The sequence below is a fragment of the Chromobacterium sinusclupearum genome, assembly GCF_002902845.1.
GTDB classification, from domain to species: domain Bacteria; phylum Pseudomonadota; class Gammaproteobacteria; order Burkholderiales; family Chromobacteriaceae; genus Chromobacterium; species Chromobacterium sinusclupearum.
In genome coordinates, this window is the sequence record NZ_PPTF01000030.1 from 1 (window position 1) to 55,661 (window position 55,661).

The following is a 55,661-nucleotide window of genomic DNA, read 5'->3' on the forward strand; positions in this document are numbered from 1 at the left end:
TGCTGGTGTCGAAACCCTTGTCCTCCGTGGTGCTGCCGATCAGGATTTCGCCGTTGTCTTTCTGCGCGATGTAGCAGTCGCTGGTGGTGATGCAGCCGCGCAGCAGCTTGGGCATTTTTTCGGACAGCACGATCTGGCCCTTGACCGGCTTGACTGGGATGGTGCGGCCAGTGGCCCAGCGCGACAGTTCGGCGGCCCAGGAGCCGCCGGCATTGATCAGCGTGTGGCAGGAAAAGTCTCCCGCTTCGGCGGTGCGCACGCCGGTGACGCGGCTGCCCTGGCGGACGACGTCGGTGACGTTGACATTGAAAAACACGTCCGCGCCGTTCTGCCGCGCGGCTTCGGTGTAGGCGTCGGTCAGGCGGAAGGGATTGATCTGGTGGTCGCACAGGAATTCCAGCGCGCCCTGTGCCTCTTCGCTGACGTATGGCTCATGCTCGCGCAGCTGGGCGCGGTCCAGCCAGCGCATTTGGCTGGACAGATGGGGAATCTGGGCGGCGATGTGCTCGGCGTAGAGCTGGTCTTCCTCGTCGTAAATGATGTACTTGAGCCCGGTTTCCTCAAACTTGAAGTCCGTGCCGTGGTTTGCCATCAGTTCCTGATGCAGCATGGGATAGAGCGCGTTAGAGGCCAGCGCGAAGTCGAAGAAGCTCTGCGGCAGGATGTGCGGCGTGGTGGCATCCACCGCCATCGCCGCGCCTGTGGCTTCCCGCTTGTGTTTGGCCGAGGTCATGCGGAAGAAGATCACGCCGCAGCCCAGGCCTACCGATTCGCCTATCGCCCACAGGCCGCCGGCGGAGGCGCGGGAAGCGTTGCCGGGGCGCTTGCTGTCGATCAGCGCGATCTTCAGGTCGCGGTTCTTGGACAGCTGGTAGGCGCAGGAGGCGCCGATCACGCCGCCGCCGGCGATCACGATGTCGTATTGCTTGCTCATGTCAAACCTTCTCTGTCTGTTGGGCGTCGATTGCGGAGAACGCGGAGAACGGCAGCGGGTCCAGCGGAAAGCGCGGACGGATCCAGCCCACATCGTGCTTGCCCGTGTGCTCGCGCAGGCGGTCGCTGCAATACCCGACGCACATCTTGCCCTGGCAGTCTCCCATGCTGACCCGGGTGCGCATCTTCAGGCTGATCAGGTCGTTGACGCCCTGTTCCAGCGCGGTGTCGATATCCTGGCGCGTGGCATGCTCGCAGCGGCAGATCACGGTGTCGGGGGTGGGCAGCGCCAATTGGCCGAGGCCGCGCCGGGTGAAGCTGTCTATGCCCTTGCGGAAGCGCAGGAGGGACGCCAGCTCGCTCAGGCAAGCCTGGCGCTGGCTTTGCGCTTGCTGCTCGTCCAGTTTGCCGAGTTGGCGCAGCATGGATAGCGCGGCGATGCGGCCGGAAAGCATGGCCGCTTCTCCCCCCCGCAGGCCGCCGATGTCGCCGGCCAGATGGATGTTGTCGCGACTGCTGCGCTGCCAGTCGTCGTTGACGGGCTTCAGGTAGCCATCCTCGGCGTAATGGTGCGCCAGGTCCATCTGCTGGGTCAGCTGGGTACGCGGAATGAAGCCGTAGCCTACCGCCAGCGTTTGCGCGGGGAAGCGGCGCGCGCCGGTCAGATCGGCGCGCCAGTCGGCGTCATACGGCGCGACCGTCACCTCGTTCAGCTCGGCATCGCCATGCGCTTCCACCACACCCCAGCCGTAATGCAGCGGAATGCCGTGACGCTTCAGATAGGCCACCATGCTCAAGCCATCCAGGAATAGCTGCGGCTGGTTGAGCAGGGCCAGCGCTTCTTTAGCCAGCCGGCCGAAGGCGCTGGCCTCGTAAACGCCGGCGACTTCCGCGCCGGCGCGATGCAGTTGGCAAGCCACCAGCGGCAGCAGCGGGCCGGTGCCTACCAGAACGGTGCGTCCCAGCGGCTTGACGACGCCGCTCTTGATCTGCAATTGCAGGCCGCCCAGCATGATCACGCCGGGCAGGGTCCAGCCGGGGAAGGGCACGCTGCGTTCGTGGCAGCCGGCGGCCAGCAGCAGTTGCGAATAAGGAATGGGTTGTACCAGGTTTTCTTCCGTGAGCGCGAAGAGTTGGCTGGCATCGCCGCCGACGATGCGCGTGTTCAGGCGGATGTCGATCTGCGGGCGGAATTGCTCGAATTCGCGGTGCAGCGCCTGCATGTTGTCGCGGTAGCGTTCGCCCAGATAGTCCAGCACTACGCCCTGGCGCAGCGGGCCGCGGTAGACCACGCCGCCCAGGCGTGAAGCCTCGTCCAACAGCATGCTAGGCACGCCGTGGCGGGCCAGCGTCATGGCGGCCGACATGCCGGCCGGTCCTCCGCCGACGATCACGGGTTTGGCGCTCATTTCAGACCCTCCGTATCGAAGCGGTTGCTGGCGGTTTCTACCCGCATTCCGGGCTGTACCAAGGTCTGGCAGGCGCGCCGCTTGTGGCGGCCGTCTATGCGTACCTGGCAGCAATGGCAGACGCCCATTCCGCAATAGGAGCCGGCGATCTGTTGATTGTCATTGCGGCTGAGCCGGCGCAGGCCGATCGCGTTCAGCACGCTGAGCACGGTTTCTCCAGGGGCGGCGGCAACCGCTTCTTCGTTGATGTGTATGGTTAGTGTCTGGCCTTGCAGGGCCTGGATGTCATGATTGCGGTTTAGAGCCATGAAACACCTTGCTGAATGGAAGATTTGGCGGGTGTGTTTGTATCTGCATGCGCCGGGAGGCCCGCCCATCCTTTCCCGCCATGCTTTAGCCGTTCGCCCATGGGCTGGGCTTTTATTGAATGCAAATAATTATGACATGTGGAAATTAACTTAATTTGAATAAATTTTTATCATTGTCTGAATTTTATTCATTTAACAAAAATCAAATTTTGAATTCATATCCATCAGAAAATGACAGTTATCCAAACTGTCTGTTACTTTTTCCATACGGTCTGTTTATGTGAATTTGGCGGGATTATTAATAAAACTTCATACAACAGCCTTTTTTAGAAATTTCTATTTAAAACAAATATGCTCTCGGCGCGGGATGGCTACAAACGCTTACATGCGGAAACCTAAAGCGTGCTGAAAGCACAGGGGACGGATGTCATGCTGTGATCAGCAGGAGTGTGGTTCGGACTCCGGAAAAATCGAGAAGACAGATTCCCAAGGAGATGCAAGGTGGAATGGAAGAAGCAGGGCGTCAAATGGATGGCCTTGGTGCTGGCGGCCGCCAGCCTCAGCGCGTGCGTGGTGACGCCGCCGCGCGCCCAGATGGTGTATCAGCCGGCGTCGGTGCGCCTGGACCTGCCGCGCGAATGGCGTCCAGCGGAGCACCCGTATTATCTGCATGCGATGAGCGATTTGCGTCAGGCGCGGGCTTATCTGGCGCGGCCGGATTATCCGCAGATCGCCGATGACGAGCGCCGCGCGGTAGGCGAGATCGATGCCGCGCTGAACGAGATGCAACGCGCCGCGATTGAAGACGGCAAAGACCCCTGGCGCTATGAGCAGCCGGACGCGCGCATGAGCCCAACCGACCGCTTCCACAAGGCGCTGGAGCTGCTGGATGCCGCCCGCCGCGACGCCAGCCATCAGGAAGACGATCCGTGGGTGCGCGATCTGCAGCATCGCATCCTTCACCACATAGACGGCGCGCACCGTGCCGTGCAGCAGGCTATCAACGACGCCCTGCGCTAAGCCGGCGAAAGTTTAAGAATAATTCGAGGAGACAATCATGAAACTGCGTGGAATTCTGACGGTCCTGGTTTTTGCCGCTGCCGGCAACGCCATATTGAGCGTCCCTGCCTTGGCCGATGGCTGGCGCGAGGGAGATCCGTGGAACTGGCAGCAGCACCAATGGCATCCGGAGGAACACCCGTACTATCTGCACGCGATGAGCGATTTGCGTCAGGCGCGCGATCTGCTGGCCAGGCCGGACTACCCGCAAGTCATGGATGACGAGCGCCATGCTGTCGATGAGATAAACAAGGCGATGCGCAAGATGCGCGACGCGGCCATCGACGACGGCAAGGACATCTACGACCGCATGCCGCCGGATGCCCGCTGGCGGCCGGAAGACCGCTTCCACCAGGCCAAGGAGCTGCTGGCCAAGGCCCGCCAGGATGCGACCCATCGCGAGGACGATCCGTATCTGCGTTCGCTGCAGCGCGACATCGTCCATCATATTGATGAGGCCCAGCGCGCCATTGATCAGGCAATCAACGACGCATTGCGCTGAGTCTCGCCTGCCGCCGGTGTGACGCCGGATAGGGCTTGCGCTACCATCAGGCAAGATTAAGCCAGATGGAGTATGCAATGAGCCGAATCCTGGTGCTCTACACCGGTGGTACCATAGGCATGGACCACACCCCCGAAGGCCTGGCTCCCGTGCCGGGCCTGCTGCCGCGCCTGCTGCAGCGTTTCGAACGTCCCGGGCTGGAATTCCACATCGTTGAATTCGCGCAGCTGATCGACTCCTCCGCCATCACCCCGCGTCAATGGAACGAGATCATCGACGCCTTGGTCTCGCGCTATGCGCAATACGACGGCTTCGTTGTGATCCACGGCACCGATACCATGGCCTATACCGCCAGCGTGCTGGCCTTCGCCCTGCAGGGCTTGGCCAAGCCGGTGGTGCTGACCGGCGCCCAGTTGCCGCTGGTTCATCCGCGCTCGGACGGCTGGGCCAATCTGGCCGACGCCTTCGAGGCAGCCTGCCAGGCTGATCTGCATGAAGTCGCCATCGCTTTCAACCGCCTGCTGCTGCGCGGCTGCCGCGCCCGCAAGCTGGACGCCGAACGATTTGACGGCTTCAACAGCCCTAATGCCGAGCCTCTGGCCGAGTTCGCCATCCATGCTCATTGGCGGCGAGATCGCTGGCTCAAGCAGGACGACGGATGGCGGCCGCAACGGGTCAATGAAGAACTGAAGCTGGCCGCGTTGATGCTGACCCCGGGCTATGGCAGCGCATGGGCCGGGCGCGCCTTGCAAAGCGGGGAGCTGGATGGCGCCATCCTGTTGAGCTATGGCAGCGGCAATGCCCCCGCCGATCCCGCGCTGCTGGACGGCATTGCGGCGATGGCGGCGCGCGGTTGCCCGGTGTTGACCTTGACCCAGGTGGTGAAGGGCGCGGTGGAGGTGGGCGCTTATGCCGCCAGCCAGCCGCTGGCGCGAGCCGGCGCGCTGCCGGGAGCGGATCTGACGCCGGAGGCGGCGCTGGCCAAGCTGCATGTGCTGTTGTCGGCGGCGCCGTCCGCCGCGGCGCTGCGCGAGGCGCTGGCTTGCTCCTTGCGTGGCGAGATCACCCTGTAAGGCGTGGCGGGTGTTGAAGCCAGGCTGCCTAAAAAACAGGCAGCATTTTTTCATGCTTGGCATTCAAGGACTTGCCGCGCTTGTCCACAGCGCTTCCACATTTCTCTGCACCGGAGATGTGGGCAACGGCCCTATTGAGGGGGAGGCGGCGAGGTGGCCGCGCGTACTGCGGTTTGCCTAAAAAATAGTCATCCGGGCATGGGTGAAGCAAAATCAGCCACTTGCGCTGTTTGTCCACAATCGGCGCACAGGATTGTGTACTGTAGGTGGGGATTTCTCTGGATGGGCGAGAAGTCGAATTTGCCTAAAAAATAGGCGGCCAGGTTTTTCCTTTGGATTTCATCGGCTTGCTCAAGCTATCCACAGCGGGTCCACACAACGCCTCACTTGAACTGGGGGAAAAGTTCCCGCTTGATTAAAAAATAGACGGGTGGGCAAATGTCTTATTCCATCAAGGCGTTGCCTGCCTTTTCCACAGCCGGCCCACAGCGCTGTCCCCGTCTATTGTGAAAAACGCGGAAAGCCTTTGCCGTCGCGGTATAATGGTGGGCTTGGCCGAGCGATGGCCGGCGCGTCCTGCCGGCGGCTTGGCGCGGACGCGAGGGCAATGCGGCAACAATATGGCGACAAGCCGATCCGGGTGGCGATAGTCGGACCGGAATCCAGCGGCAAGAGCACATTGGCGGAAGATCTGGCGCGCCGTTTGCGCGAGCAAGGGTGGGCGGCGACATGGGTGGAGGAGTATTCCCGGGCCTATTACGCCGATAAGCCCTACGTCTCCACACCGGCCGACATCGAGGCGATCGCCGCCGGCCAGCTGGCGGCGGAGGGCGCGGCGGCGGCGGTCAGCCGCATCCTGCTGTGCGACACTACGGTGCTGACCTGCAAGATCTGGGCGGAGGTGGCCCACGGCGCGGCTTCGGCGCAGCTGTTGGCCTTGTACCGGCCGCACGATTACGACTTGACGCTGTTGGCCTGCCCGGACATTCCCTGGCAGCCTGATCCATTGCGCAGCCACCCCACCCAGCGCGACTGGCTGCTGGAGCTGCATAGGCAGGAACTGGCGCGGCAGGGCATCCAAGCGGTGGAATTGCGCGGCGCGCGCGAGCCGCGGCTGGCGCGGGCGCTGCAGGCGGTCTTGGCTTTGCTGGCTGCTTAAAAAATAATCAGAGGCGAAACGGGCAGCAAAAACAGCGGCTTGCCGCGCTTGTCCACAGCGCCTCCACAAGATTGTTCGCCGCGAGCGTGGATAGCCCGGCGTGGCTGCCTAAAAAATGGGCGGCAAGAAAAACATCAGACAGATTAAGGGCTTGGCGGCCTTGTCCACAGGCCGCTCACAAGCCTGTCCAGAATGAGTGTGAAAAAATGAAAGAAACCTTCAAGCTGGCCAGCGAATACATCGCGCTGTGCGACCTGCTCAAGGCCTGCAACGTCTGCCATTCCGGCGGCGCCGCCAAGCATTTCATCGGCGAGGGCAATGTGCGGGTGGATGGGCAGGTGGAGCTGCGCAAAACCTGCAAGATCCGCGCCGGTCAGCAAGTCAGCGGCGATGGCTTCACCATCGTGGTCGAGGCCGCCTGACATGGCAGACCCGGCTGACATCAGGCCGGAGCCGCCGTTCGAGGTCAGCGACGACATGTGCTGCGGCAGCGGCTGCGAGCCGTGCATCCTGGACCTTCACCAGCAGGCGCTGCGCGAGTACCGCGCCCGGCTGGCGGCCTGGGAGCAGCGGCAGGCCGCCCCGCAGGCCGGAGGAGAATACGATGGTCGGCATTGACCTGCATTTTCATTCCCGCACCTCGGACGGCGCGCTGACGCCGACCGAGGTGATAGACCGCGCCGCCTTGCGCCAGCCGGCGCTATTGGCGTTGACCGACCACGATTGCACCGGCGGCTTGGCCGAGGCCGCCGCGGCCGCGGCCAGGCATGGCATAGGCTTTTTGAACGGCGTCGAGATTTCGGTGAGCTGGGGCCGCCACACGGTGCATATCGTCGGGCTGGGGGTCGATCCTGAAAACGCCGCGCTGGCTGCCGGGCTGCAAAGCATACGCGACGGTCGGCTGGAGCGGGCGCGGCAGATGGCGGACTCGCTGGCCGCTGCCGGCATCGCCGGTTGCCTCGAGGGCGCCATGCGCTGGTGCGACAATCCGGAAATGATCAGCCGCACCCACTTCGCCCGCCATCTGGTGGATTGCGGCGCGGTCAAGGACGTGCGCACCGTGTTTCGCAAGTATCTGACGCCGGGCAAACCGGGCTACGTGGCCCACGAATGGGCCAGCCTGGAAGACGCCGTGGGCTGGATCGTCGGCGCCGGCGGCATGGCGGCCATCGCCCATCCCGGCCGCTACGACATGGGCCGCACCCTGATCGAACGGCTGATCCTGGACTTCAAGGCCGCAGGCGGGCAGGGCATAGAAGTGGCCAGCGGCAGCCATAGCCTGGACGATATGCACAAATTCGCGCTGCACGCGGACCGGCACGAGTTGTTCGCCAGCAGCGGCAGCGATTTCCACGCGCCGGGCGAGGGCGGCCGCGACGTCGGCCACACCGAGGATCTGCCGCCTATCTGCCGGCCGATCTGGCGCGAGCTGGATGCGCGCGTCTTGCGTCCGGCGGCGACACGACAAGGATAAGAACATGGCGCAATTTTTTGTGATTCACCCCGATAATCCGCAGGCCAGGCTGATCCGCGAGGCGGTGAAGATCCTGCGCGAAGGCGGCGTGATCGTCTATCCCACCGACTCCTGTTACGCGCTGGGCTGCATGCTGGGCGACAAGGCGGCGCTGGAGCGCATCCTGGAGATTCGCGGCGTGGACCTCAAGCAGCGGATGATGACGCTGGTGTGCCATGATCTGTCCGAACTGGCCAATTACGCCAAGGTGGACAACGGCCAGTTCCGCGTGCTGAAGTCCACCACCCCGGGCAGCTATACCTTCATTCTGCAGGCCACGCGCGAGGTGCCGCGCCGCACGCTGCACCCCAAGCGTTCAACCATAGGCCTGAGAGTGCCGGACCATAAAGTGGCGCTGGCCTTGCTGGAAGAGCTGGGCGAACCCATATTGTCCTGTACGCTGCTGCTGCCCGGCGACGTCGAACCGCTGTCCGATCCGTACGAAATCCGCGAGCGGCTGGAGCATGCGGTGGATGCGGTGATAGACGGCGGCTGGTGCGGCACCGAGCCGACCACCGTGATCGACATGACCGACGGCATGGAGCTGGTGCGCCAGGGCAAGGGTCCGCTGGCGCCGTTTGGTCTGTAACCCCATTGCAATAGGAAATCATGCAGTCCCTTTCCCTGATTCAACAACTGGCGGTGTCCATTCTTCCCATCCTGTTCGCCATCACCATTCCGGCCGGCGCGCAGGCTTTCATGGCGGATTATCTGGGCGACCGCACCGCCTACATGACCGGCCGCCGAACCTTCAGCCCGCTGGCCCACATTGACCCCATCGGCTCCATCGCGTTGCCGTTGGCCGGCGTGGCCATGGGCGGCTTCATCATAGGCTGGCCCAAGTCGCTGCAATTCAATCCCGGCGCCATGCGCAAGCCGCGCAGCGCGCTGGCCAAGGTGGCGGTAGTGACGCCGCTGGCCAATCTGGTGATGGCGTTGCTGTGGGCCGGGGTGGCGGTGGCCGCCGACCATCTGTCGGTCTACTTCGGCGAGCCGCTGCAACTGATGGCGCTGATCGGCATCAAGGTCAATGTGGCGCTGATGATCTTCACTTTGATCCCGCTGCCGCCGCTGCCGGGCGGCATCATTGTGCAGGCCTTGCTGCCGGCGCGCGCCGCCTGGCAGTTCTCCAAGGTGGAGCGCTACAGCTTCTGGATACTGCTATTGCTGATGTTCAGCGGCATTCTGGGCAAGGTGCTGTTGCCGCTGGTGCAGGCCATCGTATTGCTGATTGTCGGCGCGGTGCTGTGAGCGCCGTTAAGCAAATGAACAGGCCGCGCACGCGCGGCCGGATAGACAAGGAGTGGGGATGGATCTCGACCTGATGGTGCAGCGTGTCGCCATTTATGCCTTGCCGGTGCTGCTGGCGATCACCATGCATGAGGCGGCGCACGCGTATGCGGCTCGCCGTTTTGGCGACAGCACGGCTTATATGATGGGCCGGATGACGCTGAACCCGCTGAAACACATCGACCCGGTGGGCACGGTGCTGCTGCCGCTGTTGACCTTGTGGATGGGCGGTTTCGTGTTCGGCTGGGCCAAGCCGGTGCCGGTGAACTTCGGCGCGCTGCGCAAGCCGCGCCAGCACAGCCGCTGGGTGGCCGCCGCCGGGCCGGCCGCCAATTTCGCCATGACCATAGGCTGGACGCTGCTGCTGAAGCTGGCGCTGCATACCGACAATGCCTACACCGAGCCGCTGCTGCTGATGAGCAAGGCCGGCATCGCCATCAATATCTCGCTGATGCTGCTGAACCTGCTGCCCATCCTGCCGCTGGACGGCGGCCGCATCGTGGAGAGCCTGCTGCCGCCGGGCACGGCCTGGAAGTATTCCCAGACCGAGCGTTACGGCATGTGGATACTGCTGCTGCTGATCGCCACCGGTTTGCTGGGCACCATCCTGCAACCGTTTTACCAGTTGATGTATCATCTGCTGCAACTGTTTTTCTAGAACCCTGCGCGGGCCAGGCCGCCGGATGGTGCAGGCGGCTTTTGCTTTCCCGCGGCCAATCGAGAGCACAATAATATGTCCGCCAACCGCATCCTTTCCGGCATGCGCCCCACCGGCAGCCTGCACCTTGGTCACTACCATGGCGTGATCAAGAACTGGGTGGAACTGCAGCATCATCACGAATGCTTCTTCATGGTGGCCGACTGGCACGCGCTGACGACCAATTTCGACGACGTCTCCATCATCGGCAAGTCGATCAACGAAATGGTGATCGACTGGCTGGCTTCCGGCGTCGATCCGGAAAAGGCCACCATCTTCGTGCAGTCCAAAGTGCCGCAGCACGCGGAGCTGCACCTGGCCTTGTCCATGGTGACGCCCCTGGGCTGGCTGGAGCGGGTGCCCACCTACAAGGACCAGCTGGAGAAGCTGAGCCACAAAGACCTGACCACTTACGGCTTCCTCGGCTACCCGCTGCTGCAGGCGGCGGACATCCTGGTGTACAAGGCCGGCATGGTGCCGGTGGGCGAGGATCAGGTGCCGCACATCGAGCTGACGCGCGAAGTGGCGCGCCGCTTCAACCACATGTTCGGCCGCGAGCCCAATTTCGAGGAGCTGGCCCGCGCCGCCGTCAAGAAAATCGGCAAGAGCGGCAAGCTGTTCGAGCAGCTGCGCAACCGCTATCTGCAGGACGGCGAGGTGGAGGCCCTGGCGCAGGCGCGCGACATCCTGGCCGCCAGCCAGAACCTGGGCAACGCCGACCGCGAACGCTTGTTCGGCTGGCTGGAAAACAAGGGCAAGAGCATCCTGTCCGAGTGCGAGGCCAAGCTGACCGCCGCCTCCAAGATGCCGGGCCTGGATGGCCAGAAGATGTCCAAGTCTTACGGCAACACCATCACCATGCGCGAAGCGCCGGAAACGGTGAGCAAGAAAATCCGCGGCATGCCGACCGATCCGGCGCGCGTGCGGCGCACCGATCCGGGCACCCCATCCAAATGCCCGGTGTGGCAGCTGCATGAGGTGTACAGCGACGGCGCAACCAAGGAATGGGTCAAGGCGGGCTGTACCAGCGCCGGCATCGGCTGTCTGGATTGCAAGCAGCCGGTGATCGACGCCGTCGTGCGCGAGCAGCAGCCGATGTTCGAGCGCGCCGAGAAATACCTGGCCAATCCCAAGCTGGTCACGGAAATCCTGGCCGACGGCAATGCCCGCGCCGAGAAAGTGGCGCGTGAAACCATGGGCGAGGTGCGCGCGGCGATGGGCTTGGGCTACTGAGCCGGCGGCTCTGGTCTTGATGCCGGTTTGCGCCGTCCGCTGGACGGCGCCCGGCTCAGTTTTGTTGCAGCAGCTCCGACACCTCGCGCACGACTTGCACCACATCGCGCGCGCCGCTGCGGATTTCCTGAATCGCGCCGCGCGCCTGGTCGGCCAGCTGCAGGCTGTTGTCGGCCAGCGTCTGCATCTGTTGCATCGCCTCGATCGCCGAGCGGGAGTCGTCCTGAATGCTCTTGACGATGCCGGAAATCTCCCCGGTGGACTGGCTGGTGCGTTCCGCCAATTTTCTCACTTCATCCGCCACCACGGCGAAGCCGCGGCCCATCTCGCCGGCGCGCGCCGCCTCGATCGCCGCGTTCAGCGCCAAGAGATTGGTCTGATCGGCGATGTCGCTGATGGTGTCCACGATGCTGCCGATCTGCGTGGAGCTGTCGCCCAGCTTGGCCAGGATGCCGGACGAGGTTTCCACGCTGCCGGCCACCCGGTTGATTTCGCTGGCGGCCTGTTCCAGCACCGATGAGCCTTGAATCGACAGCTGTTCGGTGTTCTGCGAGGCCTCTACCGCGCTTTGCGCGTTTTCCGCCTGTTGCCGCAGTCGCAGCATCTGCTCGCTGATATCGCTGGCGAACTTCACCACCCGCACCGGCCGACCGTCCGGGTCCAGCACCGGGTTGTAGGTGGCCTGCAGCCACACCGTCTCGCCGTTCTTGCGCAGGCGGCGGAACTGCCCCTCCATAAAGCGCCCCTGCCTGAGCTGTTGCCAGAGTTTCCCGTATTCCGGGCTGGCGGCGTACGTTGCCTCGCACAGCATGCGGTGGTGTTTGCCTATCAGCTCGCCGCGCCCATAGCCGAATACCTTCAAAAAGTTATCGTTGGCGTCGAGGATATTGCCGTCCAGATCGAATTCGATGCGCGCCATCGAGTGGTCTATCGCCTGGCGCAAGGCCAGACTGTCCTGCTCCGCGCGGACCTGGGCGGTGATGTCGACCGCCACTTTGATCACGCCTGTCACCCGCCCGGATTGATCGCGAATCGGCGAGTAATTGGCTTCCAGCCAAACTTCCGAACCATCCTTGCGCAGCCGCAGAATGCGGCCGGATTGAAATTCGCCATGACCCAGCTTTTGCCAGAACTCGCGATAAGCCGGACTGGCCGCGTACGCCTGGGTGCAAAAGATGCGGTGGTGCTGGCCGGCGATGTCCTGCATCTGGTAACCCATCGCCCGCAGAAAGTGTTCGTTGGCATGGCGGATGGTGCCGTCGACAGAGAATTCGATCACCGCCATCGAGCGATCGATGGCCGCGAGCCGGCTGCGGGCTTGCTCCAGTTCCAAGCGGGCGGCGTCGAGTTCGCGGGAGAGGCCGCGGTTGAAAAATGACATGGCGTGTTCCTTGAGAAAACCATCAAACCTGCGCGCCGTGCCCGGCGAAGGATGGATTTGGACATGACTGCATAGTCAATACTAGTAGAAATACTGATCGTTATTATGGGCCATGCCATGGAAAAAGCGCCCGGTTTCAGCGGGCGCTTCTGATACGGACGGACGGCCGATGGGCAAGCGAGAGTCAGTCCAGCTTGTATTGCGCGCCCAGTATGAACGTGCGGCCGGTAGGGTCGTACTGGCTGGAGTCGAAGTAGACGCCGCTATGGGCATCCCAAGGCGGGCGCTTGTTGGTCAGGTTTTCCACCGCGGCGGTCAGCGTCAGCCGTTTGAAGCCCTTGTAGCTGGCGCTGAAGTTGAAGGTGTCTGAACCCTTGACCCAAGCCTGATCGTTGTCGTCGTCGCGGGTGGCCTGGGTATAGCCATTGGTATGGAACCAGGTCAGCGTGCCGCTCCAGTCGCGGGCCTCCCAGTTGGCAGAAGTCTGGCCCTTCCAGCGCGGCAGCGCGCCGTGGACATTGCTGCCGGCGCCTTCCACTTGCGGACCGTTTTGCTGCAGCGGCTTGCTGAACGACAGCAGCCGGGTCCATTGGGCGGCCAGCGTCAGTTTGCCGGGCGCGAATTTCCAGCTTTGCGACAGCTCCAGATCAAAGCCCGAGGTGCTTTGCGAACTGAGGTTGATGAATTTCTGGGAGATCGATTGCAAGCGGCCCTGGCTGTCGCGCACCACTTGGCCAGGGTAGGCCTGCGGGTTGCGAATCAGCGTTTCGGGATCTTCCAGCCCGATGACGTCTTTCTGGCGGATGCGATAGTAATCGACGCCAATGCTGGTGCTGGCGGTGGGGGAGAAGACAAAGCCCAGGTTCAGGTTGTTCGAGCGCTCCGGCTGGATGGCCGGATTGGCCACCACCAGGTGGGTGAACGATACCGAACGCCCCGGCGTCACCGGGTCGAATGGGTCCTGGGCGCTGCTGTAGCTCACGGCGGTGCTCTGGGTGATTTCCGGCAGCGAGGGCGCGCGGAAGCCTTTGGACACCGAGCCGCGCAGCGTCAGGCTTTCCAGCGGCTGATAGCGCAGGCCCAGCTTGGGCGAGAAGGCGTTGCCGAAGTCGCTGTAGTGGTCGGCGCGGGCGGCCGCGCTCAGCGACAGGTTCTTCAGCAGCGGAACGTTCAGTTCCGAGTAAGCCGCCTGGATCAGCCGCGAGCCGTCGATCAGATCCAGCGCCGGACGCAGCTCGGTGCCGCTCAGCACTTGCCAGGAGGTGCCGGCGTTCATGACTTCGCGCCGCAGCTGGTAGCCGGCGGCGAAGCCGATCGGTCCCGCCGGCAGCCGGCCAAGCTCGGTGCTGGCGGTGGCGTCCAGGCTCATCACGCGGTAGTAAGCCGGGCGCAGGGTGTTGATGCGCAGGCTGTCCTTGACCGCCTCGCTGTTTTTCGAGGGATCGGTGAAGCTGTAGCCGCCGTTCTGCAGCAGGGCTTCATAGGCGTAGCGGTTGACGAAGTTGTAGGCGTATTCGCGCAGCCGGCTGTCGGAATACAGGCCGGAGACGTCCCAGTCCCATTTGTCGCCGCTGCCCTTGACGCCGGCCAGCAGGCGGCGGAACGAGGTGCTGTCGGTCTTGTCGCGCTCGCCCTGTCCGAACAGCACCGTGCTGAACGGCGTAGGCGCGGCGTTCGGGTTGTCGGGATGGCCGACCGGCAGGGTGGTGCTGATCGGCACCAGTTGTTGATGGGCGGCGTCCCAGGCGCGAAGCGAGCTGGTGAGCGACAGCGGACCGGCGAAGATGGCGCTGGCGTGGCTGGCGCCGTACAGGAATTCGGCATAGGCATCGGCGGCGGCGTTCAGCCGGTAGCTGCCGTGCAGGGCGGCGTGATAGCGCTCGATGGCCGGCATCAGCGTGGTGTACTGCGCCGGGTTGTAGGCCCAGACGCGGCCGCTCTTTGCCGGGTTCAGGGTCGAGTAGTCAGTATCCTGCAGCGGGCCTATGGCCTTGGGGAAGCGATTGGTCGGGTCCGATCCATAGTAGTTGGTGACAGTCCGGTTCAGCGCGCCGCCGGGCAAACCGCGAAAATCGTTGTCCTTCAGCCAGGACACGTCGGTCTGGTCCAGCCGGCCGCGCTTTTGCGAATCGAAAGCGAACCAGACGTTGTAGCCGTCTTGTTCCAGGTCTCCCTTGCCGGCCAGCAGATTGAACTTCTGCTGATTCTGGCCGGTGCTGCTGTCGCGGCTGAACTCCACGCCGGCTTCGGCGCCCTGGTAGTCCGGGTAGAGGATGATGTTGACCACGCCGGCGATGGCGTCCGATCCGTAAATGGCCGAGGCGCCGTCCTTCAGAATCTCGATGCGTTTGACGGCTTTCAGCGGCAGCGCATTCAAGTCCACAAAGGTTTCCTGCAGCTCCTGCGCGGTGGCGTAATTGGAAACCCGCTTGCCGTTGACCAGCACCAGGGTATTGCGCTGGCCCAGGCCGCGCAGCGAAACGCCGGCGGTGCCGGCGGAGAAACTGCCGGTGACTTGTTCGTTGAAGCTGTTGCCGCTGTTAACCGCCAGCGATCGCAGCACGTCCGGCAGGTCGGCTTTGCCGCTTTTGGCGATGTCGGCGGCGGTGATCACCTGGACCGGATTGGCCTTGGCTTTGGAGCTGGCGCGAATGTTGCTGCCTGTGATGGTGACGCGTTCCAGGGTGTTGTCGGGCGCGGACGAATCGGCGGCGAAGGCGGAAAAAGGCAAAGCGGCGCCCAGCCCGGCCAGCAGCAGGGAGTGTTTCATCATGGATGAGGCTTTCTTTGTTATCGGTTTGCGGTATGCGGGTGTGCCTGCCCGGCAAGTCTTGCGATCAGCCGGGCAGGCCGCGACAGCGGAATGCGAGGAGGAAAATCAGCGGAGTGGAAGGCATCTTTGGATACAAAATACATAATCTGATATGCAAAATGTATCAATGCGAATCGGGGGTGTGAAATGAAAGATTGCGCTTAGCTAATCACGGGGGCGGGATAGGGTATGAGGCTGGCCGGTGGCATGCGCCTGAGGCAGGCACGGCTGATGCGTACAAGCCGCTTGGAGTGGCGCCCACGCAGGGCAAGGGGCTGCCCTGCGTGTGTTGTTGACAACAAACAGCGCGGGCTGCGCCGCGCTCCGGCGCGCCTCACTCCACCGGATTGACCTCGCCGTCTGCGCTGACGCGGGCCTTGATGGTCTTGCCGCTGCTGAGGTTGCGCACCGGGATGATCTCGCCCTGCCGGCCGTTGGCCAGCGCCTCGCCGGCCACTGTCACTTCGATGCCGTCCTGCCGCGCCACGATGCGCAGGCCGGCGCCGCGTTTCACCAGCTGCGGCGGTTGCAATTGCCGGCGTCGCAGCGGCTGGCCGGCGCTGAGCGCCGAGCGGACTTGCATATCCTGCGGCGGCGCGGCGCGGCCGAACAGGTCGGCCGGGTCGGCAAGCGGGCGTTCTTCCCAGGCGATGTCTTCAGCTTGCAGCGTTTCGCCGGCACGCAGGTCGCGGGCGGCGACGGCGACGCGCGCGGATACGGCGGCGCGGACGATGACATTGCCGCGCCAGCCCATGCCCGGGCAGGACAGGGTGAAGCGCATGCGGCTGAAGGCGCGCGTATCGGCGGCCTCTACTTGCCAGGGCGCGGGGCAGGCGGGTACGTCGCGCGGCGGCAGCAATTGCAACTGCGTGCTGCTGGCTTCCAGGCCGGCTTCCTGCAGACGCTGATTAATCCGGGCTTCCGCCTGTTGGCGGATGGCGGCGTTCGGTCCTGCGGCGGCCAGGCTGATTTGAGGCAGGGCGAGGGCGAGCAGCGTCAAGGCTTGAGTCGTGAATTTTGCCATTCGGAATTGCTTGGTAATTGTTGCGTATACGATGCTGGATTCACTTATTAGTATCGCTTTCCAATTAAAGGGCTATTTGTAGCGAATAGCTTGAACATGGTAGTGAACTGATAGGGTCAAGGCAATGGGCTTACATCTGGACAAGGCCCTGAGCATCCATCCCGAGGCCTTGCGGCTGCGGGCGGAGCGGACCCGGGTGCTGGCGTCCAATATCGCCAACGAGAACACCCCGGGTTATCAGGCGCGCGATATCGATTTCAAGGCGGCGCTGGCATCGGCCGGCGCCGACTCGCCATTGGCGCTGGATGACGGCGGCGATCTGCTGTACCGGCTGCCCAATCACCCGTCCCGCGACGGCAATACCGTCGAGCTGGGCGTGGAGCAGGCTGAATTCTCCCAAAACGTTTCCGAATTCCAGACCAGCCTCACCTTCATCAATATGAAGCTGCACGGGCTGGCCAAAGTCATTGCGGGGCAATAAGCCATGTCATTTCGCGATATCTCGCGCATTGCCGGCTCGGCGATGACCGCGCAAACGGTGCGCCTGAACACGGTGGCCAGCAACCTGGCCAACGCCGATGCCGCTGCCGGCAACGAGCAGGCGGCCTACCACGGCCGCAAGCCGGTGTTCTCCAGCCAGATGATGGGCGAGGGCGTCGGCGTGCAGGTGCTGGATGTGGTGCATAACCCGGAGCCGGTGCGCAAGGCGCACGAGCCGGGCAATCCGCTGGCCGACGCCGACGGCAATGTCTACTACAGCAACGTCAACTCGGTAGAGGAAATGACCGACATGCTGTCCGCCAGCCGCGCCTTCCAGACCAATGTCGAAGTGCTGGCGCGCGTGAAAACCATGCAGCAGGACCTGCTGAAACTGGGAGACAACGCATGAGCGTGGATCAGACGCAGTCGTCGCAACTGTCCTCGGGCGGCCAGTCCTCGTCCGCCGCGCCGAAAGTGGCGCCGGCCGCCGGCAAGAAGAACGATACGCAAGACATGTTCATGACCCTGCTGTTGGCGCAGATCCGCAACCAGAGTCCGCTGGATCCGGCCGATCCGTCGCAGTTCGTCAGCCAGCTGGCGCAGATGAACCAAGTGCAGTCGACTCAGGACATGGTCAAGCTGCTGCAAAGCCAGAGCGGCATGCTGCGCGAGCTGCAAGGCCTGGCGCTGGGCGCGCAGGTGGGCAAGCCGGTGCTGGTGCAGACCGACCGCTTCCGTAGCGACGGCCAGACCGCCTTGTCCGGCCGGCTGACCCTGTCCGGCGCGGAGGAGGCCAATACCTTGATCCTGACCGACGCCGCCGGCCAGCGCACCCGCATCGAGCTGGGCAAGCGCGCCGCCGGCGCCAGCGACTTCCAGATCAAGCTGGCCGATTATGGCCTGGCGGCCGGCGATTATCAGCTGGAGCTGGCCACCGCTTCCGGCAGCGCCGGCTTGCTGGAACTGAAGGCCAACGTCAACGGCGTGCGCCTGCCGGTCAACGGCGGCGAACCGGTATTGTCGCTGGCCGGCTTGGGAGAGTTCCCGTCGTCCTCCGTTTCCGCCCTGCTGGGTCTGCCCGGCGCTTCCGCTTAAAGTTCCGTTCGGAGAGTTCCATGAGTTTCGAAATCGCCCTGTCCGGCATCCACGCCGTCAACGATCAACTCGGCAGCATCAGCGACAACATCGCCAACTCCGCCACCTACGGCTTCAAGTCCGGCCGCGTGACCTTCGCCTCCGCCTATGCCGGCAGCCAGGCCATGGGCGTCAACAGCCGCGGCAATAGCCAGAACATCGGCCGCAACGGCGGCCTGGTGAATACGGGCCGCACGCTGGACGCCGCCATCGACGGCCGCGGTTTCTTCGTCTCCAAGAGCACGGCCGGCACGGTCAGCTACAGCCGCGTCGGCATCTTCGATACCGACAAGGACGGCTACCTGATCGACGCCAGCAAGGGCCGCATCCAGGGCTATGCCAAGGCGGACAGCGGCGCGCTGGGCGCCTTGGGCGACATCCAGATTCCCACCGGCAACATCCCGGCCAAGCCGAGCGACGCCTTGCAGTACACCGGCAATATGTCGGCCGGCTGGACTACGCAGACCATCCCGTTCGACAAGGGCAATACCCAGAGCTTCAACCACTCCAGCGTGTCCACCGTCTACGACTCCCTGGGCAACAAGCACAACCTGACCCAGTACTTCTGCAAGAGCGCGGACAGCACCGTCACCGTGCACTACGCGCTGGACGGCCAGGCTTTGGGCGCCACTACCAATCTGCAGTTCGACAGCAACGGCAAGCTGACCCAGCCGGCCGCCGCGGTGGCGCTGGACCTGGGCGCGCCGGCCGGCGCTTCGCCGCTGAAGCTGGCCGTCGATTACACCGGCACCACCCAGTTTGCCGGCGAGGCCAGCACCAGCCGCAACGCCGCCACCGGCTATCCGCCGGGCGCGCGCACCGGCGTCAGCCTGGGCGAACACGGCGAGGTGATCGTCAGTTACAGCAATGACCAGAAGCAGGTGGTCGCGCAACTGGCCATCGCCAATTTCGCCAACGAGAACGCGCTGGCCGCCTCGTCGCAGACCAGCTGGCAGGAAACCACCGAATCCGGCGCGGCCCTGTTGTCCACCGCCGGCAGCAGCATGGCCGGCAAGCTGGCCACCAGCTCGCTGGAGCAATCCAATGTCGACGTCACTTCGGAGCTGGTGACGCTGATGACCGCGCAACGCAACTATCAGGCCAACACCAAGGTGATCTCGACCGAGAACCAGGTGATGCAGGCGCTGATGCAGGCGGTGTAAGGCGATGGACGCGCTGATCTACACCGCGATGAGCGGCGCGGGCCGCTTGCTCAAATCGCAGCAAATTCATGCCAACAATCTGGCCAACGCCGAAACCGGCGGCTTCCGCGCCGACATCGACACCGCCGTCAGCCAGGCGGTGCCGGGTTATGGCTACGACGCCCGGCTGCTGAGCCAGAACGCGCCGACCGCGCTGGACACCCGCAACGGCACGGTGGTGGAAACTGGCCGCGATCTGGATGTGGCGCTGCAGGGCGATGGCTTCATCGCCATCGCCGCGCCGGACGGCAGCGAGGCCTACACCCGCGCCGGCAGCATGGTGGCCGGCCCCGACGGCACGCTCAGCGTCAACGGCCATCCGGTGCTGGGCGACGGTGGGGCGATCCGCCTGCCGGAAGGCTATCTGAAGGTCAGCGTCGCCGCCGACGGCACCGTGTCGGTGCTGAATCCCGGCGATGCCGAGATGCAGCCGGTGGATAAGCTGAAGCTGGTCAAGCCCGATGCGCGCGAGCTGGCCAAGAGCGCCGACGGCCTGATTGTGCCGCGGCAGAATGCGCCGTTTCCAGCCGACGACAGCGTCAAGGTGCAAAGCGGCCATCTGGAGCGCAGCAATGTGTCCGCGGTGGAGGAAATGGTGGCCACCATGACGCTCAACCGCAATTTCGAAATGCAAATGAAGCTGTTCAACGCCGCCAGCGACATGAACGAGGCGGGCAATCGCCTGCTGCGCGGCTGATAGGAGAGTTCGATGAATCCGGCACTGTGGATCAGCAAAACCGGCATCCAGGCGCAGGACGCGCGCCTGACCGCCATCGCCAACAACCTGGCCAACGTCAACACCACCGGCTTCAAGCGCGACCGCATGGTGTTCGAGGACATGTTCTATCAGGTGGACCGCCAGCCCGGCAGCAAGGTGGACGACAACAACCTGTCTCCGTCCGGCGTGCAGCTGGGCAACGGCACGCGCCTGGTGGGCAGCCAGAAGGTGTTCACCGAAGGCAACCTGACCACTACCAACCAGACGCTGGACGTGGCCATCGTCGGCCAGGGCTTTCTGCAGGTGAAGATGAGCAACGGCGAAACCGGCTACACCCGCGCCGGCCAGCTGCAGCTGAACGCGGACGGCCTGGTGGTCAACGCCCAGGGCCTGCCGCTGGAGCCGGAAATCAAGATTCCGGCGACGGCCACCAAGATTTCCATCAGCGAAACCGGCGTGGTGTCGGTGACCGAAGGCAGCGCGACCACGCCCACCGACGTCGGCCAGATCACGCTGGCCAACTTCGTCAACCCTACCGGCTTGTTGGCGCTGGGCGACAATCTGTTCCAGGAAACCGCCGCCAGCGGCAATGCCACCACCGGCAACCCCGGCGCCGATGCGCTGGGCAAGCTGAAGCAGGGCAGCCTGGAAGGCTCCAATGTGCAGGTGGTGGAGGAAATGGTGGACATGATCGCGGCGCAGCGCACCTATGAAATGAACACCAAGGTGTTGAGCGCGGCCGACAATATGCTGCAGCAACTGGGCCAGTCGGTGCGATGACATCGTTACGCCCGTTCATGCTCGCCGCGTTGCTGCTGGCCGGCTGCGCCCAGTTCCAGCCGGCGCCACCGCCGCCGGATCCGCTGCCCGAGCTGGTGCGGCAGTCCGCCGAGGCGCCGCGCGGCGGCGGCGTGTTCACCGCAGGCGGCACGCTGTCGCTGATCTCGGATAACCGCGCCTTCCGCCCCGGCGACATCCTGACCGTGGTGCTGGAAGAAACCACCCAGGCCAGCAAGCAGGCCGGCACCACTTTCGGCAAGCAATCCGGCGCCAAGATCGGCCCGTCGCTGATCGGCAACACCACCTTCAACGCCCAGGTGGGCATAGACGCCAATCGCAATTTCAACGGCTCGTCCACCTCCACCCAGCAGAACGCGCTGGCCGGCTCGCTGACCGTGGTGGTGCACAAGGTCTTGCCCAATGGCCTGCTGCAGGTCAAGGGCGAGAAGCAGCTGACGCTGAACCAGGGCGAGGAGTCTTTGCAGCTGGCCGGCTATGTGCGGGTGGAAGACATCGACACCGACAACCGCGTGTCCTCGCTGCGCATCGCCAACGCCCGCATCGGCTATTCCGGCAGCGGCGCGCTGGCCGACGCCAATAATCCCGGCTGGCTGATGAAGTTCTTCACCAGTCCGCTGATGCCGTTCTAGGGCTATCGATGAGATTGACACTTTTGAAGCGCCTGATCGTCGCGGCCAGCCTGGCGGCGTTGTCGCTTGCCGCCGCCGCCCAGCCGCTGCGCCAGCTGGTCAATGTGGAAGGCATCCGCGACAACCAATTGATAGGCTACGGCATCGTGGTGGGCCTGGACGGCACCGGCGACAACTCGCAGGTGAAGTTCTCCGGCCAGTCCGTGGCCAATATGCTGAAGCAGTTCGGCTTGAAAATGCCGGAAAAGACCGACACCCGCGTCAAGAACGTGGCGGCGGTGATGGTAAGCGCCAGCCTGCCGCCGGGGTATAGCCGCGGCCAGACCATAGACGTGACCGTGTCGTCGCTGGGCGACGCCAAGAGCCTGCGCGGCGGCACGCTGCTGTTGACGCAGCTGAAGGCGGCCAACGGCGAAGTGTACGCGCTGGCCCAGGGCAGCGTGGTGATAGGCGGCTTGTCGGCGCAGGGCAAGAGCGGCTCCAGCGTCACCGTCAACACGCCCACCGCCGGGCGCATTCCCAACGGCGCCAGCATAGAGCGCGAGATTCCCAGCGATTTCGAGCAGGGCGATTCGGTGCGGCTCAGCCTGCGCCGCCCCAGCTTTGAAACCGCCACCAATGTGGTGAAAACCATCAACCGCAGCTACGGCAAGATCGCCAGCACCCGCAACGCCACCACCATCGAAGTGCGAGCGCCGCAGGACCCGACCGAGCGCGTGGCCTTCGTCGCGCGGCTGGAAAAACTCAATGTGGACGTGGGCCAGGAGATTCCGCGCGTGGTGTTCAATTCGCGCACCGGCACCGTGGTGATCAGCGAGGGCGTCACCGTGCGGCCGGCCGCGGTGTCGCACGGCAGCTTGCGCGTGGTGATTTCCGAGTCGTCCCAGGTCAGCCAGCCCGGGCCGTTCAGCAACGGCGACACCAAGGTGGTGCCGAATTCCAGCGTGCAGGTGGAGCAGGGCCAGGGACGCATGTTCAAGTGGCCGGCCGGCGCCAGCCTGCGCGCCATCATCGACACCGTCAACCGCACCGGCGCCACGCCGGACGACGTGATGGCCATCCTGCAGGCGCTGGATCAGGCCGGGGCGATAGATGGCGAGCTGGTGGTGATATAAAAGCTCGTGTTTACAGGTTTTGAATCCGCTTCGCGAGGGTAGGCTTGAAGGGCCTGGGCGCGACGAAGACGCCATGGCTCGCGGACCAGGCATGCCGCTGCGGCGAGCAAATACTATGAACAGGTTCTATGGAGAGTCTGCGATGCTGAACAATGACTTGCAAAACCCGTCCGCGCAAGGCGGAGCCGAGCAGCCTGTCGCGCCGGCCAGCCCGGAATACCGCAAGAAAGCCGAAAAAGCCGCGGAGATGTTCGAGGCGCAGTTCGTGCGCGAGATGTTCAAGCAGATGCGCAAGACCACGCGCGAAGTGGCCGGGGAGGACAGCGTGTTCGCCAAGTCCGTCAACGGCGACATGCAGGACATCGCCGACGGCGCGCTGGCGGACCAGCTGGCCGGCAAGCGCGCTTTCGGCATCGCCAACCTGATCCTGGCGCAGCTGCTGCCGGCCGACGGGAATATTCCCCTTAAGAACCCGGACCAGGCCGTCGCCCGTCTGCAGCAGGGGCGCGACGCCGGCCAGGGTTTGGCGGCTTTCTCCGCGCCTATGTTTCCACTTTCCAAGTGATGACCACCCACGATGCGCATGATCGATAACGCGCTGACCGGCGCGCAGGCCGCCCAGGTCGCGCTCAATACGGCCAGCCAGAACATCGCCAACCAGCAGACGCCCGGCTACTCGCGCCAGGGCGTGGTACTGGCCACGCAAACGCCGGGACTTGGCGATCCCAATAGCGCCGGCTATGGCGTGTCGGTGGCCAGCGTGCGCCGCTTCAGCGACGACTACAAGAATCTACAGCAATGGCAGGCCGGCTCCCATGTCGGCGCCCTGTCTGCCGCCCAGCCTTACTTCAGCCAGCTGGAAAAGGTGATGGGTAGCGACGGCAGCAGCCTGTCCGCCGGCTTCGACAAGTTCTTCGCCGCGCTCAACGCCGCCAGCCTGGATTCCAATACCATGCGCGACCAGGTGGTGCGGGAAGCCGGTTCGCTGGCGCAGCGCTTCAACAATCTGTACGGCGTGCTGACCTCGCAGCAGGCGGCCATCGCCGAACAACGCTCCGCCACGCTAACCCAGATCAACAGCGCCACCGCCAATCTGGCCACGCTGAACCAGAAACTGATCGCCGCGCGGGCGCAGGGCATCAATACCTCCGGCCTGGAAGACGAGCGCGACCGCCAGATCGACGCGCTGGCGTCCTTGGTGGAAGTGCGGGTGGTGGCGCAGCCGGACGGCGGCAAGTCTATCTCGCTGACCAACGGTCTGCCGCTGGTGTCCGGCGACAGCGCCGCCACCCTGTCCAGCGAGGCGCAGCCGGATGGCAGCCAGCAGCTGAAACTGGCCTTCGGCACCGAGAAATACGCCATGCCCGGCGGCGATCTGGGCGGGCAGCTGGGCGGGCTCAACCAGTTCGAGGTCCAGGTATTGCGGCCGGCGCAGGAACAGGTGCGCGCGCTGGCCGGCGAACTGGCCAGCCGCGTCAATGGCCAGCTGGCCAAGGGCTACGACATGAATGGCCAGAGCGGCAAGCCGCTGTTTCAGTTCGACCCCGGCGCGGCCCACGGCCTGCTGCAAACCACCGGCATCGGCGCGGCGGATCTGGGCTTTTCCGCCGATCCGGCCAAGCCCGGCAACAACGACAATCTGCAGCAGATCCTGGCGATCCGGCAGCAGAGCTTCGCCTTGTCCGGCATTGGCCAGGTGACGCTGGGCGACGCGTATTCGCAGATGATCGGCCACCTGGCCATCGCCAGCCAGCAGAACAAATCCGGCCTGGACACCGCCAATGTGATCCGCGCCGAATCGGAAAAAAACTGGCAGGGCACGTCCGGCGTCAACGGCGATGAAGAAGCGGTGAGCCTGATCGAATTCCAGAAGATGTACCAGGCCAATATGAAGGTGATTTCGGTGGCGAACCAGCTGTTCGAAAGCACCTTGGCCATCCTGTAAGGACAAGCATGCGTATCTCCAGCAACCAGTACCAGTCCGTCGTGCTGCTGGCCATGCAGAACAGCAGTTCCGGCATGGCCGAGCTTCTGCAGAAGATGTCCAGCGGCAAGAGCATGCTGGCGCCGTCGGAAAACCCGATCGCCAGCGTGCGCCTGCTGCGGCTGCAGCGCGAAGAGGCCGCGCTGTCGCAGTACCGAGACAATATCGGCGCGCTGAAGTCCCGGCTCAGCCAGAATGAAACGCTGCTGGGCGGCATCAGCGCCAATCTGCGCGACGCGCGCGACATCCTGGTGGCGGCGGCCAATCCCGCGCCGGCCGAAGACTTGAAGGCGATGGCGTCGCCCTTGATCAGCCTGCGCGACAGCATCCTGTTTGCCGCCAACACCAAGGACAGCGAGGGCCGCTATCTGTTCTCCGGCAGCGCCGTCAACAGCGCGACCATCAAATTCGACGCCAGCCAGGCAGCCGGCAGCCGCTACAGCTTCAGCGGCAACACCGATCGCCAGCAGGTCACGGTGGGCGAGGGCGTCACCCAGGCATCCAACGTCACGCTGGAGTCCATGCCGGCGCTGCTCAACCAATTGGACAAGGTGATCGCCACGCTGCAAAGCCCGACGCTGGACAGCAAGGACCCGGCGGTGGGCGCCGCCGTGCGCGCCACCATGGACAGCGTGGACAGCGCCTTGTCCAGCGTCAGCGGCAGCATTTCCGAGCTGGGCGGGGCGCAGAACGTGCTGCAGACCCTGGACGGCAACCACAACAGCCTGAGCCTGGCCAACCAGCAGAGCATGCTGGAGCTGGGCGGTCTGGACTACGGTACCGCGTATATGAATATGGGCCAGTTGTCGATGGCGCTGCAGGCCAGTCAGAAAGCCTACGGCAAGGTCAGCCAGCTGACGCTGTTCAATGTGATCTGACGCCATGCCCGCCACACTCGGTTCCATTTCCCATTCGCCAGGCGACAAGCGCTGGAGCAAGGACGGCGCGCTGCGCGCGGCCGCCGCCGCGCGCAGCGCCGGCGTCGCTTCCCGCGCGGCCTTGGCCAGCGCCCGTCCGCAGACGGGCGGCGCTTCTGGCTGGCGTTACAGCACCCAGCTGAATGAACAGCTGACGTCGGCGCAGTGCGCGCTGGACTACGTGGAAGACATGCTGAGCCAGCTGCAAGGTTTCAAGGACAGCCTGAGCCAGCAACTGACGCAGCGCCGTCTGGATACAGATGGCTTGAATGCCCAGCGCGACGCATTGGGTCAGGCGTGGCAGCGCCGCCGCGATGACAGCGCCGGCAGCCTGGACAGCCAGCTGCGCCTGTCGCTGGGCGCGCCGGCGCGGCAGAGTTTCGTCGCGCGTGGGCTGGACTTGGACAGCCTGACCTCCGGCGCGCCGGAAACGCTGGTGTTTTCGGTCGGTGGCGCCGCCCCCGCCGCGGTGCGAGTCGGCGAGGGCGTCCGGCGCGACGAGGCATTGCGCGGCTTGAACCAGGCTTTGGGGCCGGCCGGCGTGCGTTGCGAACTCGATGACTATGGGCGCTTGGGCTTCAGTTGCAGCGAGCGGGACTGGGACAAGCTGCAGGGCGCGCTGACCGTGCGCGGCGGCGGGGTGCGCTTTCCTGGCGGCGTGCCACAGCCTCTGGCGCTGGAAGCCGAGGCCGCGGCGATTGATGTCTCGCGCTGGCGGGCGAACGATCACGCCCAAGTGCGCTTGGCCTTGCAGGACGTGCTGCGCGCCATCGCCAGGCTGCAGCAAACCCACTCGGCGATTGACGGCGCCATCGCCGAGGCCCGGCAATCGATCAGCCAGCTATCGCGCACGGACGAGCAAAGCTGGGCCAGCGGTTTCGTCAGCGACTTCAACGCCCGGCTCAACCAAACCGCCGACTTCAACCATCTGCAGCAGCTGGTGCCGGCGCTGCTCGGCATCAGCCGCTATCGGGTGCTGGCGCTGCTTTCGCTTCGTTAACAGGCCACAGCGGGTCTGTCTTGATGGCTGCCTTTCGGGCAGCCTTTTTTCATGTCGAGTACATACTCGCTTAACATGGTCATGTCATGATCTGAAATTTTCCGAAGGAAGCCGCAATGTCCAAACGCTGGTGGCCGCTGGCCCTGACCATGGCAGCCTCGCTGGCCCGCGCCGATTTCTCCATACCCGGTTTCGAACTGGTGCATACCGCTCCGCAGCACGCGCATCTGGATACGCCCGATCTGCGCGACCCGGCCACGGTGTGGAGCCAGTTGTTCGACTCCGCCAAGCGCGAGATTGTGTTGGAGCAGTTCTACGTGGCCGGGCAGGATGGCAGCAAGCTGGATCAGGTGATCGATCACCTGGACGCCGCCGGCCGCCGCGGGGTGAAGATCCGCTTTCTGATGGAAAAGAAGGGCATGTTCGCCAGCGAGCCGGCAACGATAGCGCGGCTGAAGCGCATTCCCAATCTGGAATACCGCCAGTTGGACTACAACCAACTGACCGGCAACGGCATCATCCACGCCAAGTTCATCGTGGTGGACGGGCAGTCCGCTTATGTCGGCAGCCAGAACTTCGACTGGCGCTCGCTGCAGCACATCCATGAAACCGGGCTCAAAGTCGATGACGCGGCGATGGCCGGCCGCATGCAGGCCATCTTCGAACAGGACTGGTCGGCGCAGCATGCGCTGGCCGCCGGCGGCCAAGTCAAACCCTTGCGAAACGCCGAACAGTCTGCGGACTTGTCGCAGCCCGCGGCGCTGCTGGCCAGCCCGAATGCCTACAATCCTGATGGCGTGGGCGACTCCGAAACCGCCTTGCCGCGGCTGATGGCCGAGGCGCAGCGCGAAGTGCGCATTCAGCTCTTGGACTACGCGCCGCTGAGCTATGGCAAGCCGCGCAGCTATTATCCGATGTTCGACAACGCCATCCGCGGCGCGCTGGCGCGCGGCGTCAAGGTCAAGCTGATGGTGTCAGACTGGAATCTGGAAAAGCCGGGCGTGGACTACTTGAAGAGCCTGGTGGCGCTGCCCGGCATGGAAGTCCGCATCGTCACCATCCCGCGCGATGGCGCCTGCATCCCGTTTGCCCGCGTCATCCACAGCAAAACCATGGAGATAGACGGCAAGATCGCCTGGGTGGGCACCAGCAACTGGAGCGGAGGCTATATGGACAAGTCGCGCAATCTGGAAGTGGTGCTGCGCAACGAGGCGATGGCGCAACGCATCGCTGCCTTGCACGAACAAACCTGGTCCTCGCCGTACGCCGCGCCGCTGGATGTCAGCCGCGCATATCAAGCGCCGGACAAGGCCTGCCGCCAGGCGGGCTGAGGCCGCTCAGCGCGGCGGCCGCACCGGCCGTTCCGCCAGCGGCGTGGACAGGATGATGGAGGTGCGCGTTTCGCCCAGGTCGTTCAGCTGCGCCACCAGCATTTCCAGATGGGACACATCGCGCGCCAAGAGCCTGAATACGTAGGAGTCCACGCCGGTCACGTGGTGGCATTCCATCACCTCCGGCATGGCCTCCAGCCGCGCGAGCAGGGTTTTCTTGTCCGGTTGCGGCACGGTGATGCCCACCAGCGCGGACAGCGCGTAACCGGCGCGCAGCGGCGCCACTCTTGCGTGGTAGCCGCCTATCACCCCGGCTTCCTCCAGCCGCTTGACCCGTTCCGACACCGCCGGCACCGACAGGCCCACCGCCTGCGCCAGCTCGGTCAGCGATTGCCGGGCGTTGGCCTGCAGGGCGGTCAATATCGCCCAGGATTTGGCATCGACTTCCATTCGTAAACGCTTTCCCGCTTTTGATGGTGTTTTTGAAGGTTAGCATGGTTGATGGCCGAAAAAACCTCATGGGCCGCCACGCTCGGCGCAGGCAGACTATTGGCATCGCAAACACGAAAGGAGGCGGCGATGTTTTGGCAGGCGGCTTGGATAGGCATCGCCATTGCGGCGCCGGTGGGACCGATAGGTTTGCTGTGCATCAGCCGCACCCTGCGCGGCGGTCCGCGGCTGGGGCTGGCCACCGGCCTGGGCGCGGCGAGCGCCGATGGTTTGTTCGCGCTGGCTGGGGTATGGGGAGGCGGTTTCGCCATGCAGCTTGCCGGCGCCTTGGCCCGGCCGCTGGGGTGGGCGGCTTGCTTGCTGTTGGCCTGGCTCGGCATTGCCACCTTGCGCCGGCCCGCGGCAGAAAGGCGCGATGATGCGGAGCGGCATCTGGGCAAGGCCTACCTCAGCACCTTGTTGCTGACGTTGGGCAATCCGATGACGATACTGTCTTTCGCTGCAGTCGCCGCCGCGCTGTCCGGCGGTTTACGCCTTGACGCCGCGCGGCAACTGGAAATGGTAGCGGGCGTGTTTTGCGGTTCGGCCATGTGGTGGCTGTTGCTGTCCTATGGCGGCGGCGCGCTCTTGCTCAGGCTGGGGCCACGCGGCCGGCGCGGGCTGGATTTGGGCTGCGGCCTTGTCTTATTGGGCTTCGCCATCGGTTTGGCGCTGCGCATGGCGGGGCGAGGGCAATGAAAAAGCCCGGCCTGGCCGGGCTTTCGACGAAGCGGGCGCCGATTACAACTTGAAGTGCCCCACCAGTTGCTCCAGTTCGCTGGACAGCTCGCGCAGGCGGCTGACGGCATCGCTGACTTCTCGCACGGTCTGGTTATTGCTTTGCGCCATGCCGCTGATGCGCTCCACATTCTGGGCGATTTCCTGGCTGGCGCTGGATTGCTGGCGGGTGGCCGTGGCGATGTCGACAATGCTGGCCACCAGCTGGCGGTTGTAGTCCTGCACTTCGCGCATGGCCTGGTTGGCTTCTTCAGCGATGCCGACGCTGAGATCGACCTGCTGGCTGCTGTTCTGCACGTCCCCCACCGCCTGGCGCGTTTCGCTGCTGATCGCTTCGACGATGCGGGTGATCTGCACCGTGGCCTCTGCGGTGCGGCCGGCCAGGTTGCGCACTTCGTCGGCCACTACGGCGAAGCCGCGGCCCATTTCACCGGCCCGCGCCGCTTCGATGGCCGCGTTCAGGGCCAGCAGATTGGTCTGGTCGGCGATGTCCTTGATCACGCCGACGATGGTGGTGACCTCATTGGAGCGGTTGCCCAAGCCGCTCATGCGGTCGGCCAGCGCGTGCATGGTGTCGGTCATGCGCTGGATTTCGCCGGTGACGCGGTTGACCTTGGCCACGCTCTGTTCGGTCAGTTCGCCGGTTTCGCGGGCGATGCTGCCGGCCTGTTGCGCGGTGTCGGCGATGTGCTGGGCGCCGACGGTGACCTGTTGCACGCTGGCGGCGCTGGCGGAGGCGGCATCGGATTGCTGGGTGGACGCGTCGTGCACCTGGCTGGCGGAATGGCTGAGCTGGCTGGCCGCGGCGGAAACCTGGCGGCTTTGCTCCCGCACCTGGATGAACATGTCGCGCAGGCTGTCCAGGAAGCGGTTGAAGGCATAGGCGGTGCGGCCGATCTCGTCGCGGTTGGCGATGGCGATGCGCGAGGTCAGGTCGCCGCCGCCGTCGGCCAGCTGCTCCATGGTTTCCGCCAGTTTGATCAGCGGCTTGGTCAGCGTGCGGATCACTACGGTCAGCAACAGCAGGATCAGCGCCAGCGCCGCCACGCCAATGGCGATGGCCGCGAACATCGAGCGCCGGGCGTCGGCGGTGATGGCCGCAGTGGGAATGCTGATGCCGATTGACCAGAACTGGCCGGTTTCGCCGACCCGGATAGGATGGAAGAAGTGAGTGAGCCCCCCGTCTTCGTAGACGAAGTCGCTGCCTTTTTTAATGTCCGGCAAGTGGGCGAACAGTGGGTCTTCCTTGGCCACCGGCTTGCCCAGCAGTTCGGCCTGGGGGTTGACGACATAAATTCCGCCTTCGGACACGATGCGGATGAAGCCGGTTTCGCGCGGGTGGATGGGACCAAAGCGCTTTTGCAGCTGGTCCAGCGCCACGTCGGTAGCCGACACGCCGGTCATCTTGCCGCTGGCGTCTTTCATGACCACGGCCAGGGAGCTCTCCAGCACCTTTTTGCCTTGCACCTCGTAGGGGTACGGCTCAGTGATGGTGTCGCGTCCGCGCTGCTTGGGCACGTAGTAGAAATCGCCCCAGCCGGGCTTTTCGTAATCCGGCTGATACGTTTCAGGATGTTCCTTGTATTTGGGAAACTGCTTGACGCGGTCGCTGTCCACCATCACGTCCATCTGCGCCTTGCCCTGCGCATTGCGGGTGATATAGGGCTGATAGCGGCCGGAGGGGTCATGGCGCGGCCAATCGAAACGGAAAGCGTTGTCGTTGCCGTCGAAAGCGTTAGGCTCCCACAGCATCCATAGCCCGATGGACTGCGGCGCGTTGTCCAGCAATTGCATGATCATCGCGTCGGTCTGCTTGCGGTCCGGCTTGCCGGTGCGGCGTATGCCCTCGATGGCGCCGGCCAGGTGTTTGGGCAGTTGAAAGCCGCGGTCGAAATCGCTTTCGGCATCCTTGGCGTAGCTGGCGGCTTGTTCCGTTGCCAGCTGGTAGCCGTTGTCGATGGCCTCGTTGTAGTTGAGCTTGGCGATCAGTGCGATCATCACGGCAAACGCGACCGTGATGGCTGCTGCCGCGACCAGGATGATGCGGATGCCCAGGCGGCCCCATTTTTGTTGCGTCTGATTCATGACCATTACCTGCTAAACCACGTGTTGTCCGGGATTGCGATGGGCTATAAGTAGTTCTTCTTATTTGGTTTGAATATAACGTCATCTGGATTTTGTCGGCAATCCCCTTGATGGAAGCAGGGGAGTCTTTTGGAAATCTTAAAATAGACCAAAATCGGCCCAATCCCTGGCCGGGTTTGGGAGTGCGGGGGCGGGCTGATGGATGGTAACGGCAAGCGATCGATGCGCGCCGCCGGCTCAGCGCCGGGGGATGGGATGGTGGGTGAAGATTCAGGCCGTCCTGGCGGCCCCCTGCCGGCTTGCGGGCAGGTGGAGCGTCAGCAGTTTCTGCAGCTGGCCGAAGTTGAATGGCTTTTCCAGCTTGCCGGTCAACAGCGTCTGGCGCGGATCGTAGAATTCCTGTTTGAACGCGGTCATCCCGATGACCGGGGTTTTCAGATTGGTCAGCGTTTGCCTCGCCGCCTCAGCCACTTCGTAGCCGCTGGCGTTGCCGACCTGCAGATCAAGCAGCAGCAGGTGGTAGCGTTGCGACAGCACTCTTTCAATGGCCGCCGGCACCGTGGCCACGGTGTCCACCAAGTAGCCCTTGGCTTCCAGCAGGGCATGATAAGACTCGCGAATATGCTCGTCATCGTCCAGCAGCAGGATGCGTCCTGGCTGCGGCTCCGCGTCTTCAAGCTCGGTCATGCTTGCCGCCTCCAAGGCGGGCAGCAGCAGCCGGAAGCAACTGCCGGCGCCCACTTGGCTGGAAACCTTGATGCTGCCGCCGAACAGCATGACCAACTCGTGGACGATGGCCAGGCCCAGGCCGCTGCTGCCGGGGCGGCGGTTCTTGCCGCGGGCGAAAGGCCGAAACAATTGGGCTTTGATTTCATCCGGAATGCCGACGCCGGTGTCTCTTACCCAAATTTCCAGCTGCCGCTCATGGTAGCGCAAGGTCAGCTCTATGTGGCCGTTGTCGGTGTACCGAATGGCATTCGATAACAGATTCCAGACGATCTGCCGCAGCCGGTGGCCATCCAGCCACAATGCCGGGAGGACCGGACAGTCTATGCGCAGGCTCAAGCCCTTGGCTTCGGCATTGCTTCTATGCGCCAGCTCTACGGTTTCGATCAGCGCAGCGATGTCGGTGGCGGCCGGTTCCAGCGTAAGCTGATGGTTTTTCAGCGCCGAGATGTCCATGATGTCCCGCACCTGCTCCAGCAAGTGCTCGGTGCTGTGTTTCAGCCGGGCGAGGTAGCCATAGCCCGGCGTGTCGCGCTGCACGCTGTATTCCAGCAGTTCGACGCACGTCTGGATGCTTTGCAGGGGCGAGCGGATTTCATGGCTGATGGTGGCGAGGAAGGTGTCGCGCGCCAGCTCGCTTTGCACCAGCGCCGCGCGCGCCGCCTGCTCGCGCTCCAGGATCTGCTGCTGCTGCGAGGCTTGGCGCTTGATCTTGCCGAAGCGGTGCATCACCACCCAGAACAGGCAGAGGAAGCCCAGCCAGCAGGTCAAGCCCAGCAGATACATGGTCTGATGGTTTTCCATCAGTTTCATCTGCTGCACCATCTCGCTGTTTTCCCGCTGTCTGGCCTGGACGGCGAAGTCCGCCAGCTGCGGACGCAGCTGCGCCAAGTCCTGGGACAGTTGCTGAGCGTCTTGCCGGCTCCATTGCCGCGGCGGGCGCTCGAACACGCCGGCCAACGCGGTCCGCAATTCCGGGAAGCCCGGCACCGCCGCCAATATGGCATTGGCGGCGGACGGCTGCGAGTACATGCGGTATTTGCTGATGGCGATGGCGTAGCTGCTGTCTACCTCCTGGCGAGGAATCTGTCCTGCCTGGTAGCGCCAGGCGTCCATTTCCACACGATTCAGCGATAGCTGCAGCTGCGCCACCATCCAGTACAAATCGCTGGCCTTGTCTGGAATCGGCCGCTTGATGACTGATGAATACAGCGCGGCGGAAATCAGCAAGGTGGCGCACAGCGATATCGCCATGAAGACTCGGCCATAGCCTAATATCTCGCTCAGCGAGAAGCGTTTGGCGAGGCTCATCTCACCTCCATGCGGGTGACCTGCCAGATCAGCTTGGAGGTGAACGTGCCGCCGGTTTCGTCTGACGACATCGTCGGAATCGGGTACATCACCCAGAACGGGCCGTAGTTTTCCAGCTGCAGCGGTTTGCCGTTCCAGCGCCATGCCAGGATCACGTCGTAGCGGCTGAAATCGGCAATCGGCACGGTGATGCTGTAATCGTCCGCGCCGTAGAACTTGACTTGCGTGCCGCGGGCACCTGCCTTGGCCAGCAGGTCGCGCAGCAGCGGTCCGCTGAACGTGCCCTTGGGCGTCCAGTCGGTGGCAGTCGTGATATTGCGCTGCGGCATGCTGGCCAGGCTTGGCAAGCTGATGGTGTAGGTTTTGCTGCCGGGATCGGTGAAGTGGCCGATATCGCCGCTGATGGTCAGCGCGGGAGAGGAACCGTCCGCCGCCAAGCCGCCAGGACCCGGCGCGCCAGCCAGGACCGCCGATAGCAGAGCGGCTGCCGGGCGGAAGCGGGAAGGCGCGCTGCGGGCGCGGCGACAAGCAGGGTCATGATTCATGGGTGAGGGCATGAGGAATGGACGAAAGAAAGCGCCGGGACTAGGTTAAGTCCTGACGCTTGTTTTGGTTATTTTATGCCATTGACGATTCCTACGGCAATGCGCATATGTCCAGTATCTTGCCCGGCCCATTAGAAAGGTCAGGCTCTGCGCCGATCACGCGCCTATCATTTCCCCCGGATCGCCGACGATCAGCGGATCCGGCGCGTGGGCGACGCGCGCGTCCTTGCCCGGATAGTCCAGTCGCGACAGGAAATGGCGGATGCAGTTGAGGCGGGCGCGTTTTTTGTCGTCCGACTTCACCACCGTCCAGGGCGCGTCGCCGGTGTGGGTATGGAAGAACATCGCCTGCTTGGCGGCGGTGTAGTCGTCCCATTTATCCAGCGACTGGATGTCTATCGGCGACAATTTCCAGTGCTTCAGCGGATCGTCGCGGCGCGAGATGAAACGGCGCAGCTGCTCCTCGCGGCTGACCGAGAACCAGTACTTGAACAAGCGGATGCCGCTATTGACCAGCATGCGCTCCAGCTGCGGCGCCTGGCGCATGAACTCCAGATATTCCACCGGCGAGCAGAAGCCCATCACGCGCTCCACGCCGGCGCGGTTGTACCAGGAACGGTCGAAGAACACGATTTCGCCTGCGCTGGGCAGGTGGGCGATGTAGCGCTGGAAGTACCATTGGCTGCGCTCCTGCTCGCTGGGTTTTTCCAGCGCCACCACGCGGGCGCCGCGCGGATTCAGGTGCTCCATATAACGCTTGATGGTGCCGCCCTTGCCCGCGGCGTCGCGCCCCTCGAACAGGATGACGATTTTCTGTCCGCTCTCCTTGACCCAGCTTTGTACTTTCAGCAGCTCGATCTGCAGCTCCTGCTTCACCCGCTCGTATTCCGGCCGGCGCATCCGCGTATGGTAGGGATAGCCGGGCGGCAGCTCGGCCGTGGTGCTGTCCTCGCTGCTGCCGGCCGGGGCCAGCGCCACTTGTTGCGCCACCGGCTGTTGGCTGATCTCCTGAATGGTCTGCACCGACGCGTCATGCACGCGTTTGACATTGCGCTGGCGGGCGGTCTGGCGTCGTTGAGGGGCGGCGGTTTCCGGCGGTTCCATGTCCGGCGTCTGTGGGGTCTTGTCTTGGTCTGGGGTCATAGGCTGGCCTTTACCATAGAGTAAGCATGGTTTTGATCCTACCCCGCTCGGCCGTAGGTGTCGATGCCGCAGGTCAAGCGCACGTCATGCGGCTGGCGACGGCTGAGCGCCGCTCGCGCCGCATGGCTGCATTTCGTCGCAAGCCGGAGCAGGGGGCGATGCGGCTGTTTATAGTCCCGGAGTGGCCAATCTTATGAGGAGAGCATCGATGTGGACAGTGGAGATGCGCGGCGTCTGCAAGCATTACCAGTTGGATCAGATCACGGTGCCGGCGCTGCAGGATGTGGCGCTGACCATCCGCCCAGGCGGTTTCACCGTATTGGCCGGTCCGTCCGGCAGCGGCAAGACCACATTGCTGAACCTGATAGGCGGCGTGGATAGACCGGACGCGGGTTCCATCCTGGTGGCCGGGCAGGACATCGTTCACCTGGGCGACGACGCGCTCAGCGATTTCCGCGCCCGCCATATCGGTTTCATCTTTCAGAACTTCAACCTGCTGCCGGTGCTGTCGGCATGCGAGAACGTGGAATATCCGTTGATCTTGAACCGGGTGGCGGCGCCGGAGCGCAAGCGCCGAGTGAGCGAGTTGCTGGACGCGGTGGGACTGGCGGACAAGGCGCGCAACCGGCCCGGCCAATTGTCCGGCGGCCAGCGCCAGCGCGTGGCCATTGCCCGCGCGCTGGCGCATCGGCCGTCGCTGGTGCTGGCGGACGAACCCACCGCCAATCTGGATAGCCAGACCGGCGCGGCCATCCTGGGTCTGTTGCGCGATCTGCAGCGGCAATATCAGCTGACCGTGGTGTTTTCCTCGCACGACCCGCAGGTGATCGCCGCCGCGGACGACCGCTATCAGGTGCGCGACGGACGCGTCAGCCAGCTGCAGGCGCAAATCGAAAAGGAAATCGCATGAATACCGTCAAACTGGCCTGGCGCAATCTCTTGCGCAATCGCCGCCGCACCCTGGCCACGCTGGGCACCATGGTGGCGGGCGTGGTGGCGCTGCTGCTGTTCGGCGGCTACAACCGCACCGTGCAGTATGGCCTGCAAACCAGCTTTGTCCGCGGCATGGGGCATCTGCAGATCCAGCACCGCGACTTTTTCCTGTATGGCAGCGGCAATCCGGCGGCCTACGGCATCCGCGATTACCAGCGGGTGATGCGGGTGGTGCAAAACGACCCGGTATTGAAGCCGATGCTGACCGTGGCGACGCCCACGCTGTCGCTGGGCGGCATCGCCGGCCATTACGCCGCCGGCGCTTCGCGCACCGTGTTCGCCCAAGGCAGCGAGGTGGACGGCCAGAACCGGATGCGGCAGTGGGACGACTATCATTTTGGTGCCCCCGGCAAGCCGGCGGCGCTGACCGGCAGCGCGCCCGACGCGGCGGTGATAGGCAAGGGCCTGGCGCGCGTGCTGCAGTTGTGCGACGCGCTGAAAATGGGCCACTGCGCGCCGCCTCCGCCAACAGTTGCCGCCGGCGCGGCCATGCCGACGGACCTGGCCGCGCTGTCCGCCTCCTCGCCGCAACCGAAGGCCGACGGCAGCATCGAGCTGCTGGCCGCCACCGCCAGCGGCGCGCCCAATGTGGCCCGGCTGCAGGTGGTGAAGGCGCAAAGCATGGGCGTGAAGGAGCTGGACGATATGTTCGTCAGCCTGCACCTGGCCCAGGCGCAGCGGCTGGTGTACGGCTCCGACGAGCCGCGCGTGACCGCCATCGCGCTGCAACTGCAGCACACCTACCAGATCCCGGCGGCGCGCGCGCGGTTGGCCCAGTTGTTCAACACTTCGCTGAAGGATCAGCCGCTGGCGGTGTATGACTTCAGCGAGCTGCAGCCGCAATACGGCCAGATCACCGGCATGTTCGGCACCATCTTCGGTTTCCTGTCCATTCTGATCGGCTGCGTCTCGCTGTTCACCATCGCCAACACCATGAATATGGTGGTGATGGAGCGCACGGTGGAGATCGGCACGTTGCGGGCCATGGGCTTGCGCCGCGGGGGCATCCAGCGGCTATTCCTGTGCGAGGGCGTGATGCTGGGCGGCCTGGGCAGCGTCTGCGGCATTGCGCTGTCCCTGCTGCTGGCGGCGCTGATCAACCACGCCGGGCTGACCTGGCTGCCGCCGGGTCAGGTGGACCCGGCGCCTATCTATGTCCGGCTGTGGGGCGAAAACGGCATGATGCTGGCCACCGCGCTGGGGCTGATGCTGATGGCCATGCTGTCCGCCTGGTGGCCGGCGCGCCGCGCCGCCCGCGCCGTGATCGTGGACGCGCTGCGCCATGCTTGAGGAAAAGAAGATGAAAACGATGCTGATAGTCCTGACCTTTGCCCTGGCCGCTCCGTTTGCGCTGGCCGCGCCGGACGCGCAGACCATACTGGCGGGCAGCGATGCGGTGCGCAATCCGGACAAGCCGTTCGGCCTGATCGTCTCGCTGGTCAGCTACAAGGACGGCCAGGAGAACGAGCGCAGCGCGCTGGCGGTGTACTCGCGCGCCGACCAGAACAGCGGCCAGTTTCGCAGCCTGCTGCGCTTTGTCAGCCCGGCGCGCGACGCCGGCAAGCTGATGCTGAAGAACGGCAACGATTTGTGGTTTTACGACCCGGCCAGCAAGGCCAGCGTGCCGATCTCGCCGCAGCAGCGCTTGCTGGGCCAGGCCTCCAACGGCGACGTGGTGACGGTGAACCTGGCGCTGGACTACCGCGCGCGGCTGGACGGCGAGGAGGACATCCAGGATGGCGACCGCCAGCCCCGGCATTGCTACAAACTGCATCTGTCGGCCCGCAACGGCGGCGTCACTTACCACGCCATCGACCTGTGGCTCGACAAGGACGGCTACCGCAGCCGCAAGGCCAAGTTCTACTCGGAAAGCGGCAGCCTGCTGAAAACCGCCTACTATCGCGGGTATCAGCAGGTGTTGGGCCGCGAGCGGCCCACCGAGACGGTGATCATCGACGGCCTGAACCCCAAGTGGGTGACGGTGATGCGCAACAGCGACTTCGCCTGGCGCGAGGTGCCGGAAGCCTGGCTGCAGCGCGACTATCTGCCGCGCTTCAGGGCGGAGTGAGCGATGCGCGCCTGGTTGATGCTGGTCTTGGCGGCGCTGCCGGCGGCGGCCTGGGCCGATGACGACGCGGCGGCGCTGCAACTGGCGGACCAAACGCCGGCGATGAGCGACAAGCCGCGCGACCTGAAGCTGCTGTTCGAATCCGCCGCCATCGTCAACCAGGCGATGCCGGACGCGCAGCGGCTGTCCTTCGATCTGCGTTGGGATGGCCGGTTGAGCCCGGACTGGCGCGCGGTGTTTTCGGATCGCCTCGATCAGAGCTTCGTCAATTCGCCGCAGCGCGCGCACGGTGTCAACACGCTGCGCGAAGCCTACCTGAGCCGGGAATTCGGCGATCAGAACCTGCTGGACATCGGCCGCGTCAACACCCGATACGGCGTGGGCGTGGGCTATAACCCGACTGATTTTCTGGGCGAGGGCACGGTGCGCTCGGTGGTGTCGGCAGACCAGGAAAGCCTGCGCGAAAACCGGCTGGGCAACGCCATGCTGCGCTGGCAAAAACTGTGGGATAGGGCCTCGCTGACCGGGATCTGGTCGCCCAAGCTGGCCGATGCCCCCAGCGGCAACGGCCTGAGCGCGGACTGGGGCGCGAGCAACCCCAGGGAGCGGATGTTGCTGGCTTTCAGTTATCAATTTTCCGAAAGCTGGAACCCGCAATGGCTAGCGTTCCGCCAGCAGGGCGGCTCGCCGCAGCTCGGATTCAATCTCAGCCATGTGCTGACCGACTCCACCGTCGCTTACGTCGAATGGGCCGGCGGGCAGGCAGACAGCGATTGGCGGCGCTGGCTGGGTGAGGAGGCCGGCGGCTGGCGCAACCGGCTGGCGCTGGGCAGCACCTGGACCGGCGCCAGCAAGCTGAGCTTGACGCTCGAGGGCCAGTACGACGGCGCGGCGCCGGAGGCGGCCGATTGGGACCGTCTGCGGCAAAGCCCGTTCTATGGGTCTTATCGCCAGAGCATGGCAAACTCGACCTCGCTGTTGACGCGGCGGGCGGCCCTGTTGCGCGCCAGCTGGCAGGACGCGCTGGTGGACAGCCTGGACCTGACCGCGATGCGGCAGACCAGCCTGGTGGACCATAGCGGCATGAACTGGGCGGAGGCGCGCTACCATTGGCCCCATGTCGATCTGGCCTTGCAGTGGCAGCGATTCGACGGCGGAGCGCTGACCCACTATGGCGCGGCGATGCCGCAGCAGAGTTGGCAGCTGGTGTTTGATTATTTTTATTGAGGCCTAATCATGAATGCATTCCAGCGCTGGTCCGGCGTACTTCAGGAGTTTGCCGTCTGCAGCGGCATCAATCTGGCCATCGCTTTGTTCTTTTCCTCCCTGGGCGGCTGGGGCCGGCTATACGACAACGTGCTGATTTCGTTTTGCATAGGCTATAGCTGCTGGTTGAGCGGCAGCGTGCTGGGCCGGCTCAAGCTGAATCGCGCGCTGGTCTATGTCTTGGTGCTGCTGTTCAGTGTGCCGTTCGGCTTCAAGCTGGCGGCCTGGCTGGGCGCATTCGATGTGTTGGCGCTAGCTTTGCGCGTGCCGGAGCGCGCGTATCTGTTTCTTGTGCCGACCTTGCTGGTGGCGATGTTCGCCATGACACTGAGCCTGCTGTACTACCGTTCTCAGGCGCTGGCCGGCGAGCTGGAGGCCACGCGCCGGCGCGAGGCGGAAAGCCGCGAGGCGCAGACGGCGGCGCAGCTGGCCATGCTGCAGGCGCAGATCGAGCCGCATTTCCTGTTCAACACCCTGGCCAATGTGCAAAGCCTGATCGAGACCGATCCGCCGCGCGCAAGCCGCATGCTCGGCTATTTGAATACCTATCTGCGCGGCAGCCTGGCGCGCAGCCGCAGCGCAAGCGGCACGCTGGGCCAGGAGCTGGACATGGTGGGCGCGCTGTTGGACATCGCCGCCATCCGCATGGGCGAGCGGCTGCGGGTCAGCGTGGAGGTGGCGGAGGAGCTGAAGGCGCTGCCGCTGCCGCCCTTGCTGCTGCAGCCTCTGGTGGAGAATGCGCTGAAGCATGGGTTGGAACCCAGCGTGGCCGGCGGCGAAATCGTTATCCGCGCCGAGCGGCAGGACGGCTCGCTCCACTTGATGGTGCGCGACAGCGGGGTCGGCATCGCCGAAGCGGCCCCGGCCGGAGTGGGGCTGGCCAATATCCGCGAACGGCTGGCGGCGCTGTACGGCCCGGCGGCGCAGCTGCGCTTGTCGCCGGGGCAGCCGCGCGGCATGCTGGCCGAGCTGGTCTTGCCGATTGCATAATGAATGGCGCATTGCCCTAGGAAAACCCATGCTCACCGCCCTGATCGCCGACGATGAACCGCTGCTGGCCGCCGCGCTGCAATCCGCCTTGTCCAGATTGTGGCCGCAGTTGGCGATTCTGGCCGTGGTTCATGATGGCGCGTCGGCGCTGGCCGAGATCAACCGGCAGCGGCCGGACTTTGCCTTCCTCGACATCCGCATGCCCGGCCTGGATGGCATGGCGGTGGCCAGGAGCGTCAGCGGTTGCCGGGTGGTGTTCGTCACCGCCTATGACGAATACGCCTTGCAGGCTTTCGACGCGGCGGCGCTGGACTACCTGCTCAAGCCCATCGACGACGCCCGGTTGTTGCGCTGCATCAGCCGGCTGCAGCAGGCCGCGCCGCTGGTTCAGCCCATCGCGGCGGCGCCGGCCGAGGCGCAGCCGGCATACCTGAGCTGGATCACCGCTGGTCTGGGCAACAGCAAGCGCTTGATTGCGGTGGATGAAGTGCAGTATTTCAAAGCCTGCGACAAGTACACGGAGCTGGCGCTGGCCGGCGAGACACAGCTGATCCGCACGCCGCTGAAGGAGCTGGCGGCGCGGCTGGACCCAAGGCAGTTTGCCCAAATCCACCGCGGGCTGATCGTGCGGCTGGCGGCGGTGCAGGGCATAGAGCAGGACTTGCTGGGCCGCAGCTTTGTGCTGTTGAAACACGGCGGCGACAAGCTGCCGCTGAGCCGCAGCTTCGCCGCGCAATTCAAGGCCATGTAGGGCGGAAGCCCGGCTTTGCCGGGCGTTCCGCCGTTGCCAGGGTGGGCGGCTTGATGCTCGGCAGGCGGCATGGCAGCGCTGAGCTGCCGACCCGCCGTGCCATCGATAAGGCGCTGCGGATGGCGATGAACTACGCTGACAGCATACTCAGCTCAAAATCAGAAAGCACGCGCGATGTCCGCCCTCGTTTTCCGCCCCCGCCTGCTCGATACCCTTCGTCACTACAATGCCAAGCAACTGCGGGCCGACCTGATGGCCGGCGTCACCGTCGGCATCGTCGCGCTGCCGCTGGCGATGGCGTTCGCGATAGCCAGCGGCGTGCCGCCGCAGGCCGGCATCGTCACCGCCATCATCGCCGGCGCGCTGGCGGCCGCGCTGGGCGGCACCCGGCTGTGCGTCACCGGTCCCACCGGCGCCTTCATCGTGATCCTGTATGGCATCGTCAGCCGCTACGGCGTGGCCAATCTGCTGATCTGCACCTTCATGGCGGGGATCATGCTGGTGCTGATGGGGGTGTTTCGGCTGGGGCAAGTGATACGTTTCTTTCCCATGCCGCTGATCACCGGCTTCACCAACGGCATCGCGGTATTGATCTTTCTGACCCAGTTGAAGGACTTTTTCGGCCTGCCCATCGCCAAGATGCCGTCCGGCTTTTTCGCCGTGATGGTGACGCTGCGCGCGCATTTTTCCGGCCTGGATGGGCCGACTACGCTGCTGTCGTCGAGCCTGCTGCTGCTGATTCTGCTATGGCCTAAGCGCTTGAACCGGCTGCTGCCGTCGCCCTTTGTCGCCCTGGTGCTGGCCACGCTGGCGACCGTATTGTTCGATTTGCCGGTGGCGACGCTGGGCAGCCGCTTCGGCGGCATTCCGCAAGGGCTGCCGTCGCCGGCCGGACTGGACCTGAACCCTGTCCATCTGTCCGATTTGCTGGCGCCGGCGTTCACCATCGCCCTGCTCGGCGCGATCGAATCCCTGCTGTGCGCGGTGGTGGTGGATAGCCTCACCGCCGACAAGCACGACGCCAATCAGGAGCTGATAGGGCAGGGCATCGCCAATATGGTGGTGCCGTTCTTCGGCGGCATTCCGGCCACCGGCGCGGTGGTGCGTTCGGTCACCAATATCGGCAATGGCGCGCGCACGCCGCTGGCGGCGGTGTTCCATGCCGCGCTGTTGCTTATGGTGCTGCTGTTGGCCGCGCCGCTGGCCGCCCATGTGCCGCTGGCGTCGCTGGCGGCGATTCTGGTGTCGGTGGCGCTGAAGATGGGCGACTGGGACATCCGCAAGGCGCGGCAGTTTCCGCCGCACGACACCTTGGTGCTGCTGGTGACCTTCGCGTTGACGGTCGCTTTCGATCTCACCGTGGCAGTGGAAATCGGCCTGCTGCTGGCCGCGGTGTTCTTCATCCGCAGCATGGCCAGCCATACCGCCATCCATCAGCTGTTGCCGGAGCATGCGCAACTGTTCGAGCGCCACAGCATCGCCGGCAAGAGCGTGCCGGACGGCTGCGCGGCCTTCCGCATCGAGGGCGCGCTGTTTTTCGGCGCGGCGGACAGCGTGGACATCATCCTGAAGGAAGCACCGCGTGCGCGTGTGATCATCCTGCAGCTGCATAGGCTGGTTCTGCTCGACACCTCCGGCCTGTTGGCGCTGGAAGCCCTGCGCGCGCGGCTGGCGGAGCAGGGCAAGACGCTGATCCTGTGCGGCGCGACGGATGAGGTGATGGACATGCTGGAGGGCTCCCGGCTGATGGAGCGCTTGGGCGAGGATAATCTGCAGCCCGATCTGGCCGCTGCCTTGCAGCGCGCGGAGGAGGTGCTGACCGATGGCGTGGTGTGGGCTTAGCGGCGGTTAGCCATCTTGATGGTTTTGAATCCGTTGCGCGGATAGCTGCTTTCATTGCCGGAGCTGCCCAGCGGGCGGGGGAGGGATATTGATTTGGTCCAAATATCCCGGCCCGGCGCGCGTACGATCAGCGGTTTTTCTTCTGCTTGCGCAGTTTCAGCCAGCGCGCCACCGCATGTCCCACCGCCAGCGGCGATAGGGGCATCAGCGCCAGCAGCCCGTGGCCGTCGCGGTAGCCGGGGTTGACGCTGACGAAGAAGCGGTCGGACGGTTTGGCGGAATTCTGCCAGTACTGGTGATCGTCCTTGCCATCGCGGGTGAGGATGCCGACGTTGGCGATGTAGGGCCTTTCCGGCGAAACCGGCGTCAGTTGGAAACTGGAGAACAATTCGTAGGCCTTGGCTGCCAGCGGGTGGCTGTCATCATGGCCCGGCGCCGGCCACATGCGGTGGGCGAACTTGTGCATGACCGCGTAGCTGGATGGGTGCAGCATCACTCCGAAGAAATACAGGGGCCGCAGCGGATGGCTCAGCCAATGGCGCATGATCTGGCTCGCCAGGAAGGCGAAGTTGCTGTTCTTGCCGCGGTAGGCTTTGAGCAGGCCGGACTGCACGCGCAACACGCTGCAGGTGCGGCCGCCTATCTGGCGTCGGAAGCGGTGCATCGCGCAGTAGCCCACCAGTTGTCCTTCGAGGTTCCGGTGTAGCAGCAGGCTGCTGTGCTCGGACGGCGGCGAGATGACCATGGCCTTGAAGCCGGCGTAGTCGATGCCGGCGAAGATGGTGTCGTGAAGCCGGAACAGCTCGCGGGACAGATCTTCCCGTTGTTCCGGCGTCAGCTTGCCGGGGAGGATGCGGATTGAGTGAACGATGTCTGCCATTTCATTTCCTTGTGCAATGCAGCAATGAATTGGCGGCGATGTTAGAAAAGCCGGCGGCGGGCGGCTACTGGCCTTTCTGTATATGATTTTGACATTTTTATTTTACAAATAAAATGCGCTTTGTCTTTCATGCGCTTATGAAACGACTGTATGGTTTTTGTGAAGCAGGCCGGACGGTCCGGCCTTCTTCCTCCTGTCCGATAGGCCGGCCGATGGGTTCCAGACGGCAGAACGGCATGCCGCGCCAAGCGACATGCCGTTCTGTTTCTACATGGCGCCTCTCAGGCGCCTGACACTGCGATCAGTCGTCGTGATGCAGGTTTTCCTCGATCACGGCGTTGATCACGCCCATGGCGACCGCCAGCGGCAGTCCCAGCATCCAGGCGAAGTACCACATGGTTTGTCTCCTTGTCAGTAAAGGCTTTTGCTGTTCCGTTCCACATGCGCGCCCGTCACCTTGCCGCGCATCACCCGATAGCACCAGCTGGTGTAGCTGAGCACGATGGGCGTGAAGATCAGCGCGGCCCAGAACATGATGTTGAGCGTCAGATGGCTGGAGGTGGCGTCCCAGGCGGTGAGGCTGGAGCGCGGATCCGAGCTGGACGGCATCAGGAAGGGGAACAGGCTGGCGCCGGCGGTGCCGATCACCCCGGTTTGCACCAGGCTGGAGGCGATGAAGGCCGCGCCGGACTTGCGCGAGGCGGCGAAAGCCGCGGCCAGGGAGGCCCCGGCGAAACCGAGCAGCGGCAGCGCCATGGTCAGCGGATAGCGATGGTAATTGCCCAGCCAGGCGCCGGCTTCGCGGCCGACGGTCTTGGCCAGCGGGTTGCTGGCCGCGCCCGGTTCGGCGCCGCTCAGGATCACATAGCCTTGCAGATGGCTCACCCACAGGCCGGCCAGCGCGAACAGCGCGATCACCGCCACGGCGCAGGCGATGGCGGCCTTGCGCGAGCGCTCGGCCACCTCGCCGTCGGTGCGCAGCATCAAGAAGGTGGCGCCTTGCAGCGTGATCATCGCCGACGACACCAGGCCGCATAGCAGGGCAAACGGATTGAGCAGGGCGAAGAAGCTGCCCTCGTAGAACGGGCGCAGGGTATCGTCGAAATGGAAGGGCACGCCCAAGAGCAGGTTGCCGAAGGCCACGCCGAAGATCAGCGGCGGCACGAAACCGCCGACAAACAGGCCCCAGTCCCAGAAGGCGCGCCAGCGCGGGTTCTCCAGCTTGCTGCGGTAATCGAAACCCACTGGGCGGAAGAACAGCGCCCACAATACGGCCAGCATCGCCCAGTAAAAGCCGGAGAAAGCGGTGGCGTAGACAAAGGGCCAGGCGGCGAAGATGGCGCCGCCGCCGGTGATGAACCACACTTGGTTACCGTCCCAATGCGGGGCGATGGTGTTGATGGCGACGCGGCGTTCGGTATCGGTGCGGCCGACGAAGGGCAGCAGCGTGCCCACGCCCATGTCGTGGCCATCCATGATGGCGAAGCCGATCAGCAGCACGCCGACCAGCAGCCACCAGATGAATTTGATGGTTGGGTAATCAAACATGCTCATGCCTCCTTGGCGGCCAGTTGCGGGGCGGATTCATTGTGGTAGCGGCCGGTGCCCAGGCTGGCCGGGCCCAGGCGGGCGTATTTCACCATCAAATACATTTCGGCAACCAATAGGCCGGTGTAGAACAGCACGAAGCCGGTCAGCGACGCCGCCACGCTGGCCGCGGTCAGCGAGGAGGTGGATAGATGGGTCGGCAACAGGCCGTAAACCGTCCACGGCTGGCGGCCGTATTCGGCCACCACCCAGCCAAGCTCCGCCGCGATCCACGGCATTGGAATCCACCACAGCGCCCACTTCAGCAGCCAGCGGCGCTCGGCGAAACTGTTTTTCAGCGAGAACCAGAAGGCCAGCGTGAACAGCGAGAGGAAGCTGAAGCCCAGACCCACCATCACGCGGAAGCTCCAGAACATCGGCGCCACTTCCGGAATCGTGCTCTGCGCGGCCTGGTCTATCATGGCCGGCGTGGCTTGGCGCACGTCGGCGACGTATTTCTTCAGCAGCAGGCCAAAGCCCAGATCGGCCTCGTGCCTCTCAAACGCCGCGCGCAAGGCCGGGTCCTGCGGCGACTTGCGCAGCGCTTCCAGCGCGATCACCGCTTCGCGGCCGTTGACGATGCGGGCGCGGTTGCGGGCGATGATTTCGCTGATGCCAGGAATCGGCTTGTCCACGCTGCGGGTGCCGATCAGGCCCAGCAGATAGGGAATCTTGATTTCGTAGTGGTTGGTCTGCGCCTGTTTGTCCGGAATGCCGAACAGCGTCAGGCCGGCCGGCGCGTCCTCGGTATGCCAGATGCCCTCGATGGTGGCGATCTTGGCGTGCTGCGACTCGGCCACGGTGTAGCCGGATTCGTCGCCCAGCACGATGACCGACAGCGCGGAGGCGAAGCCGAAGGCGGCGGCGATGCGGAAGCTGCGGCGGGCGAACGGCAGGTCGCGGCCCTTCAGGATGTACCAGCTGGATACGCCCAGCACAAAGCAGGCGGCGGTGACATAGCCGGCGCTGACGGTGTGCACGAATTTGGCCTGGGCCACCGGATTGAACATGATGTCCCACATCGAGGACATTTCCATGCGCATGGTCTGGTAGTTGAAGTGCGCGCCCACCGGGTTTTGCATCCAGCCGTTGGCGATCAGGATCCACAAGGCGGACAGATTCGAGCCTATGGCCATCAGGATGGTCACCATCAGGTGCTTGGCGCGCGACAACCTGTCCCAGCCAAAGAAGAACAGGCCGATGAAGGTGGATTCCAGGAAAAAGGCCATCAAGCCTTCGATGGCCAGCGGCGCGCCGAAGATGTCGCCCACGTAGTGCGAGTAATAGGCCCAGTTGGTGCCGAACTGGAACTCCATGGTGATGCCGGTGGTGACGCCGAGCGCGAAGTTGATCCCGAACAGTTTTCCCCAGAAACGGGTCATGTCGCGGTAAATCTCTTTGCCGGTGATGACAAAGGTGGATTCCATGATCACCAGCATCCACACCATGCCCAGCGTCAGCGGAACAAATAGAAAATGGTATAAGGCCGTTACGGCAAATTGCAATCGAGACAGATCGATCAACGTCTCATTCATGGCTTCTCTCCAGCTTGCTGCAATAAATGGCTTGCCACGTCAGCGGCATCCATATTGGGTCTTTCTTTAAAAAACATGCCCCAGATCAGAGAAATCAGGATCAATTTTATTAACAACACCATGATTATCTCTTTCCGGTACTTCGAGCTTCTCTTCATGCATGGCCTTCCGTCTTGAAAACGATCGCCGGAACATGCCATACCCATCCACTATTTGTCCTGCGGCATAATGTCGCGATCAAGCACACCTTTGACCTCGATCAAAATTATGCAATGCGCGAAATTGACGTATGGATATTTTTTGATTTTGAAAACCCATTTGTAATGTATTGTATTTTGGCAAGGCTTGAATTTATAGCCGGGTGCAGGAGATTAAATGGCTGCTTGTTGGGCGAGTCTTGCGGCGCGGATTTTACAGGGCAGGGTATGGAGTGAGATTGCCGTAGCGGCAGGAGGCTATTTGTGGATTGGAGTGGGAGGATAGGGGGTTGATTCGCGCCTTTTATATAAAGACGCTCCATTTTTTTAGGCGCAAGCTGAATCCGGCGCTGCAAGTGTCTGCCGATTATTGTGAATGCCGGTATCGAATAGCCATGCAATTTATAGCGGGCGATATTTTACGTCATAACCACTGGCGTGGTGCAGGCCGCCTTTTTGCAAGGGCGGCCTGTTGGATGGCGGTCGTTCAATAACCTTGTGCGCGCTGAACCAGGCCGGCGGCAGGCAAGCCGGCCGCCAATTGCCGCAGCCCCGCGACGATTTGCTCCACGGCCGGCTGGCGTAATGTGATGGCGGCAACGTGCGGGGTAATGGCGACGGCGGGGTGGCGCCACAGCGGATGGTCGGCCGGCAGAGGCTCCTCGGCAAACACGTCCAGTTGCGCGCAACGCAGATGGCCATTGTCCAGCAAGGCTAGCAGCGCATCCTGATCCAGCAGGTCGCCGCGACCGGCATTGATCAGCATCGCGCCTTGCGGCAGCGCCTCCAGTCGTTGGCGGTTGAGTAGGCCGCGGGTATCCGGCGTGGACGGCAATACGCAGGCCAGCACCTGGCTTTCGGCCAGTAGCTGGGCCAGCCCGGCCTCGCCATGCAGGCAGCGTACAGTTTCAATGTTTTTGGGGCTGCGGCTCCAGCCGCTAAGCTGATAACCGTCCCGCGCCAGCGATTGGGCAACGGCGCTGCCAATTTCGCCCAGCCCCAGAATGCCGACGCGAATATCGCCAGGCAGCCTCGGCGCCAGCTTGCGCCACTGGCCCGTGGCTTGTTGGCGGCGGTACAGGTCCATATTGCGCTGATAGCCCAGCACGCCGTAACGGATGTATTCGGTCATCTGCGCCGCCATCCCGCCGTCCAATAGCCGGTAGACCGGCAGATCGGCAGGCAGGTCCGGACGCGTCATCAGTTTGTCCACGCCGGCGCCCAGCGCGAATAGCGCTTCCAGCCGAGGCATGTCAGCCAGCAGGCCGTCCGGCAGCCCCCAGGTGACGAGGTGGCGGATGTCGGACAGCTGGGCATGTTCCAGGTCGACGAACTGCCGCTCTGGCATGGCGGCGCGAAACAGTTCCAGATAGGCGGAAACTTCCTTGGGGTTGGGCGTGTGGACCAGGATCATCGTAGTGTCTTTTCTGCAGAAATATGCCTTCAGTATACCGCGCTCAGACAATTCAGCATGGCATGGTCCGCCCCAGTTGCTCGATGGCGGCCAGCAGTGTTTCCTCGACTTGCTCGTCGCGCGCAACCTGTTCGGCGGCGTACGGCAACAGTTGCGGGTGGCTGCCCACCAGCACCGGGTGGCGTGCGGCGGCAAACATCGACAGGTCGTTGCTGTCGTTGCCGAAACACACCACTTGGTCCGCGGCGATGCCATGACGCAGCAAGGCGCTCATCTTGCTCACGCCATGGGCGGTGATATCGACGATCTGTTGGTCCGAGTGGTGATGGACGGCGATATCGTCGCGCTCGGCCAGCGCCAGCTGCAGGGCCGGGCCGTCGGCGCATTCGGTGACCAGCAGCTTGACCGGCAGCCGGATGTCGTCGCGCGCGACCTGGTTGGCCCGGCGTGCCGGATCGACCCAGCCCATGAACGGATGATCGGGATCGCCGCGGTAGTGATAGTGCCAGGGCAGGTCTACCAGATAGGAGGCTTCCAAGCGTTCCGCCAGCGCGCACAATTGGTCCAGCGTGCGCTTGGCCAGCGGCTGAATATCGCACAGCTCGCCTTGATGGTAGGTCATGGCGCCGTTGGAGCCGACGAACAGACCATGGTGAAAGCGCTCATCCAGCAAGTGCAGCATGTCGCGATAGGGGCGGGCGGAGGCGAAACCGATCTGGTGCCCCTGTTCTTCCAGTCCGCACAGCGCGTTTTGTATGGTAGGGCTGATGGTATGGCCGTCGAAGCAAAGGGTGCCGTCTATGTCGAAGATGAAGTGCATGCGCAGTCCGGTGGAGGCCAAATTTTCTGATGGGAGTGTGATTGTAATGGCGGGTAACCGGGCTGTGTAAGTTCTCGATGAACCGCTAGATTTCCGAGTTTGCGCCGGCCAGTTGCTTCAGGCAGCGGGCCTGCCAATCCCATTCCGGCTCGAACGCGGACGGATCCGCCGCCGCGCCGTAGCCGCCCTGGCCGTAAACGGCGGCATAGGCCGCGTAATCCGCGGCCTGCCGAGCGCGGCCGGCTAGCGCCATCGCCACCGCATGGCTGGCCGATACCGCCGCGTGGCCGCAGCCGTCCAGCGATGCCGAACCGGGGTGGGCCCGGGCCAATTCGGCCGCGCGCAAGGCCAAGGCGCTCAGCGCCGCGCGGTCTATCCCGCCGGCCAGATAGCGTTCCAGCCCGCTCAGGCAGGCGGCAACCTCGGGATTTTCCAGTAAATGGGCGACACGCCGGGCACAGGCCAGACCGAAACGCAAGCGCAGCGTTTCCCGCGGTGGGGAGTCTAGATCGAGCGAGGCGGCCAGCGCGTCAAGCTTCTCGTTCATGGTCCAAGGTTTCCATGGCAGGGCCGGGCGCATTTCGCGCCGACTCTTCGTTGTTCCGCGCTGGCAGAGAATGAAATGCGGCGGGCGAAACGCTTCGATTCGTCGCAAAACGCATCCCGGCGCGACCGCTCACCAAATGTCTACAGCCCCTTAGGTCAAGCAGATGAGATCGCTCTCCAGCGCGTCCTCTTCGCGCAGCACGCCCTCCAAGGCGGCAAAGCAGCGCGGGTCCAGCGCGCTGCCCAGGCTTTGCCGCATGATGTCCAGCGTGACGGGCACCGGGTTTTCCGGGTGGTAGGGACGGGCGGCGTGGATGGCATCGAAGATGTCGGCCACCGTGATGATGCGGGTTTCCAGGGCAATCTGGTCTGCCACCAGGCCGCGCGGATAGCCGGTGCCATCCAGCCGTTCGTGGTGGGCGCCGGCGACGCGGGCCAGTTCGGCAAACGACTCGATCCGCGCCAGGATGGTTTCGGTGTAGGCTGCGTGGCGTTTCACCGCTTCCCACTCCTCCGGCGTCAGCTTGCCTGGCTTGTCCAGTATGGTGTTGCTGACGCCGAGTTTGCCCACATCGTGCAACAGCGCGCCGCGCTTCAGCCAGCGGCGGCGTTGCGGGTCTAGCCCCAGCTCCATGCCGATGCGGTCGGCGTAGTGGCCTACCCGGTGGCTGTGGCCGGCGGTGAACGGGCTCTTGGAGTCCACGACCTGGCCGAAGCCTTCGGCGATTTCGTCCATATAGTCTTCGTCCAAGGGGACCGTGAACTGGGCGGGCTCCAGATCCAGCACAGCCTGCTCGATGTCATCGGATTCCAGCTGGCGCCAGAAGCCATCGTCTCGCGCCGCGCCGCGGAAGGCGGCCACCAGTTCCGGGTCGAACCAGCCGCCGCCGCGGCTCACCGCCTCGTCCAGCGCGGCGTGGCGGCCGTGCGTGACATTGAAGACGTCGATCACCTGGGATAGCAGGGCGATGCGCGCGTTCAGCGGAATCGCCTGGCCGCTCAGGCCCAATGGCCGGCCGGAGCCGTCCCAGTGCTCGTCCAGATATTGGATGCCGCGCGCCACGTTTTCATTGAAACGCAACTGGCGGGCGATGTCCGCGCCGCGGTGGCAGCGGGTGTTGATCAACTCATCCGCCATTTCCTTGCCGCGGCGCAGCACGTTGAGAATGGACGCGGCGCGTTGCCGCCAGCCAGCGGCATGGGTGCCGGTATTGGCGAACACAAAGCCCAGCATTTGCGGCAGGCTGGCGCCCACTCGTTTGAAGTCCTGCTTGAAATCGCGGTCGTCGGTGAGGTAAAGCTCGCAAATCCGCGCGGCATTGCTGCTGCAGCCCAGGTCTTTCAGCAGAATGGTGTAGTACAGATCCCACAGTTCCTGCGGCGACAGCCCGATGGCGCGGCCAATATGCATGCCTATCCAACAGCTGCGCACGCAATGGCCTTCCGGCTGGCCTTCCGTGATGTCCAGCGCGTAACTGAGTGAGCCTATCAGTTGCGATAGCTTCAGGGCTTGCGTCATGGCGTGTCCGTTGCGGGGGGAGAAAATACCATTTTAGTCGCTTAGCATGGCTATTTGGCCATGATGATGGCTGCGCGCGCGGCGTTGGAATAAAGTGGTGAAAATGTCTACGACAATTGCCTCGCGATCAAGCGATCGATACAGGAGCCCGCTGCCATGAAGTGCCATGCCACATTGGATTTTCTGACCACCCATGATTTCCATGTGATCGCCGAGTTGGGCGCAGTCATCTGGCATCAGCACTTCATCAGCATGATCACGCGCGAGCAGATTGACTACATGTTGTCCAGCCGTTACACGCCGGAAAAGCTGAGCCGCTATCTGGACGCGCCGGACCGCTGGTTCCGCCTGCTGCGCGTGGATGGCAAGCTGTCCGGCTATTGCAGCTACGCGCTGACGGACAAGTCCGGGGAGATGAAGCTGGAGCAGCTGTATCTGCTGGAAGAACTGCGCGGCCAAGGCCTGGGCGGCCGCATGATGGACGAGGTGGAAGCGGCGGCCCGCGCCAAGGGTTGCAATACGCTGATGCTGACCGTCAACCGCCATAACGCCGGCTCCATCGCTGTGTACGAGAAGCGCGGCTTCACCGTGCGGGAGCAGGTGGTGGCCGATATCGGCAACGGCTTTGTGATGGATGATTATGTGATGGAGAAGAGGCTGGGCTGAGTGGTCAGCCTTGGCTGCCTGAATAAAGTTCTGACGCCCCCTGTTTGGCGCGGCCCCAGATTTCCTCGTCGCTCAGCATGGTCTCGATGAGTTCGATAGGCACACCGCCTTCTTCGATGATGGCGACGTGGAAGCCCGGCAGCGGTTCATAGGGCCCCAGCAACACGTTTTTATCGGCGATGGCCATGGCGAGGCTGGGCACCTTGAATGCCGGATGCGGCACGGTCTGTATCAGCGGATGCAGCGGACAGCCGGGCTCGAAGCGGTGCCATTGGATGCGGAAATCCGCGCTATCGGCATCGGCGGTATACATCCGGTATTTGGCGCTATAGCGTTCGTTCGGCTTGGGCTCGGTGGTGGGGATGCCCATGTGATGGAATTGGTAGCGCGGATTCATGCAGGGCATCTGGCTTTCGTTCAATTTGGCGGGTATGACATTTTGCATAAAGACTGTTTTGGTGTGAAGAGGTTCCCTGTTGCCGCTGACATCAGGTGCCGCAGAAGGTCCGATACCCCTCCGCCACCTCCGGCGCGGCCGGCAGCGCGTAGCGTTCCAGGCCTTCGCGCTCGTTGAATGGCTGGCTCAGCGCCTCCAATAGCGTCAATGTCGGCCCCATGTCGCCATGCTCGCTGGCTGCGGTCAGCGCTTCTTCCACCAAGTGATTGCGCGGGATGTACAGCGGGTTTTCGCGACGCATCGCGGCGGCGATGTCGGGCGGGCGGCGGGTGCGCGGCACATGGCGGTTTTGCCATTGTTTGAGCCACGGTTCCAATACCGATGCGGAGGGAAACAGCGCGGCCAGCCTGTCCGGCTTGCCTTCGGCCTCGTCGGCCAGATAGCGCCAGGCCAGGGTGTGGTCCACGCCATAGGCCGCCAGCAGCGCCAGCCAGTCTTGCAGCAGCTGCTTGTCCGACGCCTTGGCGTCCAGCAGGCCAAATTTGCGCCGTGCCTGATCCAGCCAGTGGGTTTGGTAGCGGTTGGCGAAGCCTTCGATGATCTCGGTGGCGGCCGGGACGGCGGAGCCGGGATCGTCCGGCGCGATCAGCGGCAGCAGGGTTTCGGCAAAGCGCGCCAGATTCCATTGCGCGATGGCCGGCTGGTTGCCGTAAGCGTAGCGGCCGGTGTGGTCGATGGAGCTGAACACCGTATCCGGGTGGTGGGCGTCCATGAAGGCGCAGGGGCCGAAGTCTATGGTTTCGCCGGACAGCGCCATATTGTCGGTATTCATCACGCCGTGGATGAAGCCTGCGTGCATCCAGCGGGCGATCAGCTCGGCCTGGCGCTCCGCCACCGCGCTCAACAGGCTCAGGTAGCGATGGTCTTGGTTTGCCAGTTCCGGGTAATGGCGGGCGATGGTGTAGTCGGCCAGTTTTTTCAGCGTCTCGCTTTCGCCGTGGATGGCGAAGTACTGGAAGGTGCCGACGCGCAGATGGCTGGCGGCGACGCGGGTCAGCACCGCGCCGGGCAGCTGGCGCTCGCGTTGCACAGCCTCGCCGGTGGCTACCACTGCCAGCGCGCGGGTAGTGGGGATGCCCAGTGCCTGCATCGCCTCGCCCAGGATCAGTTCGCGCAGCATCGGCCCGACCACCGCCTTGCCGTCGCCGCGGCGGGAGAAGGCGGTGCGGCCGCTGCCCTTGAGGGCGATGTCGCGGCGCTGGCCATGGCGATCGATCACTTCGCCCAGCAGCAGCGCGCGGCCATCGCCCAGCGACGGCGACAAGCCGCCAAACTGATGGCCGGCATAGGCCTGGGCGATGGGTTGCGCGCCCGGAGGCAGGCTGGCGCCGGAAAACAGGCGGGCCAGCTCGGCTGCGCTGGCTTGCGCCGTGTCCAAACCCAGTTCGTCCGCCAGTTCGGCATTCCAGAACAGCAGCGCCGGCGCGGGCGGCATGTCCGGCTGCGCGGCTTGCCATGCGCCGGGCAGGTCGCGGGCATAGCTGTGGTCGAAGGCGATGTGGATCATGGCTGGCCTCGTGGGATCTGTCGTTTATGTTCTTGCCGCGCTGTTTTCCGTTCGGTTTGCCGGCGGGGCGCGCTCAAGCGTTCACCAGTTTAGGTGGGGCTTGTTGCTATATTGTGCGTTCAAAAGCGGTATGTCGATGGCGGCATGCACGGCGCCATTTTGCCTGTTCGATGAGATAAGCGATAGTTCATTGGCATAATTTGCGCCAAATTGCCGTTGATGCGGCTCTGGCTGAAAAAACGCCACGCTTTTTGAGGGGCGTGGCGTTTTTGCCTGCTGGATCAGCGGTTGCGGCCGGTTTTGCCGCCAGGCTTGGCCGGCGAGCGGCCAGCCTGCGGTTTGCCGGAGGCCGGCTTGCCGCCTGTGCCGCGCGCGCCGACGGTTGCCGGCTTGCCGCGCTGCCCCTGCGGGGCTTGTCTTGCGCCATTCGGCTTGCCGCGGCTCATGGTCGCGCCCATCTTGTGGCGCACGGCGGCGGCCTTGTCGCCCGGCGGAGTCGGCGGGATCAGGCAGTGCTTGCTGTGGCCGATCAGGTCGCTGCGGCCCATATTGATCAGCGCGTCGTGGATGATCTGCCAGTTGTCCGGGTGGTGGTAGCGCAGAAAAGCCTTGTGCAGCTTGCGGCGGTAACCGTCGCGCACCACGTCCACCTTTTCCGAGCTGCGGCCCAGCCGCTTCAGCGGGTTGCGGCGCGTGTGCCACATGGTGGTGGCCAGCGCCATCGGCGTTGGGGTGAAGGTCTGCACCTGGTCCAGGCGGAAGTTGTTCTTCTTCAGCCACAGCGCCAGATTCATCATGTCTTCGTCGCTGGTGCCCGGGTGGGCGGCGATGAAGTAGGGGATCAGATACTGTTCCTTGCCGGCCTGGCGGCTGAAGCGTTCGAACAGTTCCTTGAATTTGTCGTAAGCGCCCATGCCCGGCTTCATCATCTTGGACAGCGGGCCGTCCTCGGTGTGTTCCGGCGCGATCTTTAAATAGCCGCCCACATGGTGCTGCACCAGCTCCTTGATGTATTCGGGCGAGCGCACGGCCAGGTCGTAGCGCAGGCCGGACTGGATGTTGATCTTCTTCACGCCCGGCAGCGCTCGCGCCTTGCGGTACAGCTGGATCAGGTGGCTGTGGTCGGTGTTGAGGTTCTCGCAGATGTCCGGGAACACGCAGGACAGCTTTCTACAGGACGATTCGATCTTCGGGTCCTTGCAGGCCAGCCGGTACATATTGGCCGTCGGGCCGCCCAGGTCGGAGATATGGCCTTTGAAGCCAGGCGTTTTGTCGCGGATTTCTTCGATCTCGCGCAGGATGGATTCTTCCGAGCGGCTCTGGATGATGCGGCCCTCGTGCTCGGTGATGGAGCAGAAAGTACAGCCGCCGAAACAGCCGCGCATGATGTTGACCGAATACTTGATCATTTCCCAGGCCGGGATGTGGGCGTCGCCGTAGCTGGGGTGCGGATTGCGGGCGTAGGGCAGGCCGTAGACGAAGTCCATTTCCTCGGTGGAAAGCGGAATCGGCGGCGGGTTCAGCCACACGTCGCGCTCGCCGTGCAGCTGCACCAGCGCGCGGGCGTTGCCGGGGTTCGATTCCAGGTGCAGCGTGCGGCTGGCGTGGGCGTACAGCACCGGGTCGTGCGCCACGGCCTCGTAGGCCGGGATGCGCAGCACGGTCTTGGCGCGCTCGGCGCGGCGCTTGGCCAGCCGCTCCTCGCGCGATTCGATGCGGATGACCTGCGGCTTGGACGGATCGATGTCCTTGGTGGCTTCGGCCGCTTGCTCGGGAATTTCCTGGTACGGATTCAGGTGCGGATCGACGCGGCCCGGCTCGTCCACCACGCTGGAGTCCATCTCCTGCCATTCTTCATCCGGCTTCCAGCCGTGCGGCACGA

Annotated in this window: 56 protein-coding genes and 2 pseudogenes (1 of these 58 running past the window's edge); 34 read left to right on the forward strand and 24 right to left on the reverse strand. The window is 64.0% G+C overall.

Annotated elements, in window-relative coordinates; translation table 11 throughout:
* The 3 genes from hcnC to hcnA form a co-directional block, all read right to left on the reverse strand.
* A partial coding sequence (gene hcnC / locus C2134_RS08675; protein ID WP_103319254.1) for a cyanide-forming glycine dehydrogenase subunit HcnC occupies positions 1-934 on the reverse strand: 934 nt, incomplete at its 3' end.
* Position 935: 1 nt separating this feature from the next.
* Complete coding sequence (locus tag C2134_RS08680) at positions 936-2,342, reverse strand: FAD/NAD(P)-dependent oxidoreductase (protein WP_103319256.1); 1,407 nt, start codon at positions 2,340-2,342, stop codon at positions 936-938.
* Complete coding sequence (hcnA, locus tag C2134_RS08685; RefSeq protein WP_103319258.1) at positions 2,339-2,650, reverse strand: cyanide-forming glycine dehydrogenase subunit HcnA; 312 nt, start codon at positions 2,648-2,650, stop codon at positions 2,339-2,341. Before hcnA ends, C2134_RS08680 begins: the two co-directional genes overlap by 4 nt.
* 501 nt (positions 2,651-3,151) lie before the next feature.
* Here hcnA and C2134_RS08690 point away from each other — a divergent pair.
* The 11 genes from C2134_RS08690 to C2134_RS08740 all read left to right on the forward strand — a co-directional run bounded on the left by C2134_RS08690 (position 3,152) and on the right by C2134_RS08740 (position 11,176).
* The gene (locus C2134_RS08690) at positions 3,152-3,670 is read left to right on the forward strand and encodes a hypothetical protein (RefSeq protein WP_103319261.1); all 519 of its coding nucleotides are present in this window, start codon (positions 3,152-3,154) and stop codon (positions 3,668-3,670) included.
* Positions 3,671-3,707: 37 nt separating this feature from the next.
* Complete coding sequence (locus C2134_RS08695; RefSeq protein WP_103319263.1) at positions 3,708-4,211, forward strand: hypothetical protein; 504 nt, start codon at positions 3,708-3,710, stop codon at positions 4,209-4,211.
* Between the two features lie 77 nt (positions 4,212-4,288).
* A complete protein-coding gene (locus tag C2134_RS08700; RefSeq protein ID WP_103319265.1) occupies positions 4,289-5,284 on the forward strand; it encodes an asparaginase in 996 nt (331 codons plus the stop codon).
* 607 nt (positions 5,285-5,891) lie between these two features.
* Positions 5,892-6,443, forward strand: coding sequence for an AAA family ATPase (locus tag C2134_RS08705; RefSeq protein ID WP_103319266.1), 552 nt, complete (start codon positions 5,892-5,894; stop codon positions 6,441-6,443).
* Positions 6,444-6,649: 206 nt separating this feature from the next.
* Complete coding sequence (locus C2134_RS08710; RefSeq protein ID WP_103319268.1) at positions 6,650-6,865, forward strand: RNA-binding S4 domain-containing protein; 216 nt, start codon at positions 6,650-6,652, stop codon at positions 6,863-6,865.
* A gap of 1 nt (position 6,866) precedes the next feature.
* Entirely contained in the window at positions 6,867-7,061 is a 195-nt protein-coding gene (locus tag C2134_RS08715) for an oxidoreductase-like domain-containing protein (RefSeq protein ID WP_103319270.1), read from the forward strand.
* On the forward strand, positions 7,048-7,917 hold the full coding sequence (locus C2134_RS08720) for a 3',5'-nucleoside bisphosphate phosphatase (protein WP_103319272.1): 870 nt from the start codon (positions 7,048-7,050) through the stop codon (positions 7,915-7,917). The genes C2134_RS08715 and C2134_RS08720 overlap by 14 nt, the downstream gene beginning before the upstream one ends.
* A gap of 4 nt (positions 7,918-7,921) precedes the next feature.
* Positions 7,922-8,545 carry an L-threonylcarbamoyladenylate synthase gene (locus C2134_RS08725; protein ID WP_103319273.1) on the forward strand — a complete coding sequence of 208 codons (624 nt, stop codon included), beginning with the start codon at positions 7,922-7,924 and terminating at the stop codon, positions 8,543-8,545.
* Between the two features lie 20 nt (positions 8,546-8,565).
* The gene (locus tag C2134_RS08730) at positions 8,566-9,207 is read left to right on the forward strand and encodes a site-2 protease family protein (RefSeq protein ID WP_103319275.1); all 642 of its coding nucleotides are present in this window, start codon (positions 8,566-8,568) and stop codon (positions 9,205-9,207) included.
* Between the two features lie 58 nt (positions 9,208-9,265).
* Positions 9,266-9,904 carry a site-2 protease family protein gene (locus C2134_RS08735; RefSeq protein ID WP_103319276.1) on the forward strand — a complete coding sequence of 213 codons (639 nt, stop codon included), beginning with the start codon at positions 9,266-9,268 and terminating at the stop codon, positions 9,902-9,904.
* A 75-nt stretch (positions 9,905-9,979) separates the two neighbouring features.
* A complete protein-coding gene (locus C2134_RS08740; protein WP_103319278.1) occupies positions 9,980-11,176 on the forward strand; it encodes a tryptophan--tRNA ligase in 1,197 nt (398 codons plus the stop codon).
* A 55-nt stretch (positions 11,177-11,231) separates the two neighbouring features.
* On the opposite strand, the pseudogene C2134_RS22220 reads toward C2134_RS08740, so the two are convergent.
* From C2134_RS22220 to flgA, 4 genes and pseudogenes are all read right to left on the reverse strand, one after another.
* A pseudogene (locus C2134_RS22220) lies at positions 11,232-11,576 on the reverse strand (methyl-accepting chemotaxis protein); the annotation flags it as partial.
* A gap of 216 nt (positions 11,577-11,792) precedes the next feature.
* Positions 11,793-12,557, reverse strand: a pseudogene (locus tag C2134_RS22225) (PAS domain-containing protein); the annotation flags it as partial.
* Between the two features lie 184 nt (positions 12,558-12,741).
* Positions 12,742-15,330: a TonB-dependent receptor plug domain-containing protein gene (locus tag C2134_RS08750; protein WP_233196396.1), complete on the reverse strand. Its 2,589-nt coding sequence runs from the start codon at positions 15,328-15,330 to the stop codon at positions 12,742-12,744.
* 373 nt (positions 15,331-15,703) lie between these two features.
* Complete coding sequence (gene flgA, locus C2134_RS08755) at positions 15,704-16,393, reverse strand: flagellar basal body P-ring formation chaperone FlgA (protein WP_103319281.1); 690 nt, start codon at positions 16,391-16,393, stop codon at positions 15,704-15,706.
* A 124-nt stretch (positions 16,394-16,517) separates the two neighbouring features.
* Here flgA and flgB point away from each other — a divergent pair, with 124 nt between their 5' ends.
* The 13 genes from flgB (at position 16,518) to C2134_RS08820 (ending at position 27,704) form a co-directional block, all read left to right on the forward strand.
* Entirely contained in the window at positions 16,518-16,874 is a 357-nt protein-coding gene (flgB, locus tag C2134_RS08760; RefSeq protein WP_043626395.1) for a flagellar basal body rod protein FlgB, read from the forward strand.
* Positions 16,875-16,877: 3 nt separating this feature from the next.
* On the forward strand, positions 16,878-17,282 hold the full coding sequence (gene flgC, locus C2134_RS08765) for a flagellar basal body rod protein FlgC (RefSeq protein ID WP_043626392.1): 405 nt from the start codon (positions 16,878-16,880) through the stop codon (positions 17,280-17,282).
* On the forward strand, positions 17,279-17,968 hold the full coding sequence (locus C2134_RS08770; protein WP_103319283.1) for a flagellar hook capping FlgD N-terminal domain-containing protein: 690 nt from the start codon (positions 17,279-17,281) through the stop codon (positions 17,966-17,968). The genes flgC and C2134_RS08770 overlap by 4 nt, the downstream gene beginning before the upstream one ends.
* A gap of 20 nt (positions 17,969-17,988) precedes the next feature.
* Positions 17,989-19,170, forward strand: a complete 1,182-nt coding sequence (locus tag C2134_RS08775) for a flagellar hook protein FlgE (RefSeq protein ID WP_103319285.1) — start codon at positions 17,989-17,991, stop codon at positions 19,168-19,170.
* A 4-nt stretch (positions 19,171-19,174) separates the two neighbouring features.
* Complete coding sequence (locus C2134_RS08780) at positions 19,175-19,906, forward strand: flagellar basal body rod protein FlgF (protein ID WP_103319286.1); 732 nt, start codon at positions 19,175-19,177, stop codon at positions 19,904-19,906.
* A 12-nt stretch (positions 19,907-19,918) separates the two neighbouring features.
* A complete protein-coding gene (flgG, locus tag C2134_RS08785; protein ID WP_103319288.1) occupies positions 19,919-20,707 on the forward strand; it encodes a flagellar basal-body rod protein FlgG in 789 nt (262 codons plus the stop codon).
* Positions 20,704-21,357 (forward strand): flagellar basal body L-ring protein FlgH, encoded by a 654-nt coding sequence (gene flgH / locus C2134_RS08790; RefSeq protein ID WP_103319290.1) that lies wholly within the window; start codon positions 20,704-20,706, stop codon positions 21,355-21,357. Before flgG ends, flgH begins: the two co-directional genes overlap by 4 nt.
* Positions 21,358-21,365: 8 nt before the next feature.
* Positions 21,366-22,472 (forward strand): flagellar basal body P-ring protein FlgI, encoded by a 1,107-nt coding sequence (locus C2134_RS08795; RefSeq protein WP_103319292.1) that lies wholly within the window; start codon positions 21,366-21,368, stop codon positions 22,470-22,472.
* A gap of 142 nt (positions 22,473-22,614) precedes the next feature.
* Positions 22,615-23,037, forward strand: coding sequence for a rod-binding protein (locus C2134_RS08800; RefSeq protein ID WP_103319293.1), 423 nt, complete (start codon positions 22,615-22,617; stop codon positions 23,035-23,037).
* Between the two features lie 12 nt (positions 23,038-23,049).
* The gene (gene flgK, locus C2134_RS08805; protein WP_103319295.1) at positions 23,050-24,417 is read left to right on the forward strand and encodes a flagellar hook-associated protein FlgK; all 1,368 of its coding nucleotides are present in this window, start codon (positions 23,050-23,052) and stop codon (positions 24,415-24,417) included.
* An 8-nt stretch (positions 24,418-24,425) separates the two neighbouring features.
* Positions 24,426-25,334: a flagellar hook-associated protein FlgL gene (gene flgL, locus C2134_RS08810; RefSeq protein WP_103319297.1), complete on the forward strand. Its 909-nt coding sequence runs from the start codon at positions 24,426-24,428 to the stop codon at positions 25,332-25,334.
* A 4-nt stretch (positions 25,335-25,338) separates the two neighbouring features.
* Positions 25,339-26,373 carry a hypothetical protein gene (locus C2134_RS08815; protein ID WP_103319298.1) on the forward strand — a complete coding sequence of 345 codons (1,035 nt, stop codon included), beginning with the start codon at positions 25,339-25,341 and terminating at the stop codon, positions 26,371-26,373.
* A gap of 116 nt (positions 26,374-26,489) precedes the next feature.
* Positions 26,490-27,704 carry a phospholipase D-like domain-containing protein gene (locus tag C2134_RS08820; RefSeq protein ID WP_103319300.1) on the forward strand — a complete coding sequence of 405 codons (1,215 nt, stop codon included), beginning with the start codon at positions 26,490-26,492 and terminating at the stop codon, positions 27,702-27,704.
* 6 nt (positions 27,705-27,710) lie between these two features.
* On the opposite strand, the gene C2134_RS08825 is transcribed toward C2134_RS08820, so the two are convergent.
* Positions 27,711-28,154, reverse strand: coding sequence for an Lrp/AsnC family transcriptional regulator (locus C2134_RS08825; protein WP_103319302.1), 444 nt, complete (start codon positions 28,152-28,154; stop codon positions 27,711-27,713).
* Between the two features lie 129 nt (positions 28,155-28,283).
* Here C2134_RS08825 and C2134_RS08830 point away from each other — a divergent pair, with 129 nt between their 5' ends.
* Positions 28,284-28,892, forward strand: a complete 609-nt coding sequence (locus tag C2134_RS08830) for a LysE/ArgO family amino acid transporter (RefSeq protein WP_103319304.1) — start codon at positions 28,284-28,286, stop codon at positions 28,890-28,892.
* Positions 28,893-28,934: 42 nt separating this feature from the next.
* Here the strand turns inward: C2134_RS08830 and C2134_RS08835 are convergent, their stop codons facing one another.
* From C2134_RS08835 to ppk2, 4 genes are all read right to left on the reverse strand, one after another.
* Entirely contained in the window at positions 28,935-31,016 is a 2,082-nt protein-coding gene (locus C2134_RS08835) for a methyl-accepting chemotaxis protein (RefSeq protein WP_103319306.1), read from the reverse strand.
* Between the two features lie 270 nt (positions 31,017-31,286).
* Entirely contained in the window at positions 31,287-33,053 is a 1,767-nt protein-coding gene (locus C2134_RS08840) for a hybrid sensor histidine kinase/response regulator (RefSeq protein WP_158248729.1), read from the reverse strand.
* Positions 33,050-33,598 (reverse strand): putative pterin-binding protein, encoded by a 549-nt coding sequence (locus C2134_RS08845; RefSeq protein ID WP_158248730.1) that lies wholly within the window; start codon positions 33,596-33,598, stop codon positions 33,050-33,052. Before C2134_RS08845 ends, C2134_RS08840 begins: the two co-directional genes overlap by 4 nt.
* A 156-nt stretch (positions 33,599-33,754) precedes the next feature.
* Positions 33,755-34,741: a polyphosphate kinase 2 gene (gene ppk2 / locus C2134_RS08850; protein WP_233196397.1), complete on the reverse strand. Its 987-nt coding sequence runs from the start codon at positions 34,739-34,741 to the stop codon at positions 33,755-33,757.
* 208 nt (positions 34,742-34,949) lie between these two features.
* Between ppk2 and C2134_RS08855 the strand changes: the two genes are divergently transcribed.
* The 7 genes from C2134_RS08855 to C2134_RS08885 all read left to right on the forward strand — a co-directional run bounded on the left by C2134_RS08855 (position 34,950) and on the right by C2134_RS08885 (position 42,651).
* Positions 34,950-35,651, forward strand: coding sequence for an ABC transporter ATP-binding protein (locus C2134_RS08855; protein ID WP_103319311.1), 702 nt, complete (start codon positions 34,950-34,952; stop codon positions 35,649-35,651).
* A complete protein-coding gene (locus C2134_RS08860; RefSeq protein WP_103319313.1) occupies positions 35,648-37,024 on the forward strand; it encodes an ABC transporter permease in 1,377 nt (458 codons plus the stop codon). Before C2134_RS08855 ends, C2134_RS08860 begins: the two co-directional genes overlap by 4 nt.
* Before the next feature lie 10 nt (positions 37,025-37,034).
* Positions 37,035-37,802 carry an outer membrane lipoprotein-sorting protein gene (locus C2134_RS08865; RefSeq protein WP_103319314.1) on the forward strand — a complete coding sequence of 256 codons (768 nt, stop codon included), beginning with the start codon at positions 37,035-37,037 and terminating at the stop codon, positions 37,800-37,802.
* A 3-nt stretch (positions 37,803-37,805) separates the two neighbouring features.
* Positions 37,806-39,029: a hypothetical protein gene (locus C2134_RS08870; RefSeq protein WP_103319316.1), complete on the forward strand. Its 1,224-nt coding sequence runs from the start codon at positions 37,806-37,808 to the stop codon at positions 39,027-39,029.
* Positions 39,030-39,038: 9 nt separating this feature from the next.
* Positions 39,039-40,058, forward strand: coding sequence for a sensor histidine kinase (locus tag C2134_RS08875; RefSeq protein ID WP_103319318.1), 1,020 nt, complete (start codon positions 39,039-39,041; stop codon positions 40,056-40,058).
* Positions 40,059-40,086: 28 nt separating this feature from the next.
* The gene (locus tag C2134_RS08880) at positions 40,087-40,809 is read left to right on the forward strand and encodes a LytR/AlgR family response regulator transcription factor (RefSeq protein WP_103319320.1); all 723 of its coding nucleotides are present in this window, start codon (positions 40,087-40,089) and stop codon (positions 40,807-40,809) included.
* 174 nt (positions 40,810-40,983) lie between these two features.
* Positions 40,984-42,651 (forward strand): SulP family inorganic anion transporter, encoded by a 1,668-nt coding sequence (locus C2134_RS08885; RefSeq protein ID WP_103319322.1) that lies wholly within the window; start codon positions 40,984-40,986, stop codon positions 42,649-42,651.
* A gap of 127 nt (positions 42,652-42,778) precedes the next feature.
* Here the strand turns inward: C2134_RS08885 and C2134_RS08890 are convergent, their stop codons facing one another.
* The 5 genes from C2134_RS08890 to cydP form a co-directional block, all read right to left on the reverse strand.
* Positions 42,779-43,531, reverse strand: coding sequence for a hypothetical protein (locus C2134_RS08890; RefSeq protein ID WP_103319324.1), 753 nt, complete (start codon positions 43,529-43,531; stop codon positions 42,779-42,781).
* A 301-nt stretch (positions 43,532-43,832) separates the two neighbouring features.
* Positions 43,833-43,928 carry a cytochrome bd-I oxidase subunit CydX gene (gene cydX, locus C2134_RS08895; protein ID WP_082693332.1) on the reverse strand — a complete coding sequence of 32 codons (96 nt, stop codon included), beginning with the start codon at positions 43,926-43,928 and terminating at the stop codon, positions 43,833-43,835.
* Positions 43,929-43,942: 14 nt separating this feature from the next.
* Positions 43,943-45,079, reverse strand: a complete 1,137-nt coding sequence (cydB, locus tag C2134_RS08900; RefSeq protein WP_103319326.1) for a cytochrome d ubiquinol oxidase subunit II — start codon at positions 45,077-45,079, stop codon at positions 43,943-43,945.
* 2 nt (positions 45,080-45,081) lie between these two features.
* A complete protein-coding gene (locus tag C2134_RS08905) occupies positions 45,082-46,653 on the reverse strand; it encodes a cytochrome ubiquinol oxidase subunit I (protein ID WP_103319328.1) in 1,572 nt (523 codons plus the stop codon).
* A complete protein-coding gene (gene cydP / locus C2134_RS21510; RefSeq protein ID WP_158248731.1) occupies positions 46,650-46,811 on the reverse strand; it encodes a cytochrome oxidase putative small subunit CydP in 162 nt (53 codons plus the stop codon). The genes C2134_RS08905 and cydP overlap by 4 nt, the downstream gene beginning before the upstream one ends.
* A gap of 15 nt (positions 46,812-46,826) precedes the next feature.
* Here cydP and C2134_RS21175 point away from each other — a divergent pair, with 15 nt between their 5' ends.
* Entirely contained in the window at positions 46,827-47,087 is a 261-nt protein-coding gene (locus C2134_RS21175) for a hypothetical protein (protein WP_146042115.1), read from the forward strand.
* A gap of 250 nt (positions 47,088-47,337) precedes the next feature.
* Here the strand turns inward: C2134_RS21175 and C2134_RS08910 are convergent, their stop codons facing one another.
* The 4 genes from C2134_RS08910 to C2134_RS08925 form a co-directional block, all read right to left on the reverse strand.
* On the reverse strand, positions 47,338-48,264 hold the full coding sequence (locus tag C2134_RS08910) for a 2-hydroxyacid dehydrogenase (RefSeq protein ID WP_103319329.1): 927 nt from the start codon (positions 48,262-48,264) through the stop codon (positions 47,338-47,340).
* A 52-nt stretch (positions 48,265-48,316) separates the two neighbouring features.
* Positions 48,317-49,084: an HAD-IIB family hydrolase gene (locus C2134_RS08915; protein WP_146042116.1), complete on the reverse strand. Its 768-nt coding sequence runs from the start codon at positions 49,082-49,084 to the stop codon at positions 48,317-48,319.
* Between the two features lie 85 nt (positions 49,085-49,169).
* Complete coding sequence (locus C2134_RS08920) at positions 49,170-49,631, reverse strand: hypothetical protein (RefSeq protein WP_103319333.1); 462 nt, start codon at positions 49,629-49,631, stop codon at positions 49,170-49,172.
* Positions 49,632-49,781: 150 nt separating this feature from the next.
* Positions 49,782-51,149, reverse strand: coding sequence for an HD-GYP domain-containing protein (locus C2134_RS08925; protein ID WP_103319335.1), 1,368 nt, complete (start codon positions 51,147-51,149; stop codon positions 49,782-49,784).
* A 156-nt stretch (positions 51,150-51,305) separates the two neighbouring features.
* Between C2134_RS08925 and C2134_RS08930 the strand changes: the two genes are divergently transcribed.
* Complete coding sequence (locus C2134_RS08930; RefSeq protein ID WP_103319337.1) at positions 51,306-51,815, forward strand: GNAT family N-acetyltransferase; 510 nt, start codon at positions 51,306-51,308, stop codon at positions 51,813-51,815.
* Between the two features lie 4 nt (positions 51,816-51,819).
* Here C2134_RS08930 and C2134_RS08935 read toward each other — a convergent pair whose 3' ends face one another.
* The 3 genes from C2134_RS08935 to C2134_RS08945 all read right to left on the reverse strand — a co-directional run.
* Positions 51,820-52,212, reverse strand: a complete 393-nt coding sequence (locus C2134_RS08935) for a hypothetical protein (RefSeq protein WP_199179900.1) — start codon at positions 52,210-52,212, stop codon at positions 51,820-51,822.
* Between the two features lie 91 nt (positions 52,213-52,303).
* On the reverse strand, positions 52,304-53,779 hold the full coding sequence (locus tag C2134_RS08940; RefSeq protein WP_103319339.1) for a protein adenylyltransferase SelO: 1,476 nt from the start codon (positions 53,777-53,779) through the stop codon (positions 52,304-52,306).
* Between the two features lie 281 nt (positions 53,780-54,060).
* Positions 54,061-55,661, reverse strand: partial view of a YgiQ family radical SAM protein gene (locus C2134_RS08945; protein WP_103319341.1) — the 3' portion only. 667 nt of this gene lie beyond the right edge of the window; 1,601 of the gene's 2,268 nt are visible here — the last part of the coding sequence; its start codon lies beyond the right edge, outside the window — the gene reads right to left on this strand; it ends in the stop codon at positions 54,061-54,063.

Coding starts and splice junctions, on each gene's coding strand:
- C2134_RS08740 (WP_103319278.1), top strand. CDS start 9,980: ATGTCCGCCAACCGCATCCTTTCCGGCATGCGCCCCACCGGCAGCCTG.
- C2134_RS08925 (WP_103319335.1), bottom strand. CDS start 51,149: ATGACGCAAGCCCTGAAGCTATCGCAACTGATAGGCTCACTCAGTTAC.
- C2134_RS08795 (WP_103319292.1), top strand. CDS start 21,366: ATGAGATTGACACTTTTGAAGCGCCTGATCGTCGCGGCCAGCCTGGCG.
- C2134_RS08920 (WP_103319333.1), bottom strand. CDS start 49,631: ATGAACGAGAAGCTTGACGCGCTGGCCGCCTCGCTCGATCTAGACTCC.
- C2134_RS08715 (WP_103319270.1), top strand. CDS start 6,867: ATGGCAGACCCGGCTGACATCAGGCCGGAGCCGCCGTTCGAGGTCAGC.
- C2134_RS08710 (WP_103319268.1), top strand. CDS start 6,650: ATGAAAGAAACCTTCAAGCTGGCCAGCGAATACATCGCGCTGTGCGAC.
- C2134_RS08830 (WP_103319304.1), top strand. CDS start 28,284: ATGTTTTGGCAGGCGGCTTGGATAGGCATCGCCATTGCGGCGCCGGTG.
- C2134_RS08775 (WP_103319285.1), top strand. CDS start 17,989: ATGAGTTTCGAAATCGCCCTGTCCGGCATCCACGCCGTCAACGATCAA.
- C2134_RS08940 (WP_103319339.1), bottom strand. CDS start 53,779: ATGATCCACATCGCCTTCGACCACAGCTATGCCCGCGACCTGCCCGGC.
- flgG (WP_103319288.1), top strand. CDS start 19,919: ATGAATCCGGCACTGTGGATCAGCAAAACCGGCATCCAGGCGCAGGAC.
- C2134_RS08880 (WP_103319320.1), top strand. CDS start 40,087: ATGCTCACCGCCCTGATCGCCGACGATGAACCGCTGCTGGCCGCCGCG.
- C2134_RS08890 (WP_103319324.1), bottom strand. CDS start 43,531: ATGGCAGACATCGTTCACTCAATCCGCATCCTCCCCGGCAAGCTGACG.
- C2134_RS08725 (WP_103319273.1), top strand. CDS start 7,922: ATGGCGCAATTTTTTGTGATTCACCCCGATAATCCGCAGGCCAGGCTG.
- C2134_RS08705 (WP_103319266.1), top strand. CDS start 5,892: ATGCGGCAACAATATGGCGACAAGCCGATCCGGGTGGCGATAGTCGGA.
- C2134_RS08680 (WP_103319256.1), bottom strand. CDS start 2,342: ATGAGCGCCAAACCCGTGATCGTCGGCGGAGGACCGGCCGGCATGTCG.
- C2134_RS08860 (WP_103319313.1), top strand. CDS start 35,648: ATGAATACCGTCAAACTGGCCTGGCGCAATCTCTTGCGCAATCGCCGC.
- flgK (WP_103319295.1), top strand. CDS start 23,050: ATGCGCATGATCGATAACGCGCTGACCGGCGCGCAGGCCGCCCAGGTC.
- C2134_RS08815 (WP_103319298.1), top strand. CDS start 25,339: ATGCCCGCCACACTCGGTTCCATTTCCCATTCGCCAGGCGACAAGCGC.
- C2134_RS08735 (WP_103319276.1), top strand. CDS start 9,266: ATGGATCTCGACCTGATGGTGCAGCGTGTCGCCATTTATGCCTTGCCG.
- C2134_RS08820 (WP_103319300.1), top strand. CDS start 26,490: ATGTCCAAACGCTGGTGGCCGCTGGCCCTGACCATGGCAGCCTCGCTG.
- C2134_RS08870 (WP_103319316.1), top strand. CDS start 37,806: ATGCGCGCCTGGTTGATGCTGGTCTTGGCGGCGCTGCCGGCGGCGGCC.
- C2134_RS08885 (WP_103319322.1), top strand. CDS start 40,984: ATGTCCGCCCTCGTTTTCCGCCCCCGCCTGCTCGATACCCTTCGTCAC.
- C2134_RS08910 (WP_103319329.1), bottom strand. CDS start 48,264: ATGATCCTGGTCCACACGCCCAACCCCAAGGAAGTTTCCGCCTATCTG.
- C2134_RS08730 (WP_103319275.1), top strand. CDS start 8,566: ATGCAGTCCCTTTCCCTGATTCAACAACTGGCGGTGTCCATTCTTCCC.
- C2134_RS08720 (WP_103319272.1), top strand. CDS start 7,048: ATGGTCGGCATTGACCTGCATTTTCATTCCCGCACCTCGGACGGCGCG.
- C2134_RS08930 (WP_103319337.1), top strand. CDS start 51,306: ATGAAGTGCCATGCCACATTGGATTTTCTGACCACCCATGATTTCCAT.
- ppk2 (WP_233196397.1), bottom strand. CDS start 34,741: ATGACCCCAGACCAAGACAAGACCCCACAGACGCCGGACATGGAACCG.
- C2134_RS08935 (WP_199179900.1), bottom strand. CDS start 52,212: ATGAATCCGCGCTACCAATTCCATCACATGGGCATCCCCACCACCGAG.
- hcnA (WP_103319258.1), bottom strand. CDS start 2,650: ATGGCTCTAAACCGCAATCATGACATCCAGGCCCTGCAAGGCCAGACA.
- C2134_RS08835 (WP_103319306.1), bottom strand. CDS start 31,016: ATGAATCAGACGCAACAAAAATGGGGCCGCCTGGGCATCCGCATCATC.
- C2134_RS08905 (WP_103319328.1), bottom strand. CDS start 46,653: ATGAATGAGACGTTGATCGATCTGTCTCGATTGCAATTTGCCGTAACG.
- flgH (WP_103319290.1), top strand. CDS start 20,704: ATGACATCGTTACGCCCGTTCATGCTCGCCGCGTTGCTGCTGGCCGGC.
- C2134_RS08875 (WP_103319318.1), top strand. CDS start 39,039: ATGAATGCATTCCAGCGCTGGTCCGGCGTACTTCAGGAGTTTGCCGTC.
- flgB (WP_043626395.1), top strand. CDS start 16,518: ATGGGCTTACATCTGGACAAGGCCCTGAGCATCCATCCCGAGGCCTTG.
- cydP (WP_158248731.1), bottom strand. CDS start 46,811: ATGAAGAGAAGCTCGAAGTACCGGAAAGAGATAATCATGGTGTTGTTA.
- C2134_RS08865 (WP_103319314.1), top strand. CDS start 37,035: ATGAAAACGATGCTGATAGTCCTGACCTTTGCCCTGGCCGCTCCGTTT.
- flgA (WP_103319281.1), bottom strand. CDS start 16,393: ATGGCAAAATTCACGACTCAAGCCTTGACGCTGCTCGCCCTCGCCCTG.
- C2134_RS08915 (WP_146042116.1), bottom strand. CDS start 49,084: ATGCACTTCATCTTCGACATAGACGGCACCCTTTGCTTCGACGGCCAT.
- cydB (WP_103319326.1), bottom strand. CDS start 45,079: ATGTTTGATTACCCAACCATCAAATTCATCTGGTGGCTGCTGGTCGGC.
- flgL (WP_103319297.1), top strand. CDS start 24,426: ATGCGTATCTCCAGCAACCAGTACCAGTCCGTCGTGCTGCTGGCCATG.
- C2134_RS08770 (WP_103319283.1), top strand. CDS start 17,279: ATGAGCGTGGATCAGACGCAGTCGTCGCAACTGTCCTCGGGCGGCCAG.
- C2134_RS08845 (WP_158248730.1), bottom strand. CDS start 33,598: ATGAATCATGACCCTGCTTGTCGCCGCGCCCGCAGCGCGCCTTCCCGC.
- cydX (WP_082693332.1), bottom strand. CDS start 43,928: ATGTGGTACTTCGCCTGGATGCTGGGACTGCCGCTGGCGGTCGCCATG.
- C2134_RS08840 (WP_158248729.1), bottom strand. CDS start 33,053: ATGAGCCTCGCCAAACGCTTCTCGCTGAGCGAGATATTAGGCTATGGC.
- C2134_RS08780 (WP_103319286.1), top strand. CDS start 19,175: ATGGACGCGCTGATCTACACCGCGATGAGCGGCGCGGGCCGCTTGCTC.
- C2134_RS08800 (WP_103319293.1), top strand. CDS start 22,615: ATGCTGAACAATGACTTGCAAAACCCGTCCGCGCAAGGCGGAGCCGAG.
- C2134_RS08855 (WP_103319311.1), top strand. CDS start 34,950: ATGTGGACAGTGGAGATGCGCGGCGTCTGCAAGCATTACCAGTTGGAT.
- C2134_RS08825 (WP_103319302.1), bottom strand. CDS start 28,154: ATGGAAGTCGATGCCAAATCCTGGGCGATATTGACCGCCCTGCAGGCC.
- flgC (WP_043626392.1), top strand. CDS start 16,878: ATGTCATTTCGCGATATCTCGCGCATTGCCGGCTCGGCGATGACCGCG.
- C2134_RS08750 (WP_233196396.1), bottom strand. CDS start 15,330: ATGATGAAACACTCCCTGCTGCTGGCCGGGCTGGGCGCCGCTTTGCCT.
- C2134_RS08700 (WP_103319265.1), top strand. CDS start 4,289: ATGAGCCGAATCCTGGTGCTCTACACCGGTGGTACCATAGGCATGGAC.
- C2134_RS08695 (WP_103319263.1), top strand. CDS start 3,708: ATGAAACTGCGTGGAATTCTGACGGTCCTGGTTTTTGCCGCTGCCGGC.